This window comes from Actinomadura harenae, from assembly GCF_003696215.1.
Lineage (GTDB): Bacteria > Actinomycetota > Actinomycetes > Streptosporangiales > Streptosporangiaceae > Spirillospora > Spirillospora harenae.
In genome coordinates this window covers 1-57,671 of the sequence record NZ_RFFG01000004.1, presented here as the reverse complement: position 1 = coordinate 57,671, position 57,671 = coordinate 1, and the positions used below count along the sequence as shown (strand labels likewise).

Genomic DNA, 57,671 nt, shown 5'->3' with positions numbered 1-57,671 from the left:
GTCGGCCGTCGTCCGCGACTTCGCGCTCCTGGACGGCCCCGGCCACTTCACCGTGGTCGTGCGTACCCCGGGCGACCGCCGCTTCGTCCAGTGGACCACCGATGAGGACTGGACGCTGCACATCGAGGCGGGCCGTCCCTCCGACGCGGACGCCGCCTGGCCGGACGCCATGACCGCGCTCGGCTGGGACCTCGCGAACACGCCGGACGACGAGCCCTGCGTGGCGCACGCGTTCCCGGCGCTCGACGTGGACGGTGCCGCGACCGCGGCGCGCATGCTGGTCGGCGCGCTGCGGTCCTTCGGCGTCGCGTTCGAGGACCTCTGGCACCAGGTCATCTCACCGAACGTCGACCTGCTCGGCATCGGCATCCCGACCCGCCACGGCGACCGCTTCTGACGCGCGGCGTTCCATTCTCAGACCTTCCTCGTCACACTGACATGCATACATAGTTCGCATGTCCACCCATACAGATACATAAGCGCATGTGGTGTGCGGCGCGTGCGGTACCCCAGTTGTCATTAATGGGGTGATTTGTGTTTTCCTTCTCGGCGGACGTCCCGCTCCCCCCGTCGAAAGGACACGCCCGTGACCCGCGCACGCGCCGCACTCGCCCTGGTCGCCGTCGCCACCGCCGCGACGGCCTGCACCTCGTCCACGGGGAGCGCGCCGCCCTCGAAGGCGGGCGAGGTCGCCTCGTCCACGAAGGTGGACCAGGTGCCCTGCGCCGAGCACCTCAAGCCCAACGCGACCTACCACGCGAACGGCGCGAGCTACTTCACCGACGCGAAGGGCCGTCCCGAGCGCGCGGAGGCGAACAACCTCACGTCGAGCGTCGCCGACCGGGGCAGCTGCCAGGGCAAGGCGGGGCACATGTCCGGCACGACCGGGTACGACGGCGGCCACCTCATCGCGGCGACGCTGAAGGGCGTCGACGAGCGCTACGACCTCGTGCCGCAGTGGGCCAGCCTGAACCGGGGCCTGTACGAGCGCATGGAGGCGGGGACCAAGCGCTGCCTGAGCAAGCCGGGCGGACGCATCCTGCACTACCGGATCAAGGTCTCCTACGCCAACGGCACGACCCTGACCCCGAACCGCTACGACACCGACATCCAGGTGAGCACCAGCGGCCACGGCGCGCAGACCCTCAAGCTCACCATGCCCAACCGCGCGCTCACCACGACCGAGAACACGGCGCTGCGCGGTCAGCTCGACAAGGGCCTGACCGCCGCGGGCTGCAAGTAGCCGTCCCGGGGCGGGCGTCGGCGGGCGTCGGCGGCCGTCCAGTCGAAGAGCCGTGGCCGCCGCCGTCAGGACGGCTTCGAGACCGTGCCGGTGCCGGTGGCGGACCTGCGAAGCCCGAAGGGGATCGCGATGCCGTGCAGCAGAACGCTGCCGCCGACGACGACCGTCATGACGTAGAGGACGATGTCGGCGCCGGCCGCGTGGGTGGCGTTGTAGGCGAGCAGCCCGAACACGATCGACGTGGTGCCGCGCGGCCCGAGCAGGCCGAGCAGGGTGCGGTCGCGCCAGCGGACCGGCGAGCCGAGCATCGCGACGTACACCGCGACCATGCGGACGACGGTCAGCGCGAGCAGCCCGTAGAGGACGCTCCGCCCGTCGAACCCGAGTTGGAAGACGAGCACCGCGGCGGCGCCGAAGACGAACCACATGATCATCGAGGTGATCACGCTGAGGTCCTCGACGCTGGAGAGCTCGCGGTGCGCGAGGTCGCGGTCCTCGCCGCGTCGGCCCATCCGTCCGACCTTGTAGGAGATCCCGGCGAGGAACGCGGCGACGAAGCCGTTGCCGCCGACGCCGATCGAGAGCGAGTAGGTGATGAGCGGGACGAGCGCCATGGCGATGCGGACGGCGGGCGTGCCCGTCCAGCGCATGGCCACCGCCCGGCGGTGGGCGAGGCCGGTGAGCGCGCCCATGCCGACACCGACGACCACCGCCCACAACGCGGCGTGGACGGCGCCGAACAGCGGCCCGGACGGCTCCTTGTCCGCCGACCCCAGGGTGAGCAGCGCGAACGCGAGCACCGGCGAGAAGAGCCCGTCGTTGTAGCCGCTCTCTACGGCCAGCGCGTGCCGCAGGCCGCGGTCCAGTCTCCGGTCCCTGAGCAGATCGGTCGCGGGGGCGAAGTCGAGCGGCATCACCACGCACGCGATCGCGAGGACCGCGCCCCAGGACGGAAGGCCGAGCAGCGGCAACCCGACGGCGAACGCGATCGCGATCGACAGCGGGAGCGCGAGGACCAGCAGGCGCAGCACCGTCCCGCGCTCCCCCGCGAGGAACCCGCCGCGCACCTCGACGGCGTCGACGAACAGCAGGACCGCGAGGATCAGCTCCACCGCGCGCTCGGCGAGATGGGTGTTCAGCTGGTGCGTGATCTCGTCGCCGAACACCAGGCCCGCAACGATCCCGCAGGCGACCATGAACACGGGGGCGGAGACGTGCACGTCGCCCAGCCGCTTCGCCCCGATGGTCCACAGGAGGATCGCGACCAGGCCGAAGACGATCAGCGGAGCCACGGCCCGAGCCTACTCACTCACCGTGACGATCCCGCGACACGACATCCCCGGCATGGACGCGGCAGACGTCAGGGTCACCACGGCGTCGCCGGGTGGGTTCGTCCTGTTCGGTGCGGTCAGTCCTTCAGGGGGAGGCGGGCGGTGACCTGGAAGCCGCCTTCGGGGCGAGGGCCGGCGCTGAAGTCGCCGCCCAGGAGCGTGACGCGTTCGCGCATGCCGGTGATGCCGTAGCCCGCGCCGCCGGCGGCGGTCCCGCGGCCGGCGTCGGTGACCGCGATCGCCAGTTCGCCGTCCCGGTAGTCGACGGCGACGAGGCAGTGGTCGGTGCCCGCGTGCCGGACGACGTTGGTGATCGACTCCTGGACGATCCGGAAGGCCGCCAGCTCGATCTCCGCGGGCAGCGGACGACGGCGTCCGGCGCGGGAGAGGCCGACGCGGACGCCGGAGCGCCCGGCGGCGTCGGCCAGGCGGTCGAGGTCGGCGAGCCGGGGTCCCGGGGCGAGCGGGGCCGGGCCGGCGCGGCGGAGGGAGCCGAGCATCCCGCGCAGGCCGGCCAGCGTGTCGCGGCTGGTGGCCTCGATGACCGACAGCGCGTCACGGGCCTCGGACGGCTGGGACTCCATGACGCGGCCGCCCACGCCCGCCTGGATGGCGATGATGCCGATGCTGTGCGCGACCACGTCATGGAGCTCGCGCGCGATCCGGAGCCGCTCGTCCGTCACGGCCCGGGCGGTCGCCTGGTCCTTGAGCGCCTCGGCGTGCGCGCGGCGTTCGCGGACGGTGTCGCCCACCATCCACGCGGCCCCGCCGATGAGCAGGACGACCATCACCGTCCGCACCAGGGCCGGGGACCCGTTGAGGTAGAACGCCGCGACGAACAGCTGCACGGAGAGGGTCATCGCGAGCGCGGCGAGGGAGGTGCGCCGCGCGCGGGTGGCCGAGACGAAGACGATCGCCACGGCGTTCGCCAGCAGCAGCAGGTAGGCGAAGCGCCACGTGACCGGCGCGAGGGTTCCTCCCGCCCAGGCGGTGAGCATGAACGCCAGGCCCGCCAGCGGCCGGTGTGTCAGCAGACCGGACGGGAGCAGGAGCAGGAGCGCGAGCACCAGGAGGCTCGGGCCCAGGGAGCCCGCGTCGTTCAGCAGCGCGAAGGCCAGGAGCGGCGGGAAGGCCATGGCCGCGAGCCAGGCCGGGGCCTCGCCGAGGATCGCGCCATGACCGGGCGCCGGACGCGACATGGCTGACATGTCTTGATCGTATTGAAGACCCCGGCCGCCGGCATTGGCCCGAAGACGTACGCCCGCAGGACGATGCGGCGGGGGCCCGGCGGGCGTAGGACTGGGTCGGCGGTCAGGCGGACGCGCCGCCCCCGAGGCCAACGAGCAGGACACGCAGGAGGTCGGCGAGCCGGTCCTGGTCGCCCGCGCAGAGGACGTACGGAAGGCCGGAGCGCAGAAGCGTGGCGAGGACGTCGAACTCCCAGGGTTCGACGCCGTGCCGGGCGCATGGATCTAGTGCCGCGTCAGGCAACGTTCGCCCTGTGGTGACATGCGGTCTGGGGTGATTCCTTGGGCGGTGTGTCACGGTCAGAATGCTCGGGTGGCTGAACGTGTGCGGGTGCGTGAGATCGATGACGATGAGGGAAGGCGTCTGCTGCGGATCATCCGTCGGGGTACTGGGTCGGTGGTGACCTGGCGGCGGGCCCAGATGGTGTTGCTGTCGGCTCAGGGGATGCCGGTGGCGAGGATCGCCGAGGTGTCGTTCACCAGTGATGACCGGGTCCGGGATGTGATCCGCAACTTCAACGCCGACGGCTTCGACTCCCTCTACCCCAAATACAAGGGCGGTCGGCCGAGGACGTTCACGCTGCCCGAACGCCGCGAGATCAAGAAGATCGCCAAGTCCAAGCCTGTTGAGCATGACCTGCCCTTTTCGACCTGGAGCCTGTCCAAGCTGGCGGAGTTCCTGGTCGCCGAGGGGGTGGTCGACGACATCAGCCACGAGGGCCTGCGCATCCTGCTCCGCGAGGAAGGCGTCTCGTTTCAACGCCTGAAGACCTGGAAGACCTCGCGTGACCCCGACTACGCGGCCAAGAAGGCGCGGGTCGAGCACCTCTACGCGATCGCCGACGGCGAGGTCGTGCCCGAGGCGGGCGAGCCCGAAGTGGTGTTCTGCATGGACGAGTTCGGGCCGCTGAACCTGATGCCCCACCCGGGCCGGCAGTGGGCCGGACGAGGGGGCAGGCACAAGGACCTCGACCGCCGGCCACGGCACAGGCGGCGGGCGACCTACAACCGCTACGGCGGAGTGCGGCACCTGTTCGCCGCCCTGGACCTCAAACGCGACAGGCTCTACGGACACATCAAACCGGTCAAGAAACGCACCCAGTTCCTGGAGTTCTGCCGCTACCTGCGCAGCCTCTACCCGCCCCAGGTGGGGATCGCGATCGTCTGCGACAACTTCTCCCCGCACCTGACCACCAACAAGTGCCAGCGAGTCGGCACCTGGGCCGCAGCCAACAACGTCGAGATCGCCTACACCCCCACCAACTCCTCCTGGCTGAACCGGATCGAGGCACAGTTCACCGCCCTGCGCTACTTCACCCTCGACGGCACCGACCACACCACCCACAAACAACAGGCCAGCATGATCCGCCGCTACATCATCTGGCGAAACCGCCACGCTGACGACCAACGCCTACGCGCCGTCGTCAACAGGGCGAACGTTGCCTGACACGGCACTAGATTTTCGACGTCGAGAATTTTGATGGAGGTACGTCATGCGTGTTCTGGTCATCGGAGCGGGCGGCTACGCGGGGTCGGCGCTGACCGAGCGGCTGGTGGAGGCGGGGCACGAGGTCGTGGCGCTGGTGCGGCCCGGCCGGACCGGCTCCCCGGGGGCCGCCGAGGTGCGCCAGGGCGACCTCGCCGACGCGGCGTCGCTCACCGCCGCCGTCAGCCCCGACGTCGACGCGGTCGTCAACGCCGCGACGCCGAGCGGCGACGCCGCGCTCGACGCGGCCGCCGTCGACGCGCTCACCGCCCCGCTGCGCGGCAGCGGCCGGCCCTTCGTCTACACCAGCGGCGTCTGGGTGCTCGGCGCCACCGGCACCGGCACGCTGGACGAGGACGCCCCGACCGACCCCATCCCGATCGTGGGCTACCGGCCGGAGATCGAGCGGCGGGTGCTGGCGACGGCGGCGGACGGCGTCCGCGCGACCGTCGTCCGCCCGGGCATCGTGCACGGACGCGGCGGGGGCATCCCGGCGATGCTGGTGGGCTGGGCGGCCGAGGACGGCGGGCCCCGCGTCGTCGGCGACCCGTCCGTGCGCTGGCCGATGGTCGACGTCGACGACCTCGGTGACCTGTACGCCGCGGTCCTCGCGGACGCGCCCGCCGGAACGGTCTGGCACGCCGTCGCCGAGCCCGCCGTCCCCGTCCGGGACCTCGCCGCTGCGGCCGCGCGGGCCACGGGCGCGGACGGCGCGGAGCGCGTCTGGGCGGTGGAGGACGCGGCGATGGAGCTGGGCGAGCCGTTCGCCGAGGCGCTCGCGCTCGACCAGTCCGTCGGCGCGGAGATCACGCGTGAGCGGCTGGGCTGGAGCCCGAGCCGCCCGGGCGCCGTCGCCGACCTGGGCGAGGGCTCGTACGCCTGAAAGCGGAAGGTCGGCGGTTCGACCCCGCCCCTGCCCACATCTTGCCTCTGACCAGCGAGAACACTGGTAACGGGTTGATCACCCCAAGTGTACATCGCTGGAACAGAGGAAAACTTCCCACGATGGGTACGCATCGCAGGCGGCCCAAGAACCTCCAAGCGGGTTCCTTCCAGGCCGCGATCAACTCCTTCGCCCTGCACCTCAACGCTGAGGGCAAATCCCCTAAGACGGTGCGAACCTACGTCGAAGCGACGCAATGGTTCGCTGCTGCACACCTCCGCGACAAGACCACCCACACCGACTGGGACGACGTCATCCCCGACGACGTCCGAGCCTGGATGGTCTGGCTGCTCGACACCTACTCCGACAGCTACGCGAACAACCAGTACCGGGCCCTCCAGCAGTGCTTCCGCTGGTGGTCCGAGGACGAGGAACTCCCGAACCCGATGGCCAAGCTCCGGCCGCCGTCCGTCGGCGAGAAAATCGTCCCCGTCTTCACAGAGGACGAACTCAACAAGCTCCTGCGCAGCTGCGAAGGCCGGACGTTCGTCCAGCGCCGCGACTTCGCCATCCTGACGCTCTTCCGCTCGACCGGCCTCCGCCTCTCGGAACTGGCCGGAATCACCTACGACCCCGACGACCAGGACCGCAGCGACCTCGACCTGATGCGCCGCGAACTCCTGGTCACCGGCAAAGGCAACAAACAGCGCATCGTCCGCTTCGGCCACGGAGCGGCCCGCGCGACCGACCGCTACATCCGCGTCCGCGCCAAGCACACCTACGCGTCCAACCGCTCGCTCTGGCTCGGCACCAACAACCGCCCGCCCATGACGGCGAACGGCATCTACCAGATGGTCGCCCGACGCGGCGAGGAGTGCGGCGTCGCCGTCAACCCGCACAAGTTCCGCCACCACTTCTCCCACACCTGGCTCGACCGGGGCGGCGCCGAAGGCGACCTGATGGAACTCAACGGCTGGACGTCCCCACAGATGCTCCGCCGCTACGGCAAGAGCGCCGCAAGCAAACGCGCCCGCCGAACCTACGACCGCATCATGGAGGACTGAGCACGGCAGCGACGGCCCCGGGCACTTGTCCGGGGCCGTCGCTGTCACCTCGCACGAGAGGGTTGGCTTAATAACCGTTCGGACGGCGACTTGGGAACGGTCATCATCGACACATGTTTCGCAAGCTCCTCAAGCGGCAGAAGACCGATTCCCACGCACCTCTGACGGAGGCCGAGGTCGCCGACGCTGAACATGACCTCGGTATCAGCTTCCCGCTGGAGTATCGCGACTACCTGCTGAACGTCAGTGCGGGCGGTGAGGTGGAACTCCTGCGCCGTACCGCCGACGGCTGGGGCTGGAAGCATCAGGACGTTTGGGGAGAACAGCTCCGGGCGCCGTTCCCGCATCCGGACACTTGGGCCGAGTACGAGGACGCTCTGTGGGAGCGGCATCCCGAGCGAGCAGATCTTGCTGAGGACGAGTCGCCTGCGGCCGCCATGGACCCCTGGGTCCGAGAGTTTCGGGATCTCGAGTGGTGGCAGGTCGCGGGCACGTTCATCGCGCGGAGCCACGGCTGCACCTTCAACACCCGCATGGTCGCCTCCGGCCCGCTGGCCGGCACCATGTGGTGGGAGGACCTGGGCTGCTGCGGCGTGATCGTCCCCTCTCCCTGGATCACACCGTCGCCGCACCGTGGCCCATGACCTTCAACGAATGGCTCCACCACGGCGCAGACTCGTATGCACTGAAACCTCCGTACGACCCGAGCTTCACACCGGGGCCGAAGCGATAAGGCCGTGAGGGGCGTGGGCATCCAGCGCCCAGGCCCCTCACGTTCACCGTCGTCGTCTCACTTGTGCGCTGCGTTTCACAAGTCGGAGCATGTACGCAAGCTTCGCGTGCTCGGCTCGTTGCTGCCCGACAACAAGGATTAGCTGACTGGATCTCGGCCGTCTGGCGTGGAAAACAGGGTCGAAGCTTTCCAGCTTGAGCGAGCGTGAACCACCGGGCTGCGTCACCCCTGGTGCCGAACGCGCCGGAGTGTTCATTCGCGCGAATGAACACTCCGGCGCGTTCGGCACCAGCCTCTCACATCCATGAGCACCGACCTCTTTTCGGCGAGATCGAGTGTCGGCCAATCGAGGAAGTCAACTCTGACAGCCAGACATCCGAGAAGGCCGAGATGATGATCCGAGCAGGTAAGTAAGTCCACTTCCTCACCTCGGACACCATGGCCTGTTTCTGGACTAACCAAAACAGAATTTTCCTGCGGGCCGTTTTACACATCCGACGACTTCTTGTCCAGTTTGCCGACAGGATGCTGTATATCTTTCTACAAGCTCCTCTGATACAGAGGGGCTGTCAGCGTGGAAGTTCGCGGGACTCCCTTGATGCAACGACCTGGGGGAACGATGAGTGATCAAACCGACCTGGTAGCAATGGCCAGCGCAGCTGCCGCCGCGCTGGTGGCAGAGATGACCAAGGACGCCTGGGCGACGATGCGAGCGGCCGCTGCACGCCTGTTCGGGCACGGCGGCAAGGACGAGCAAGAGCGACACGTGCGGCGCATGGATGCCGATCACGCGCAGGTCGCTGAACTGAGCGAATCAGACCTCGTCGACCGCTGGAAACGACGGTTCCTCACACTGGTCGAGGATTACCCCGACGCGATACCCGAACTGGCTGCACTGGCGGCATCCAATAGCAAGGAACCATTTTCTCTCAACCAAAATGCAGTGGGAAATCAGGGGCCCGTCATTCAGATCGGCCGCGACAACTCCGGCGGCATAAAGATAGGCGAGAACTGAGAATGACAGAGGGAACGCAGGACTCAAGCACCTCTCAGTTCGCCCAGGGGAACAGTGGACCGCTTGTACAAGTCGGCGGTCACAGCAACGCGCCTATCAATATTCTCCACCGAGCAAAGGTGCCTATCTGGCCGGTACCTCAGCAAGATCTAGAACCAGCGGTTGAGCCACTGTGGGCCCACACCCCCACCCCGGAACATGTACGAAGAAGTCTGAGCAGCCAAGGGCTGGCTGTTGTCACTGGGGAACACGGTAGTGGGCGCAGGACCACGGCTCTGCGAGCCATCCTTCGTTATTTCGCGCCATCCGACAAGATGGATCATAATTCTGGGCAAATATTCGACCTATATCCAGACTGGGATGAGGACGAGACCCCTTCGCAGGAAATTCTGCCCGACCCGCTGCCCCGACGAGGGTTTGTGCTGGATGCCGTCCAGCGCACTCTGAGCCCGGCTACCTCACAGGCCCTCACCTCATGGGCAGAGGATCTCCACCGAGTCGGTTCGTGCCTGGTGCTAATCGGTGGCACCGCAGACTGGCCGGGTGACATTCGGCTATGCGAACCAGCCACTCGCCCTGATCCTACCCAGGTGGCCCGTAACCACCTTCTCCATCGACTGAGCGCTTCGGAGCAGGCTCGCTGGCTACAAGTCGATTCCCAAATCGGCACACCTCGGGTAGGGCTACGACGGCAGGCGACTCCCGATCAGAGTGCCGGCATCTTCTCCACCCTGATCCCTCACAACGTCAGCCCGACAGACGCTGTCCGCATCGCCGAGCGGCTCCGCGCTGTCTCCCCTGACAGGGTTACGGCCGCGATTGGGCGTCTCCACGGCATCAACGAGGAACCAGACCTGGGCCGCAAAGACCTGCAGGAAATTCGCGACCAAGTCCTGGAATGGACCGACTATCTCGAAAGGATCCTCGCCGACACTGGAACACGTGGCCAGGACCGTGTGATGCTCTTGGCCGCCGCGTTTCTTGAAGGCGCGCCGCTGGAAGTGTGTATCAAGGCTGCCACCGCCTTCGATCCCCACGCCAGCCAAGCCAGACAACGATTCCGTGAGGGCCGCAGTCCGCGTCGTCGACTGCGCGACGTTGGCGTAGACGTCACTGAAGCCGATACGGCGACCTTCAGCAGCCGGCCCGGTCTTGCCATGGCCGCCATTCGCACCGACTGGCATCATTGGGCCGACGAACGGACTCAGACCCGTGAATGGCTAGAGCTCATCACCTCCGCAAAAGCTGTGGCAGAGAACTGGACCAAGCAAGTCGGGGAGCGGTTGCTAGATCTGTCACGAACCGCAACCGATCCGCCATTCTTTTCGGTTCTAGAGTCATGGGTATCTGCCCCGGACATTGATGACGACCGGTCCTCCATTATTGCAGAGCTACTAACCCAAGCAGCTCTCACCGAAGAACTCACGCGAGATGTCCACAGCAGACTATTGACGTGGACGAAAAGGAGTCCCAGCCAAAGAATCGTTGTCGCACGCGTCTGCGCTGGCAAGTATGGGCTTCGCTGGCCACAAACTGCACTAGTTCGCATCCGCCACCTTCTAGCAAAGGACGATGAAGCCTCCCAGATCGCCTCGGCAGTCCTGGCGAACCATGCCCAGAATCGAAGAAATCTGGAGCGTATCGTCAAAACTATCGATAGCTGGCTGGAGAAATACCCGAACCATCCCGCAGGACCGCGCGCGTTCTTGGCACTCACTGACCCCTCGATCGGAGATGGCGTATCCGAAGCACACTCCATCAGTGTATTGGGCACTCTAATCACCCTTGCACAGAGTTCGCCAGAAATTCGCGATTTCCTAATCAGTGGATGGGCGATCACTCTACAGCAGCCAGAGGTTCGAGAAGCCGCCTATCGTACCCTAGTTAATTGGTCCGAGGCCGTTCATGATTCGCACCTAGACCGCGATTTCACCTTCGGACTTCTCACCGACGTCCGTAATGCTCATACCCCACTCGATGCGATGTCCCGCTTCTTGTACGGCAGCCCCGATCACGATGCACCGGCCGTCATCAACGCACGTTTCGCCTTGGCCAATCTGAACTCCAACTCTCACCTTCCCTGTACCCGCCCGAACTGTCTGATTTCCAATCCCAACGGCCCCTCTGAGGCGGGCACGGTGGAACAAACAGATCCAAGTAGCCAGGAACCAGGCTCAACCGAAACTTAATCCCCTGGTCAAGACCCAGCTCCACATACACCTGAGCATTGGCCCTGTCGTGACTCCCGTCCTAACCCCCAAGTGAGACGTGCCTTCCGCTGTTAGGCTGACAGGAGTGCGGTGGTAGCTTTACTGGGAAGACAATCCGCTTATCGGGTTGTCACTCGTCAGGGATCAGGGTTTTCGCAGGGTCAGTACAGCGTTGGGGCTGGGTGACCTGAAAAGCGAAAGGTCGGCGGTTCGCCCCCTCCCCTTCCCCTGCCCACATCTTCTGAACAGCCAAAAGCCCGGGCACGATCATGTGTTTGGCATTTTTACGTCAACCCGGACGGCAACGTCCAGCTACAGCCGAGTGCGCTCCAGAGTCGCTATGCGTTCTCGCTCGGCCTGCCACTGGGGGCTGCCCGAGCGCAGCTCAGGGAGCTTGCCCAGCTGCGAGACGCAGACGCTCTCAGTTCTCGCCGAGAGTCAAGTCAGGTACCCGGCTCAGGTAACAGAGGCGATGGGCGACTCCCCGGTCTGGAGGAGAGCCGCGTGTGGCGGGCTTCAATCACTGATCGTGGTAAGACGTTGCGCCGGTGTCCGCGAGATGATGGCGACGCTCGCATCACGATGTAGTCCGAGGAGGGACTCCGAACCATGCCACTCGACTGGAACCGTGTCGGCGCTGGAAACGTGTCGCCGCTGTTGCGGCCGCGCGAGATCTACGCTGCGCTTCCCCATCGTCCCTGGCCCTATCTTCGGCATGAGCAGGGTGAGGTGCTGGAGCGTTGGTTTGATCGCCGCAGCGACCGCGACGTCGTGATCAAACAGAACACTGGCGGTGGGAAGACCGTCGTCGGCCTCCTGATCGCTCAGAGCACGTTGAACGAGGGAGTGGGCAAGGCCATCTATCTCGCGCCGGACACCTACCTGGCACGGCAGGTGCGGACGGAGGCGGACCGGCTGGGGCTGGTCACCACCGACGATGCCAGGGACCTGGCGTTCCGCCAGGGGAGGGCCATCTTGGTGACGACTTTCCAGAAGCTAATCAACGGCATGTCGGTGTTTGGCGTGGTGGGAGACGACAGGGAGAAGATCAACCTGGGCATCGTCGTCGTGGACGACGCCCACGCGGCGTTGGCCACCGCCGAAGGTCAGTTTCGGCTGACTATCCCCGCAGAGCATGAGGCATATAACGAACTCCTCGAAGAGTTCGCTGAGGACCTGAAGGCCCAGTCCCCCAAGGCTTGGGCAGACGTCTGTGCCGACGACTACACCGCCACCATCCGAATCCCGTTCTGGTCCTGGGCGGACAGGCGAGACAAGGTCATGGCGATCTTGCACCCGCACGCCAAGGAGGACGAGTTCAAATTCGTGTGGCCGCTGATCGGGGACATACTGCCGCTGTGCGCGGCGACTGTCACCAGCCGCGGTGTGGAACTGCGTCCGCCGTGCCTGCCGATCGCGATGATTCCCGCCTTCCATGAGGCTGCCCGCCGGGTCTACCTCACCGCCACCCTCGCCGACGACAGCGTGCTGGTCACCGATCTGGACGCTGATCCCGCGATGCTGCGGCGGCCAGTCACGCCGGGGAGCGCTTCTGACCTGGGCGATCGGATGATCTTGGCACCGGTCGGCCTTAATCCTGAGCTGGACGACGAGGCCGTACGGGTCATGGCCCGGCAGTTCGCCGACGGAGACCGTGATGGCGACAGCGTCGTCGAAGACGAACCGGTCAACGTGGTCGTGCTGGTGCCCAGCAAGAAAGCCGCCTTGGCGTGGCACCCCTACGCCGACTATGTCCACCTCGTCGGTGACCTGGAAGCCGGGGTAGCGGACCTGAAGGCTGGCCATGTCGGCCTGGTGGTACTGGTCAACAAGTACGACGGTGTCGACCTGCCTGGCGATGCCTGCCGCCTGCTGATCCTGGATGGTGTGCCTCGCCCGATGGACGCTGCAGAGCGCCGTGAGGCCAGTGTCTTGTGGGGCAGCGAAACCTTGCTGACCCGGCAGATTCAGCGGATCGAGCAAGGCATGGGACGGGGGGTACGCGACAGCGAGGATCACTGCGTTGTCCTCCTCCTGGGCAGCGAACTGGCTGTGGCGATCCATGAGCCCCGGCAACGCGGGCTGCTCTCCCCCTCGACGCGAGCCCAGGTCGAGCTCAGTCATCAGATCGCCCAGCAGATTGAAGGGGAGGGATTGGCCGCGGTCCGGTCCGCCATCAGCGCCTGCCTGGATCGCGAACCGCAGTGGATGACATTGAGTCACCGGGCACTCGCCGATATCCGCTACGCCGAGAGCAGCGTTGTCCGCCCCGAAGCCATCGCGGCCCGGGAAGCGTTCGACCTGGCCGTCACCGGGCAACTACTCGAGGCCGCTGATCAGATGCAGCGCACCATCACAGAACTCCAGGACAAGGCAGTAAGGGGCCTGCTTACCGAACAACGTGCCGCCTACCTGCACCAGGTTGACGCAGCTGCAGCCCAACGCATGCTGACCAGGGCACTGGCCGACAACCCATTCGTCCTGCGACCAGCCGCTGGAGTGACGCCGACGCAGCTCAAGGCAGCAGCAGCGCAAGCGGCAGCAGCAGCGAAGTTCCTGACGGAAAATTATATGGATGGCATGGCCCTGGTCCTGGGCGTCCGGGCACTGCTGGACGAGATCGTCTGGGGAGATGAGGACCGGACCGACGACGCGGAGGCAGCGTGGGAGCGTCTGGGGCGTCATCTCGGTCTGGCGAGCACTCGCCCAGAGAAGCGGTACGGAACTGGCCCGGACAATCTGTGGGCGTTGAGCTCCAGTCGCCACGCCGTGATCGAACTGAAGACCGGCTGCTCGACCGACACGATCTCCAAGAGCGACCTCGACCAGCTCGGCGGCAGCGTGCGCTGGGACGAAAGTACTCACTCCGGCGCAGACCAGGTGCCGGTGATGGTCCACCCCAGCAACACCATCCACGACAAGGGCATCGCCGTACCGGGAATGCGAGTCGTCACCACGCAGACCTGGGAACAGCTCCAGCAGGCTGTTCGCGGATTCGCGGTCGCGCTTGCCGATGGTCAGGGGCGCTGGAAGGACGAAATGGCCGTCGCGGAGCAACTCGCGTACGCCAAGCTGACCGCTGGCAACTTCTTCCAGACCTATGCGGTAGCTCCACGTTCTACAACAGGCTGACCCGCCGGCCAATCGGCACCGCTTTATAACAACGGGGCTGGATGTTCTTGGATCGGTGTGGACGTGCGGGAGAGTGTGGATTATTCCTCGGGACGCTCATGGGGAGGGCGATATGAGATTCCTTGCTGGTGCAAATAGTCACTTGCATCGCCACACAATGATCTGAACTGTGACAAGACCGGGACACCCTGGTGAGCGTCGCGTTCCTCCAGGAACGGCTGAGCAGCCGCGAGCGTGCGAACGAGCGGCAGTGCCCAAAGATCCAGGACATCTCTCCTACTCACATAGCGTCTCTGGTAGTAGATGCCCAGGACGTTGAATGCAGCTAGCGCGTGATGAATGACCAAGTGGTCACCCTCGCTGAGGTCTGCGATGTCTCTCCGCTGTGCTGCAACTTCGTAGAGCAGGCGACGCCCCTTCTGCATCTCGGCGTCAACGAGGCGCTCATGCAGCTTCAGAAACAAGTCTCGGTTGTCCCGCCACCTACCGTGGAGGAAGACAGCAAGGCTGAAGGCCAAAGCGATGAACGAGATAGCGAGGCTCATGCCCACGTCCCCAATCCCCAGAGCATCTCGGCAGTCTCCAAAAGTTCGACGCTAGCTCGACGGGTATCGCTCCACCACCAGAGCCTCCAAACAGCGAATCCGTCCGGGCCCCGGCCCCATCGTTCTCAGCCCGCGCCCCCAGGGCTAACCATCAGATGGCGGCAACGTTGACGGCAACGACGGTGAGCAGCCCGCCCCTATGCGCACACGTTGGGCACCGGTTGACCTTGGCCTACGGGGTCGGCAGCGGGGTTGCTACTCCTGATCCTCGGAAGGTCCTCTTCGCGTTTCGGTGAGTGAGCCCCCGCCGTAGCTCGGGGGCTCACTCACCTCGCCGTCCGGGGCGGGCGAGCTCCGGGCGGCCGTCTTTGGGCGCTCGTTCTTGGGCGCCCGTGTCAGCGGAGGTAGTGGCGGCTCCGGTCGAGGAGGCCGCGCTGCTTGAGCTCGGCGCGCAGCGGGATGTCGTCGTCCCACACGCCCGACTCCAGCGTGAACCCGAAGTGGCTGGCGGCCTCGTCGCCGTCGCCGAGGAGCTGGCGGCGCAGCGGGCTCAGCGACCGCCACCACGCGCTGTGCCGGTCGATCGCGATGTCGTCCCGCCAGCGGATCCAGCGGTAGGTGTAGCAGAGGAAGACCATCTTCCGCGTGATGGTCGACTGGTTGGCCGAGCGCGAGTGCCACAGGCGGCGGTCGAAGATGAAGGCGTCGCCGGGGTTCGCGGTGATCTCGACGGTGCCGGGCGGACGCGGGTACACGCCGTCCGGGCCGGGCTCGGTCCGCTCCAGGGTGTTGCTGCGCTGGCTCCCCGGCAGGACGAGGGTGCCCCCGCGACCCTCGTCCGCCAGGTCGCTCAGCACGTACGCCACCTTGATCGAGAACATCGGGCGGGGTTCCATCTCCAGGTCGGCGTTCTGCCGGTAGCCGTCCTGGTGCCAGGTCCACTTCGGGGAGGGCCGCTCGAGCGCGGGCGGGTTGACGTCGATGTGGCTGTGGTGGACGTAGATGTTCCAGCCCAGGTGCCCCCACAGGTGCGGGAACGTCGTGGGCAGGTCGAGCAGCTCGGTGAACGCGTCGTCGCGGAAGGTCGCGCCGAGCACGTGCATCGCGCCGTTCTCGCCGAGGCGCCCGGCGCGGCCCTCGGACTCGTACACGCGGTCGACGGCGGCCTCGATCCGGGCCCGCGCCGGCTCGTCCAGCGCGTTGCGGACCAGGAGGTATCCCTGTTCGGCGAAGGTTCGGTGGCTGGCGTCGTCGATCGGCGTGAACCGGTCGGCCGCCACCTGGTTCAGCGTGTCGGGCATGGGCGTCTCCGCGGACGGATCGGTGGCGGCCCCGGGTGGTGCCGCCGGACGAGGCGCCACTCAAGCCGAGCGCCGTGAAGAACCCGTGAAGAACCCATGCGGAAACGATCTTCTTCGGTCCGGGAACGATCTTCCTTCAGCGGGAGGAGGATGTCTGCTTCGCCCGCTCTGTATCGTCCTGATCATGTGGACCGCCGCCCGGATCCTGCTCGCTGAGGACGATCCCAAACAGGCCCGCCTGATCCGGGTCTACCTGGAGCGGGAGGGGCATCGCGTCACCGCGGTCGGCGACGGCCGCCAGGCGCTCGAACAGGCCCGCGCGCTCCGCCCCGACCTGCTCATCCTGGACGTGATGATGCCCGGCGTGGACGGCCTGGACGTCTGCCGGATCCTGCGCGCCGAGTCGTCGGTCCCGATCCTGCTGCTGACGGCCCGCTCGACCGAGGAGGACCAGCTCCTCGGCCTCGACCTGGGCGCCGACGACTACCTGACCAAGCCGTTCAGCCCGCGGGTGCTGACCGCGCGGGTCCGGGCGCTGCTGCGCCGCGCGGGGGCCGGGAAGGGGCCGGTGGCGTCCGGCGAGGTGCTGCGCGCCGGCGACCTGGAGATCGACCCGGACCGGTTCGAGGTGCGGGTCGCCGGGCGCAAGGTGGAACTGACCGCCAAGGAGTTCGGCATCCTGCAGATCCTCGCCGCCGAACCCCACCGGGTCTTCACCCGCGCGCACATCCTGGAGCTGGCCTTCGGGTTCGACCACCACGTCCTGGAACGGACCGTCGACGCGCACGTCATGAACCTGCGCCGCAAGATCGAGCCCGACCCGGCCGACCCGGTCTACGTCCAGACCGTGTACGGCCGCGGCTACCGCCTCGGCCCCGTCGCCGACCACCCCGCCGCGAACGCCACCGGCCCGGGCGCCGGCGCGACGGGCGCGGCGGGCTGAGGCGTGACCCGGCGGTTCCGCACGCGCGTCTTCGTCGTCGTCGCCCTGGTCGCCGCCACCGCGGTCGGCGCGACCGCGTGGCTGACCGTCCGGGCCACCCGCGCGGAGTTCGCCGAGTCGGCGGCGGTCGAGAAGCGGGTGGTGGACGACATCTACGACACGCTGAACGTCTACGGGGTCAAGCACGGCACCTGGGAGGGGGTGGTGCAGCCGGTCGTCCGGCTCGGGCGGGGCACGGGCCAGCGGATCCGGCTCACCACCCTCGCCGGGGAGGTGATCGTCGACACCGACACCGAGGCCGCCCGGACGGCGCGCCCGGCCACCCGGCGGGCGTCGGGCGTGCTGGATCCCCGGCAGATCATCCTGCGCTCCGAGGGCGCGGCGTCGGCGGACGACCCGTCCGATGCGCCGGGCAACATCCCCGTTCCCCCGCCGGGGGTGAAGATGATGCCGGCGAAGATCGCCTTCTACCGCCAGGCGATGCGCCTCCGGGCGTGCGTCACCCGCGCGGGCAACGTCGACCTGAACGCCGTCGACACCATCCGCTGGCCGCGGGACGCGCTGAAGGCCGGTGCGTTCGTGGGCCTTCCGTACGAGGCGATCCAGCGGTGCTCGCAGAAGAGCCCCAGCAGCATCGGCGAGCTCAAGGCCGACAGGGACGCGGTCGCCGTCTGTCTCCACCAGAGCGGCGGCCCCTCGAACGCGGCCGGCTCGAACGCGGCCGGGTCGGGCGCGCCCGCCTCGGGCGCGCTGGTCCCGGGTGCGACGGGCCCGGGGAACCAGCAGCCTCCGGCCAATGCGGCCGACGACTGCGCCGACCAGGTGCTGCAGCAGCGGCTGGAGGGGGTGGCCCCCGAGCCCCTGCTGCTGTGGCTCGGGTACGGGCGCGAGACCACCGCGCTGCGGGCGTTCCAGCCGGCCCGCGTGATCACCGCGGCCGTGCTGGTCGCCGTCCTCGTGATCGCCTGCACGGTGCTGCTGAGCCGCCGCGTCCTCGCGCCCATCGGGGCCCTCGCCGTGGCGGCGCGGCGTCTCGGCGCCGGGGACCTGTCGGAGCGGGTCGCCGTGCGCGGACGGGACGAGATCGCCGAGCTCGCCCGCAGCTTCAACCGGATGGCGGACTCGCTCCAGCGCAGCGAGGCGGCACAGCACCGCATGGTCAGCGACATCGCGCACGAGCTGCGCACGCCGCTGGCCAACATCCGGGGGTATCTGGAGGCGCTGCACGACGGGGTGCTGGAGCCCGATCCCGACCTCGTCCTGTCGCTTTTGGAGGAGGCGGTGCTGCAGCAGCGGCTCATCGACGACCTCCAGGACCTGGCGCTGGCCGAGTCGGGCGCGCTGCGGATGCTGTGCACGCCCCTGGACGTCCGGGAACTGCTGGAGACCAGCCGGGTGGCGCACCGGGCCGTCGCCGAGTCGCACCGCGTGGAGCTCACCGTCGAGGCGGAGGCCGTGCCGGCGGTCGACGCCGACCCCGACCGCCTGCGCCAGGTCGTCGGGAACCTCGTGACGAACGCCCTGGCCGCGACACCGCCGGGCGGGAGGATCACGCTGCGTGCCTCGTCGGCGGGGGGCGTGGTGGAGATCCAGGTCGCCGACACCGGGCGGGGCATCGCGCCCGACGAGCTGCGGCACGTGTTCGACCGCTTCTGGCGGGCGGACTCGGCGCGGGGCCGGGCCACCGGCGGACGCGGCCTCGGCCTGTCGATCGCGCAGGGGATCGTCCAGGCCCATGGCGGGAGCCTCGTCGCCGAGAGCACCCCGGGGCGCGGCTCGACCTTCACCATCGTCCTGCCGAGGGCGGACGGGCCCGGCGGGCCGGAGTGAGGGAGCATGCCGGCCGGGCAAGGGCGGGCGGGGGCGCCGGGTGGCGGGTGGCGGGTGGCGGGTGGCCGGTGCCGGGTGCCGTCGGTGGTCCTCGGGCACCCGGCCGGCGTCCTCAGCGGACGCCCGCGTCACGCTGGTGAATCAGGTCAGCGCTTGCCGTGGTACCGGTCCCAGAGGGCCTTCATGCCCGCGGTGTAGACCACGACGTTCCCGTCGTTCTGGACGGCGAGCCAGTTCGGCTTGCGCCAGGTGTGGGTGGACCAAAGGGCCTTGCCCTTGAGGTACACCACCAGGTTGCCGTCGGCCTGCATCACGGTGTACGCGCCCTTGTGACCGGACGTGCGGGTGTGCCAGGCGAGCTTGCCGCTGCGGTACAGGGCCAGGTCACCGCTCGGCTCCTGGCGGAGCTGGTAGACGCCGTTCTGGGAGACGACCTTCTGGTAGGGGTAGAGGGTCATCCCGCTCGGCAGGGTGCTGATCCACTGGTAGGTGGACCACAGCGGGGTCTTGCCCTGGTAGACGACGGCGTTGCCGTCGTTCTGCAGGGACAGGAACGCGTTGGTGTGACCCCAGCTGTGGTTGTTCCACAGCGTCTTGGTGCCCTTGGTGATGGCCAGGGCGCCGTCCTTGCGCATGGTGACGACGGAGCCCTTGACCCAGGTGTGCGAGCTCCAGATCGAGCTCGACCCCTTGTAGACGACGAGGTTGCCGTCGGCCTGCATCAGGAGCTTGTAGCGCGCGTTGGGCGAGCGCAGGTACTGACCGGCCTTGAGGGTCTGGCCGGACTTGAGCACCGAGCTCACGGCGGTGGCTTCCACACGCGGCTGCGCGGTCTCGGCGAACGCGGGGACCGCGGAGGTGACGGCGGCCGCCGCCAGCGTGGCCGCGGCGAGCGCGGTCAGCTTGATCTTCATACGTTGAACCTTGGAACCCTTCTGTCGCTGACATCGCGAAACAACGCGGATGTGACGTCGACGGACACGTCCCGGTTCACGACCTTCGCGAGACGAATCCCACTTCGCACGGTTCGTCAACACTCTCCGCACGCTCGGCACACACCCGCCGTCGGCATCGCTCCGTCCGCGAGGTCGCGGTCTCTCCCGGCCTCGCGGACGGAGCGCCCCCGAGAGAGCGACCCCGCAGGTCAGAGGACGTCACCCCGAGGCCACTCTCTGCGGACACCATCCGGCCGTCCCGCCCCTCCCCTGTCGCGGGCGCGAGACGGCCACACGCGGTTCAGGGTGGGCCCGCCGCACGCTCCGTCCCCCCTCGCAGGGCCCTGACCTGGGGTACTTGCTTCCCAGGACGCCGGGCACGGTCCCCGCGGTTTGGGCCATGACGCTCTTGATGTCGTAGAACAATCGTTTCGGCTGCGGCACGTCTGAGGGGACATGGGACTCATGCGGCAGGCTATGCAGTGGGCGGCGAGGGTGCGGGTGCTGAGTGCGCCCGGTGTCACCCTGCTGGCACTGGCGTACGGCTGGGCGCTCTGGAAGATGCCCGACCTGATGCACCTCGCCGACCCCAAGGACAGGCACAACGCGCGGATGCTCGTGGTGTCGGTGGCGGGCGGCCTCTTCGTGGCGCTCACGCTGCTGTACACCGCGCGCGGCTACCAGCTGGCGCACCGGGGCCAGGTCACCGACCGGTTCAGCAACGCCCTGGAGGCGCTCTCCACCGACCACTCCGACCAGCGCCTCGGCGCGGTGTACGCGCTCCAGCACGTGGCGCGCGACTCCCGTCCGCACCGCACCGAGGTCTTCGACGTGCTGGAGGCGTTCCTGCGGCGCAACACGTTCGGCGGCACGTCCCCGGACGTCCAGGCCGCGCTGCAGGCGATCCTGCGTCCGCCCACCTGGGCGCGGCCGCTGAACCTGCCCAAGGCGGAGCTGTCGGGCGCGGTCCTCCACCACGCGAACCTGGCCGACGCGAACCTTCCCGGCGCGAGCCTGGCCAAGGCCAGCCTGACCTGGGCGAACATGGCCCGGGCGGGGCTGACGGGCGCGTCCCTCCCCGGCGCCGACCTGACCGGGGCGGACCTGCACCGCGCGAACCTCACGGGCGCGAACATGACGAGCGCGAGCCTGATCCGGGCGGACCTCACCTGGGCCGACCTGACCGACGTGGACCTGACCTGGGCCGACCTGATCGGCGCGGTCCTGCGCCGGGCGACGCTGACCCGCGCGACGCTGGCGCAGGCCGACCTGAACCGCGCCGAACTGCCCGGCGCGACCCTCACCGGCGCGACCCTCACCGAGGCGAGCCTGATCCGGACGGACCTGACCTGGGCGGCCCTGGGCGGCGCGAACCTCTCGCGCGCGAACCTGACCCACGCCGACCTGACGGACGCCGACCTCACCCGGGCGAACCTGACCAACGCGGACCTCACGGGCGCCGATCTCACCGGCGCGAACCTGACCCGCGCGAACCTGACCGACGCCGACCTCACCGGGGCCGACCTGACGGACGCGGACCTGACCGGCGCGCAGGGCGTCACGTCCAAGCAGCTCCGCGAGGCCGGGAAGACCGCCGGCCTGATCGGTTTCACCGCCTGACCGGCTTCTCCGCCCGATCCCCGGCCGGGTGCCGTATACCCCCCGGAGGGTGTACTGTCTCCGATATACCCCCGGTGGGTATCATTCCCGGCTGATCGGAGAAGACCATGCGCAATCTGCGGCCCCTCACCCCCGACGAGGCGCCGGGCAAGTCCCAGGAACTGCTCGGCGACATCGTCGGCCGGCACGGCTCGGCCGGCGAGATGGTGAGCACGATGGCCCACTCCCCGGCCCTGCTCCAGGGCTACCTGGACCTCTCCCGGGCGATGAAGCGGATCAAGATCCCGCGTCCGCTCAGCGAGAAGATCTCCCTGACGCTCCAGGAGTGGATCGGCTGCGGGACCTGCATGGAGTCCCACATCGAGGCCGGACGGGCCGCGGGACTGACCGACACCGACATCACCCTGGCCCGCCAGGGCACGTCGACCGACGTCCGCGAGGCGGCGCTGCTGGCGTTCGCCCTCCGCGTGCTGACCGAACCGTCGTCCCTCACCCCGGACGACGTGACGGCCCTGCGCGAGCACGGCTGGAGCGACCGGGTGATCGCCGAGATCGTCGGCCTGGTCAGCCTCAACATGCTCACCGGCTCGTTCAACCTCGTCGCCGGAATCCAGCCGGACACCAAGCCATAGGCGGCGGCCCGCGCGTAGGGTGTGGCGCGATCGTTCCGGCGTCCTGGAGGTAGCGCATGCGTTCGACGTTCCGCACGCCCGGCGGCGTCACACTCGGGATCGAGCACTTCGGCGACCCGGCGGCCCCCCTCGTCGTGCTCGCGGGAGGCACGACCATGCTCTCCTGGCCCGACGGGCTGTGCGAGGCGCTCGCCCGCGGGGGACGCCACGTCGTCCGCTACGACCTGCGCGACTCCGGCGCGTCGACGACCGCCGACCCCGAGGCGCCGGAGTACACGCTGCGCGACCTCGCCGCCGACGCCGCCGCGCTCGCGCGGGGACTGGACGGCCGTCCGGCGCACCTGGCGGGCATCGGCGTCGGCGGGATGGTCGCCCAGGTCGCCGCGCTCGACCATCCGGACGCGTTCGCGGCGCTCACCCTCGCCGGAACGCGTCCCGTCGCGCCCGGCCCGGTCGACGACGACCTCCCCGACCATGACGCGGCGACGATGCGGCGGCTGTTCTCGGCCCCGAAGCCCGACTGGTCCGACCGCTCCGCCGTGGGCGAGTTCGCCGCCGCAGGAGCGGAGGTCCTCGGCGACGACCCCGCCGCGGCGCGCGCGAAGGCCGAACGCGTCTTCGACCGGACGCCCGGCACCGAACCCGCGATCCAGCTGGCCAACCAGCTCGGCACGGTGTTCGCCCGGCTCGACTGCGCGCCGCGCTGGCGCGAGCGCCTGCCCGAGCTCACCCTGCCCGCGCTCGTGGTGCACGGCCGCCGCAACCCGTTCTTCCCCGTCGGCAACGGCGAGGCGCTCGCCCGCGAGATCCCCGCCGCGCGGCTCCTCGTCCTCGAGGACGCCTCGACCGCGATCCCCGAGTCCGCCGCCGAGCAGGTCGCCGCGGCGATGCTCGCCCTGTAAGGGGATGCTCGCGCTGTGACCGGACGTCAGGCGGGCGGGGACGGCCAGTTGCGCAGGGCGACGTCCAGCGCGTCCAGGGTCCTGGCCCAGGACGTCTCGGTCTCGCCCGAGTGCTCGAAGCCGCCGGACGCCTCCAGGCTGACGAACCCGTGGAACGTGCTGCCCAGAAGCCGGACGGCGTGGGTCTGCTCCTCGTCCGGGACGCCGTATCCGCGCAGGATCGCCCGTGCCATCGCGCTGTGCCGGGGGCCCGCGCTGGCGAGCGCCGTCTCTCGGTCGAGGCGCATGCGCGTGGCGGTGTAACGCCCCGGATGCTCCCGCGCGTAGTCGCGGTAGGCGTTGGCGAACGCGACCAGGGCGTCCTTTCCTGCGCGTCCGGTCACGGCGTCCGCGACCCGGTCGGCCAGCTCCGCCAGAGAGAGCAGCGCCACACGAACGCGCAGGTCATGGGCGTTGGAAATGTGCGAGTACAGGCTCGCCACCGTGACGCCGAACCGGCGCGCGACCGCTGAGACGGTCACGTCCTCGAAGCCGACCTCGTCCGCCAGCTCCGCCGCCGCCCGCGCCAGGCGCTCGGTGGTCACTCCGGCCCGTGCCATGGACCCCCTCCCAGAAACCTAAAGGCTTTAATAATTTGCATGGTATCCCTAGTTTGCGTACCGTCGCGACCATGAACCCGCTCACCGAACGCGACATCCGCGCGTCCTTCGTCAACTGCTCCAAGGGCGAGGCCAAGCGCCTCCACCTGCCCCGGGACTTCGACGAGCTCCCCTGGGACGACCTGGACTTCCTCGGCTGGCGCGACCCGGCCGCCCCCGAACGGGCCTACCTGGTCGCCGAGCACGAGGAACGCCTCGTCGGCCTCTCGCTCCGCGCCACCGCCGCCGCCGCCGCGGCCCGCGGCTTCACCACGCGCAGCATGTGCTCCCTGTGCCTGACCACCCGCACCGGCGGCGGCGTCGCCCTGATGGCCGCCCGCCGCACCGGCGAGGAGGGCCGCCAGGGCAACTCGGTCGGCCAGTACATGTGCACCGACCTGGCCTGCTCCCTGTTCGTCCGGGGCCGCAAGGAGACCGCCTCCCCCCACTCCCTGGACGAGACCCTCACCCTGGAGGAGAAGATCGCCCGCACCCGGGCCAACCTCCACACCCTCCTGGCCAAGGTCACCCGCTGAGGATCCGCGAGGCCGCCGGCGCTCCCGCCGTCCCCGTCAGGAGGCGGGGCGGGTCTCGGCCCACCAGGTGAAGGCGGCGGAGATCTCGGACGCGGTGACGTCGGATGGAAGGTTCCACGGACGGCGGGCGGCGTTGAGCTTGGCGGCCATCATGTCGACCATCTGCGGCGGCGGGTACGGGTAGGGGCCGTCGGCGATGAAGGTCTGGGAGTAGCGGACGGTGTCGACGATCGCGGACTTGACGCGCTCGTGGTCGCGGTAGGCGGCCAGGTCGTGCTCCCAGCCCCGGGTGTGCTCGGACGGCATGCGCTTCAGCCAGTGGCCGACGAGGGTCTCCTCCTCGTCCGGCCGGTAGCTCATCTTGTGGAGGTGGACGGCCAGGTCGTAGACCGGGTCGCCCCACAGGGCCAGCTCCCAGTCCAGGAACTCGGTCGCGTCCCGGTCGACGATCATGTTCTTGCGGTGCACGTCGGCGTGGACGCACACCGAGGGACGCGGCGTGAGACGGCTCCACGGCCCGTCCATCGCGGTGAGCGGGGCCTCGGGGATGCCGAACCGGTCGAACAGCGGCGCGTAGTCGTCCTTGTAGGTGTCGTGGACCCACTGGGTGAGGACGGTCAGGCGGCGGGCGAAGGCCGCGCTGTCGCCGTCGGCGGGCCAGTCGTCCGGGATCGCCGGGAGCTTCTCGCGCGGGACGGCCGTGAGCTGGACGAACAGCTCCACGACGTCGTCCGGCACATGGGACGGGACGGGCACGCCGCGCGGCGCGACGTCGTTGAGGACGTCGCCGTGCAGGAACCCGTGGATCTGGAACGCCGGGTCGGGCGAGACGTGCAGGACGCGCGGCGCGTGCCGGACGAAGGGGGCGATCGCGGTCAGGACGTCCTCCTCGCGCCACAGGCGGAGGTCCATGACGTCCGCGCCGTGGATCGGGATGCGGACGATGACCGGGCCGGACTCCGCCTCCAGGCGGATGTTGTGGTTGTAGTAGCCGGCGGCCGCGGATCCGGGCCGGGACCGGGCCTGGTGGTAGAGGTCGAGCCAGGTCATGGGGTGTGCTCTCCCAGGAGGTCGGCGATCAGGCGTCGGGTGCGGCCCTGGAGTCCGTCCAGCGAGTCCAGGGCGTCGATCCGGGTGGTCGCGGCGCGCGCGGCCTCGGCGATGCCGTCGTCGTCCAGGCCGATCACGTCCAGGACCTGGCCGGCCATCATGATCAGCGTGGGGTAGACCTCGGCCGCCACCAGCTCGGACACGGCCCAGCGCGCCGACGCGAGGGCGTGATGGGGGTATCCGGTCCGGACGTGCAGGAGCGCGCGGAACAGTTCGGCGCGGGCCCGGCCGGAGCGGTAGCGGGCGCGGTCCAGGAAGTCGGCCGCGGTCTCGAAGGCGGCCGCGGCGCGGTCGTGGCGGCCCAGCCGGGTGAGCGCGATCGCCAGCGCGGTGTAGGTCTTGCCGATCTCGTGCAGCGCGCCGAGGTCGGTCTGCGCGGCGATGGCGGCGGCCCCGTGCTCGACGGCGGCGTCCGGGTCCGTCCAGGCGAACAGCTCGATGCGGTTGGTCTTCACCAGGGCCGCCTCGACGAGGGTCCCCGCGCGCCGGTAGATCTCCTCGGCCTCGTCCAGTGCCCGCTCGGACGCGGTCAGGTCGAGCGCGAACCGGTATCCCAGGTGGCGGAGCCGCCACACGTCCCCGCGCAGCAGGTGGTCGTCGGGGGCGGTCGCCTCCAGGATCCGGTCGGTCATCGCGAACGCGTCGCGGAACCGTCCCTGCCACATGTCCAGGTCCGCCACGCAGAATCCGGCGCGCAGCCCGACCCCGGGCGCGTCGGTGTCCCACAGCTCGTGGAAGACCGCCAGGGCCTCGGAGGTGTCGCCGGCGATGCGGCGGCCGTGCGCCGCCGCCAGGGCCAGGCGCGCCCCGACCCCGTCGCCCGTCGGCCAGTCCAGCCGGGGCGTGAGGCGGACGGCGGACGTGGCGTCCCCGAGCACGATCGCGGCCTCGGCCTGGAGGCACCGCGCGACGAGTTCGAGGCGCGGGGACGGATGCGTCTCCAGGTACCGGCGGAGGTCGGCGACGATCCCGTCCACGGCCTGCTTGCCCCCGCAGGCCAGCGCCTGGTCGGCGTAGGAGAGGACCCCGTCGCCGTCCACCACCCGCGCGTGCAGCCCGCTGTAGACCGCCTCCCGGACGGCCCGCGCCCGGGTCGCGATCCCGTCCTGGCTGGTCTGCCGGCGTCCGACGCGGTCGTCCCACACCCGTTTCAGGACGAGGTGGACGTCGGCCATCGTCTCCCGCGACAGCCGCCGGTGCAGCGCCTCCCGCATCAGCTGGTGCAGCCGCAGCCCGCCCGTCCCGGCCGGGTAGACGAACGAGTACGCCGTCAGCGACTCCCACGCCATCCGGTGCCTAGGCAGGTCGAAGGCGTCCGCGACGGCCTGGAAGATCTCGTAGTCGAAGACCCGCGCGACGCTCAGCAGCTCCAGCGTGCGGATCTCCTCGGCGGCCACGTGCGCGAGGAACCGCTGGAGGATCTCCTCCGACGACACCGCGGCGCTCTGCCGGGCGGTGGTCCGCGTGTCCACGGCCAGGTGCAGGTAGAACGGCAGCCCCTGCGAGGCGACCGCGATGGCCTCCCGGACGGCCAGGTCGTCGATCCCGCCGTCGGCCAGCAGCTCCAGCCGGGCCTGCATCGGCAGCCCGTCCACCCGGACCTCGCGCACCACCGGACGCCAGGACGCGTCGTGCGCGTGCCACTCGACCGGTTCCCGGCTCGCGACGACCGTGAGGCCCCGGTCGAGCTGCGCCACCAGGTCCCGCAGCCACACGTCGGACGCCGCGCCGCGCCGCAAGGCCTCGTAGGCGTCCACGAGGACGACATACCCACGCTCGGCGCTGGCCGCGCGTAGATCTTCGGCGAACAGGAAGGTCACGGCGTCCGCGAGCTCGGCGTTGCCGAGTTCGTCGAGCGCGCTCAGCGTCTCGTCGTGCTTGATGCGGTGGCGCTGCCGCGCGCTGGTCGACACCTTCTCCAGCAGCCGGACCAGCCCGACGCCGGTCCCGAACACCGGGACGCCGGCCGCCCCGTCCAGGATCTGTGTCAGCGCCTCGCTCTCGGCGATGAACGGCAGCTGGCTCCGCGTCAGACGCAGGTGCGGGTGCAGGCGCTGCCACCAGACGGCGTAGGCGATGTCGAACCGGTCGAACCTCACCCCTTGGCGTCCGAGCCCGACCCGGAGCACCGCCAGGGCGTCCTCCTGCTGCCGCATCGCGGGGACCTGGAGGTCCAGGGTGGCGGTGCGCCGTGTCTTCTTGACCCGTTCGACCAGCTCGCGCAGCAGCCGTGACTTGCCGATGCCGCCGACACCGACCACGTTGAACACCCGGGGCCCGGCCCCCGCCGATTCAAGTTCGCCCGCGAACGCCTCCAGCACGGGTTCGCGGTCCACGAACCGGCGGTGCATCGCCGCCACCCGCCGAAAACGCGGTTCCAAGGACACGGAGGACGCTCCTCCCCGCGGACCGGCCTTCCGCCCGCGCCAATCGGCTTCGCCACGGCCCCACTGTGGCCTTGCTCATCCGACGGAAAGCCAAGACCACCCGGTTCCCCCTGTCAACGTTCACCGCCGCCGCCTGGAAAGCAAGCACCCCTGGCGCGCGGGGCGGCAGGGGTGCTCGGGACGGTGGGTCAGCGGGACTTGAGGGCCTCGGGGTTCGCGCAGTGCTGGAGGGGGGCGCCGGCGAGGTGGCGGGCCACGTCCTTGGCGAGGATGCGGGCGGCGTTCATGGCGGTCTGCTTGCTGGCGCCGGCCAGGTGCGGAGTGACGGTGAGGTTCGGGGTGGTGAGGAGCCGGGAACCGGCCGGGATGGGCTCCTCTGGGAAGACGTCGCAGGCGGCGCCGTACAGGTGTCCCTTGTCGAGCGCGTCGCAGAGGGCGTCGTAGTCGAGCAGGGCGCCGCGGGCGCAGTTGACGACGACGGCGCCTTCGGGGAGGGCGGCGAGTTCGGCGGCGCCGATCATCCCGGTCGTCTCCGGGGTGACGCGGGCGTGCAGGGAGAGGATCTGCGCGCGGGAGAGGAGCTCGTCGAGGGAGACGAGTTCGGCCACATCGCCGAGGTCGGCCGCGTACGGGTCGTGGACGAGGACGGTGGCGCCGAGCGCGTTCAGCATGCGCGCGACGCGGCTGCCGACGGCGCCGTAGCCGACCAGGCCGACGGTGCTGCCCTCGATCTCCGGGCCGACCTCCTCGTAGCGGTAGTAGTCGCCGCGCCACAGGCCCGCGTGCAGGTCGGCGTGGGTCTGCGGGATGCGCCGGACGGCCGCCATGATCATGCCGAGGGTGTGCTCGGCGGTGGCGGCGGCGTTGCGTCCGGGGGCGAACGCGACCGCGACGCCGTGCTCGGTGGCGGCCTCCAGGTTGGCGTTGACGGGGCCGCCGCGGCTGACGCCGAAGAACTCCAGGTCGGGGCAGGCCTCCAGGACGCGCCGGGTGAGCGGCGCCATCTGGGTGACGCAGATCCGGACGCCCTGGAGCGCCTCGATCAGCTCGTCCTCGGTGCCGGACGCCTCGTCCACCTCGGCGACGCGGCCGAACGGGACGACGGGCCAGGGCAGGGTGAGCTCGGAGAACTCCAGGTCGGCGGTGGTCTCGGCGCGGACGGCGTCGACCAGGAGCCGGTTGAGGACGAAGTGGTCGCCGGCGGCGAGGACGCGGGTGCTCATCGGTGGCTCCTAGCGGACGGTCGCGGTACGGTCACCGTCGCACGGGACGCCGAGGGCGCCGCGCAGCGGGGTGTTGAACTCGAGCAGGGCGGCGCGTCCGCCGGTCAGGGTGATCTCGGTGAGCGCGCAGTTGCGGACCGAGGGGAACACCCGGCGGTAGTCGCTCAGCGGCATGCCGAGGTAGTGGCACAGCACCAGGCGGATCGCGGTGGTGTGCGCGACGACCATGACGCGTCCGTCCGGGTGCCGGTCGACGATGTCGTCCAGGCAGGAGGTGAACCGCTCGGCGGCGGCCTGCGGGTCCTCGCCTCCGGGGAGGTGGCCACTGACCGGGTCGTCGTGGAACGCGCGGAGGGCGTCGGGGAAGCGTTCGCGCATCTCGGCGCGGGTGAGTCCCTCGGCGCGCCCGAAGTCGAGCTCGCGCAGGCGCGGGTCGACCTGGAGGGGGAGGCCGGTGGCCTCGGCGCTGAACGACGCGGTGAGCCGGGCGCGGGTGAGGTCGGACGACCAGAGGGCCGACAGTCCGGCCCGCTGCGCCCAGCCGGCCAGGAGTCCGGCCTGCTCGAGCCCCCGCGGGGTCAGCGCGACGTCGGAGACCCCGGCGTACCGGTTCTCGGCGTGCCATTCGGTCTCGCCGTGGCGGACCAGGACCAGGCGGGTCATGCGGGCGTCCTTTCCCGTGCGTGCTCGGCGACCGGCCGTGGCAGCCAGCCGCGTCGTTCCAGTTCGGCGACCAGGCGCAGGTAGCCGTCGTCGAACCGGGTGTGGTGGGTGGGTCGGGGGTCCAGCGTCGCGCGGACCGAGACCATCCCGGCGGCGACCTCCGGCAGCGCCCGTCCGGCCGAGGCGGCGAGGACGGCGGCGCCGAGCGCGGGCTCGGCGTGCTCGGGGAGCGTCACGGGACGGCCGAGGATGTCGGCGCGCAGCTGGGACCAGTAGGCGCTGCGGGCGGCGCCGCCGGTGAGGGTGAGGTCACCGTCGACGGGGGCGCCGAGCAGGGCGAGGTAGTCGAAGCAGAGCCGCTCGACGTACCCGACGCCCTGGAGGATCGAGGCGAACCGCTCGGCGTCGCCCGCAGGTTCGCCGAGGACGAAGCCTTGGGCGTCCGCCGCGACGAACGGGAACCGCTCGCCCGCCGACACCAGCGGGTAGGTCACCGCGTCGGACGGCTCGTACGCGGCGGCCGCGCGGTCGAGTTCGGCCAGGTCACGGCCCGGGAAGTCGCGGGTGATGCGGCCCGCGCCCGTGCTGGACGCGCCGCCGGGCAGCCAGCGTCCGTCGGGGGCGCGGTGGGAGTAGACGACGCCGAGCGGGTCCTGGAGCAGGTCGTCGGTGACGCCCTTGAGGACCAGGGTCGTGCCGAGGACGGAGTTCCAGGAGCCGACCGTGAGGCGGCCGGTGCCGAGCTGGGACGCGCATCCGTCGGTGCACCCGGCGATGACCGGGATCCCGGCGGGCAGTCCGGTGTGCTCGGCGGCGGACGCCGACACCGTGCCGAGCGGGGTGCCGGAACGTTCCAAGGGGGGCAGGAGGCCGTCGGGGACGCCGAGATCAGACAGGACGTCCCGGGGCCAGTCCTCGGCGATGAGGTCGGCGCCGGTCTTCAGCGCGGTGCTGAGGTCGGTGGCGACGGGATGTCCGGTGAGGCGCGCGTTGACGAAGTCGGTCTGGTGCGCGAGCCGGACGCCGCCGGCGATGAGGTCGCGGCGGTGTTCGAGCAGCCACAGCAGCCGGGGCAGCGCCCAGGCGGGCTGCATGCGCTGGTAGCCGAGGCGGGCCCAGACGTGCCCGCCGGCGCGGTTGATGCGTTCGACCTGGTCGGCGGCGCGCGTGTCGTCGTACATCAGGCCGGGCGTCAGCGGACGGCCCGCGGTGTCGGCGAGCAGGATCGTGCCGGACGTGCCGTCCACGGCGACGGCCTGGACGGACGCGGCGGGGACATCGCGCAACGCCTGGCGGCAGGCCGCCCCCACGGCCGTCCACCACTCTTCCGGGTCCTGCTCGTGCCGGGGTCCGTCGCGGTGGTCGGTCAGCGGGTGGCCGCCGGAGCTGCGCACCTCGCCGCCCGCCGTCACGGCGACGGCCCGGACGCTCTGGGTGCCCAGGTCGACGCCGATCCATACCACCTCGTCCCGGGTGTTCGTCCGGGTCACAGGGTCCCCCCGTCGGTTCGGTCGCGGTGACGCGCGTCCGCCAGGATCGGCCAGGTGGCCGCCGCGGCGTTCCGCACGTCCAGGAAGGTCTCGTACATCCGCGCGTAGTACCCGGCGCGGACGGGGTCGGGCCGGTAGGCGTCGCCGACGCGGACGTGGGCGCGCGCGGCCTCGCCGATCGTCGTGGTCCGTCCGGTGGCGACGGCGCCGACCAGGAACGCGCCGCGCGCGCCCGCCTCGGCGTCGGTGGTCCGGACGACCGGGACGCCGGTGACGTCGGCCATCATCTGGAGCCACACCGGGCTCGCCGAGCCGCCGCCGCTGACGCGCAGCTCGGTGGCGGGCGTCCCGGCGGCGGCGAGGCAGTCGCGGACGACCATGGTCAGCCCCTCCAGGACGGCCCGGGCCATATGGGGACGCTCGTGGTCGACGGTCAGCCCGTGGAACGCGCCGCGCGCCTTCGGGTCGAGGAACGGCACCCGCTCCCCCGCCTGCGACAGGTACGGCAGGAAGACCAGGCCGTCCGCCCCGGGCGGGGCCTGCGCGGCCAGGTCGGCGAGGCCGCCGGGGTCGCCGTCCATGCCGAGCAGGCGGCAGGCCCAGTCGACGACCTGCCCGCCGGACAGCGTGGGGAAGGACCGCAGGTAGCGGCCTCCCGCCAGGCCCAGCGGCAGGGTCAGCCCCGTCGGCTCGCCGTCCAGGGCGGGCGCGTCGACGATGGTCTCGGTGCACACGGTCGTGCCGAGGATGACGCACGCCTGGCCGCTCTCGGTGGCTCCCGCGCCGAACGCCGTCGAGGCGACGTCGTAGGGCGCGAGGACCACGGGCGTCCCGGCGGGAAGGCCCAGCTCACCGGCGGCGGCGTCCGTGAGGTCGGCGAGACGCCGGTCGTCGGAGCGGATCTCCGGCAGCAGCGGACGCGCCCACTCCATGTCGTAGAGACGCAGGAGTTCGTCGGAGTATTCGCGGGTGCGGATGTCGAGGAACGGGACGGACGCGTCCGACTCGTCCACGGCGATCTCGCCCGTGAGCCGGGAGAAGATCCAGCCGCCGCAGGTGAGCGTGGCGGCGGAGCGGGCCAGCCGCTCCGGGTCGTGCGCGCGGAGCCAGGTGAGGACGCCGGTGGGCACCCCGGCGAACGACACCGAGCCGTTCGTCCGGAACGCGGTGGCCATGACGCCCGCGTCGTTCCACCGGGCGACGGTGTCCGCGGCGCGGCCGTCGCTCCAGAGGATCGCCGGGCCGGTCGGACGGCCCGACGCGTCCACCAGCCAGCAGCCGTCGCCCTGCGCGGTGACCGCGACGTAGGACACCGGTGCGCCGCCGAGCCGCTCGCGCACCTCGCGCACGCCGCTCGCGACCGCGTCCCACACCTCGTCCATGTCCTGCTCGACATGGCCGGGCGCGGGCCGCCGCACCTCGGTGGGACGCCGGACCACGACCCGCTCGGCGCCGTCGCCGTCGTACCCGACGACCTTGATCATCGTGGTTCCGGCGTCCACGCACACGACTGCCATCAGAGGTCTCCCGCTCCGCTAGGCCCGGCCGGCCGAGGCACGCGACCGGCGGGCGACCGAGTCCAGCGCCACCGCCAGCATGAGGACGACGCCGGTGACCATGAACCGGTACGACGAGTCCAGGTTCAGCAGCGTCAGCCCGTTGGAGATGGACTGGATGACGAGGATGCCCAGCAGCGAGGCCCACGCGCCGCCCCGTCCGCCGAACAGGCTCGTCCCGCCGATGACGGCGGCGGCGATCGCGTTCAGGTTGACGTCGCCGGAGCCGGTGCTCTGGTTGGCCGCCGCCAGCCGCGCGGCGGCCAGGATGCCGCCGATCGCCGCGAGCGTCGTGCAGATGACGAACGCCGACGTGTAGATCGTGCGGACGTTGATGCCCGCGCGGCGCGCCGCCTCGACGTTCCCGCCGACCGCGTACACGGCCTTGCCGTACTTGGTCCGGGTCAGAACGTAGTGCGCGACGAGCACCAGGACCAGGAAGAACACGAACATCCAGCCGACGCCGCGGTCCCGGTTGAGGTACCAGACGGCGAGCACGAGCCCGGCGAGGACGGCGACGCTGCGCAGCACCAGCACACGCTCGGACGTCGCGGACAGCCCGGCCTTGCGGCGGGCGGACGCGTGGGCGTGGCCGGTGCCGTACAGCGCGGCGGCGGCGAGCACGACCAGCGTGTACGCGAGCCACGGCGGGACGAAGTCCAGCTGGGCGAAGGTGACCAGCCTGGAGTCGAACGGCAGGTTGATCGCGCCCTTGGGGCCGAGGACGTGCAGCTGGAGGCCGAGGAAGCCGAGCAGGCCCGCGAGCGTGATGACGAAGCTCGGCACGCCGAACCGGTTGAAGACCTGCGCGTACACCCAGCCGATCAGGCAGGCCAGCGCGACGGCCGCGAGCACCGCCAGCCACGGGTTGAACCCCTGGTCGACGAACAGGACGGCCGTGACCGCCGCGGCGACGCCGCTGAGCGAGCCGACCGACAGGTCGATCTGCCCGACCAGCAGCATGAAGACCACGCCGAGCGAGATGACCCCGACCGGGACCATCTCCATCGTCAGGTTCGACAGGTTGTCGCTGGACAGGAACACCGGGTTGAGGATCTGCATGACCGTCCAGATGACGATCAGGCCGGCGACCACGGGCGCCACGCCCAGGTCGCCGCCGCGCATCCGGCCGGTGACGGCGGCGATCACGCCGCGCAGGCCGGACGGCTCGTCCGCGGCGTCCGCGGTCCCGGCCGCCGCCGCGGGCGGCCGCACGTCGACGTCACTCATCGGCGTCGCCTTCCTTGTCGGCGGATTCCTTGTCGGTGGTGGTCGCGGCGGTCGCGGCGGTGCCGGCCGAACGGCGGGCCCGGCGCGTCACCTCGTTGTCGGTCGCGCCGGTGATGGCCGCGACGAGTTCCTCGGCGGACGTGGTGGCCGCGTCGAACACGCCGTTGTTGCGGCCGAGCCGCAGCACCGCGACGGTGTCGGCGACCGCCTTCACGTCGGCCATGTTGTGGCTGATCATGATGACGCCGTGGCCGCGCTCGCGGAGCCGCTCGATGAGGTTGAGCACCTCGGCGGTCTGCGCGACGCCGAGCGCCGCGGTCGGCTCGTCCAGGATGATGATCTTCGGGTCGCCGAGCAGCGAGCGGGCGATCGCCACGGTCTGCCGCTGCCCACCGGACAGGCCCGCGATCGGGACCCGCACCGACGGGATCTTCGCCGAGAGCTGCTGGAGCAGCTCGCGCGAGCGGACCTCCATCGCGACGTCGTCCAGGCGGAGCCCGCGCAGCTCACGGCCGAGGAACAGGTTCTCGATGACGTTGAGGTTCTCGCAGAGCGCGAGGTCCTGGAACACGGTGGCGATGCCGAGCTGCTGCGCCGCCGCCGGGCTGGTGACGCTCACCTCGCGGGACTCGAAGGTGATGGTCCCCGAGTCCGGCGGGTGCACTCCGGACAGCGTCTTGACCAGGGTGGACTTGCCGGCGCCGTTGTCGCCCACCAGGGCGACGACCTCGCCCGCGGAGACGTCGAGGTCGACGTCGGTGAGTGCGGCGACCGCGCCGAACGACTTGCTGATGCCGCGCAGCGACAGCAGGGGGGCGGGCGTGCCGCCGGCCTTCCCGGCGTCCGCCGCGGCCGACCGGGCCGGCGTGGGTGGCGATGAGGACATGACGAACCTTCGTGAGGCTTTCGTGGGCGTCTTTCCGGGGGGACGTCCGGACGGACGTCTGCGGGGACGTCCGGCAAGGCGGCGGGCCCGAGGGGTGGGGCGGCGCCCTCCTCGTGATGCGGACGGGGAGGGCGCCGCCGGGCTGGCCACCCGGACGTCCCCCCTACGGGACGTCCATTCCGGAGGTCTCTACTGGGTACCGGCTACTGGATGCCGAGCTTGGTGCACGCCTGGGCGTACACGCCGGTGCAGACCTGCTTCGGCTCGAGCGCGCCGCCCGCCTTCACCACGTCCTTGACGTTCTGCTGCGTCACCACGGTCGGGACGAACAGCTGGGACGGGGTGTCGAACAGCGTGGTGTTGCCCTGCGGCTTCTTGCCCTGGACGAAGTCGTACGCGGCGACGGCCGCGGCCTCGGCCACGATCTTGATGGGCTTGGAGATGGTGTTGTACTGGTCGCCGGAGACCACGCGCTGGACGGCGGCGAGCTCGGCGTCGTTGCCGGTGACCGGCGGGACGTCCACACCGGAGGCCTTGAACGCGGCGATCGACGCGCCGCCGGTGCCGTCGTTGGCGGCGGCGACGCCGGCGATCTGGGTGTGGAACTTGCTGATCTGGCCGGTCACCCACTCCTGGGCCTTGGCCGGCTCCCAGCCCGGGGTGTCGTACTCGGCGAGCAGCTTGAACCCGCTCGGGTCGACGGCGCTGTGCACGCCCTTCTTGATCAGGGCGGCCGCGGCGTCCGTCGGCGAGCCGTTGACCTGGAGCAGGCCGCCCTGGGCCTTGGACCCCTTCAGCTTGTCGACCAGGGACTGCCCGATCATCTGGCCGAGCTTCTCGTTGTCGAAGGAGACGTAGAAGTCGGCCTTGGCGGCCGGGATGGGCCGGTCGTAGGCGATGACCGTGGCCTTGCGCGCCTGCGCCAGCCGGACGATCGAGGCGGCGGCGGCCGAGTCGACCGGGTCGATGACGATCACCTTGGCGCCCTGGGCGAGCGCGGAGGTCGCCTGCTGCTGCTGCTTGGCGGCGTCGGCGTTGGCGTTCTGGTAGAGCACCTCGCAGCCGCCGCAGAGCTCCCGCATCTTGGCCTTGAACAGCGGCGCGTCGTACTGCTCGTAACGGGTCGAGGCGATGTCGGGCATCAGGAACGCGACCTTGGCGTGGTCACCGCCGCCGCCGGATCCCGACGTCTTGGACGAGCAGGCGGCGGCCGGGGCCAGGACGGCCAGCGCCGCGGCCGCGGCGGCGGCCGTACGGAAGGACAGCTTCCTCACTGAGTTCTCCTCGAAGTCCCGCCCGTGGGATCCAGGGCGGCTGTGCCGGGGGTGGCGCGGCGCCGGACTGAGCGCCGCTGCGGATGTGAAGACAACACCCGTTCACGCACGAATGTCAACATGACCACGTGAACTTCACATCGAATCCTGTGACTTAGACCGGTCCGAGCGTGAAGATCGTAACGTCGCACATCGCCGCCAGCCCCTTGCAGCAAGGGATTCCCTGGACTCAGTGCCGTTCTCGCCAACTCCACGGTCGCAGGCGCCGGGGGTACGTAGTACGTTACTTTCCACACGAACGTCACATCGACGTCCCGCCGGCATCACGCCGACCGCCCCCCAGAAGGGAACCCGGTGACCGACGACGCACCGCCGAGCACGACCGGATCCGTCGCCGACGGCGGAAGCACCCGCCGCCGGCGGGAGGCCATCCGCAGGCAGGTGACCGACGAGGGCTTCGTCCGCATCAAGGACCTGGCCGCCGCGCACACCGTCAGCACGATGACCATCCACCGCGACCTGGACGAGCTGCAGAGCACCGGGTGGCTGCGCAAGGTGCGCGGCGGGGCGACCGCCGAGCCGTCCGCCAGCTACCACGGGGACGTCCGGCACCGCCGCCAGGCCATGGCCGCCGAGAAGCGCGCCCTCGCCGAGGCCGCCGCGGAGCTGGTCGGCGCGGGCGCCACCGTGATGATCGACGAGAGCACCACCGCGCTGGAGCTGGCCGGGCTGCTGCCCGCGCGCGGCCCGGTCACGGTGATCACGAACTTCCTGGCCGCGGTGAACGCGCTGACCGGCGAGTCCGGCATAGACCTCATCGCGCTCGGCGGCGCGTACTACCCGGCCTACGACGCGTTCCTCGGCCTCCGCACGTCCGAGGCGATCCGCTCCCTGCGCGCCGACCTGCTGTTCATGTCGACGACGGCCATCACCAACGGCCAGTGCTACCACCAGTCGCAGGAGACGGTCGCCGTCAAGCGCGCCCTCATGGAATCGGCCGACCGCCGCGTCCTGCTGGCCGACCACACGAAGTTCGTGAAGAACGGCCTCTTCCAACTCGCCCCACTGACCGACTTCGACCTGGTCATCGTGGACGCAGGCACCCCCACCCCGGAGATCGAGGCCCTCCGTGCCCGAGGCGTCCACCTCCACATCGCAGGCCGCGACGGCACCCCCACCTGGCCCCTACCGGCAGGAAGCTGACCCGCACTCTCGCCGCGGCGATGCAGAGCCCGCCCCGAGCGGGCGTTCCTCCTCGCGCCGGATCCGTGGTCCAGGACGCGGGGAGGGGCCGCCCGATCATCTCCGGGACAACCCAGGGATCTCCCTGATGTTCGATCCCGGGGCGTCCTGCGACGCTTCCGGGCATGAGACCCAAAGGCATCGGCCTCGCCGCCGCCACCATTGCTCTCACCGTCATCACCACCACCACGACCGCGAACGCCGCGACCCGTGACGACCCCCTGCAGACGGCGCTCGACAACGTCGTCAAGACCGGCCAGGCCGGCGCGATCGCCGAGGTCAGGCGGGACGGGACGACCTGGCGCGGCTCCAGCGGCCGCGCCCGGCTGGACCGCCCGGCCCCGCCCCCGCTGAACGGCCGGTTCCGCGCGGGCAGCGTGACCAAGCCGTTCACCGCGACCGTCGTGCTCCAGCTCGTCGCCGAGGGCCGGATCGGCCTGGACGACTCGGTCGAGCACTGGCTGCCCGGCCTGATCAAGGGCGGCGCCGACGACATCACCGTCCGGGAACTGCTGAACCACACCAGCGGCCTTCCCGACCCCGTCGATGCACTCGTCGACGACGACGGCCTGCCCCGCGACCGCTGGCGAACCTGGACGCTGACGGAACTGGCGCAGCTGTCGAACGCGCTGCCACGTGACCCGAACCCGCCGGGCACGCACTACAACTACTCCAACAACGACTACATCCTGCTCGGCCTGATCATCGAGAAGGCCACCGGCCGGTCCTTCCGCTCCGAGATCACCCGCCGCATCATCACCCCGCTCGGACTGCACGGCACCTTCCTGCCGGGCGCGAGCCCGTGGCTGCCCGCCCCACACGCCGACGGATACGTGACCGTCCGCCGCGACGGCCGCGACGTCACGTATGACATGACCGCCCTCAACCCCACCATGGCGGCTTCCGCCGGGGAGATCGTCTCGACCACGGCCGACCTGAACCGCTTCTTCGCCGCGCTTCTCGGCGGTCGCCTGGTGCGTCCGGACCTGCTCCGCCAGATGACGTCCGGCGACAAGGGCTTCGGCATCGAATCGACCACACTGAGCTGCGGCGTTGAGATCCACGGCCACGGAGGCGGCATCCCCGGCTACCTCACGATCGCCTTCACCTCAACCGACACCCACCGCCAAGTCGCCCTCTCCATCAACCGCAACACCACGACCGACCCGTCCCCCGCCGCGATGGCCTTCCTCAACACAGCCTTCTGCCCCGATGTTCACGGCCACTCAGGATGACGACGTAGCCGAGCTGTGGGCATCGAGAATGAGGACCTCGCACGGCACCCGGCTGGCCCGGACGGCGATCCGTTCGACGACCAGCGGTGCTGACCGAGCCGTTCGGAGGACTCGATAGCGCGTCGGGCGCGGGGGTAAGGGCCCAAACGCGCGACGGAGCGGGCGGCGCTGATCCGGTCCGCTGCCGCAGCAAGGGCGGGCGCTGTTGAGGAGACGGTGCGGTCGGGCGCGGACGCGACGACGCATTAGGCGAAAGTGACAGGACGCGTGACTCGCGAGCTGGGCCGATCGCTGAGCGAACCTTCAGCACGGAGCGTGAGCGAACGAAGTCCAGGCGGAGGCTCGGTCAGCGACCGGAAGGCGCAAGGCGCTGACCGGCCGCCGTACCGACGCAGATGCCGCGCTTGATCTAGGCGGGGAAGAACCTCACTCAGCCCTAGGCGGGCTCCACATCCCAGCTGTAGTCAAGCTGCCAGTAGTGAGTCGGCATGATCTGCTGAGCCGCCTCAACGGCCGTGCCCTCAGCAGTACGGCCAATGTGAAGGATCACGTAAACGCGCTGGTCAGAAGACATGCGCAGGAAGTCGGCTTCATCATCGTTCGGCGGACGAACGGTGACGCTCTCGTCCATGTGAACCTGCGCGTGACCGAGCTCCGCCAACCGCCGGATCATGCCGCCCGGCCCCTGCTGCTCCTGTTCGAGGACCGTGTCGGCCGCGATGCTGAGCGGGATGTACGAGGAAGCGATCATGACCGGGGTGTCATCGGCGAACATGCGGCGGGCACGCTGCACGGCCTGCTCGCCCTCGTCCAACTTGAGGATCTCCGCGATCTCGGCGGGCGGCACGACCCGGCTGACCGTGACCTCAGACCGGGGCGACATGCCCAACTGCCGAACCTCGTAGTCGAACGGCCCTGTGGAGGTCTGCAACGCCTCCGGACGGTACCGGGTCATCGCGCTTCGGCGGATGCGGCGAGTCAACGCAGTCACGGTGGTTCCCCTTCCTCGGTGGGTCGCAATGCACCCCTCGCCCCTGAGCACGCGAAGCGCATTGTTGATCGTCGCTCGGGTGGTCTCAAAGCGCTCAGCGAGCACCGGTTCCGGCGGGAGCGTGTCGCCATGCCGGTACACGCCGCGCTCGATCTCATCCCGCAAGATCGCGGCGATGTCCAGATAAGACAACCTCGGCATCGTCGGGACCCTCCTCTGTCACTGGTTCCGAGCATAGGGGCAAACAGGAACGTTAGACGTTCGTTCTCTCCCCAAGAATCTTGAAGAAGTGCTTGACGCTCTGTCGAGCGAGGTGGAACCTAGCGTCACCACAAACATTAGACGTTAGACCTTTGGGAGTCTACCGATGCCACGCCAAGAGGCGACAAGCCGGGCACACCTCGAGTCCGTCGCCGCCTGCCTCCAACGCGGAGGAGGCGTCGTGGTCAGGGTCGTGCGGGTCAGCATCGCGAAGAACTCGCGCGTTCCGGCGATCCGCGCCCTGAATCCGGGCTCCAACACGGTCGAAACGATCACATGCAGCGCAGGCTCGGACGGTCCTGAAGTCCTGCGCTGGCCACACCGGGAGCGCGTAGCCGGGACGACAGCGGAGGAAGTGGCGAACAGCGTCCGGCACTTGCTCGGGATGGATCCCCACACGCCACAGCGCTAGGGAGCACAGGCGATGCACGAGAAGAGAGATGGGAGCGAGGCGTTCCCCCTGGAACGCCTCTGGTGCATGACAAAGCTGATGGTCGCTCTCCGACTGCTTGGACGTGGGTCCACAGTGACCCTGCCGGGCAGCGACGGACAGCCGGTTCTGTACCTGCCGGCCGACCTGGGCGCGCGCCGGGTGGCGATCCTGGCGGTCCAGAGCATGTCCGGAGGATGGTCGTTCTGCTGGGACGGCGACCGCATGGTTCCAGCAGACGACGTCATGCAGGCGGCTCACCGGATCACGGAGGCCCTGCGGTGATGACCTGGGAGCTGGTGGTCTCGCGGCGGATGGTTCCGCAGTGCGGCGGCGTACTGGATGTTCGTTCCGTGCGTACGCAGGTGCGGGAGTGGGTGGTGGCGCGGGCTCTGCCGGTGGATCTGGACGTGGTGGATCTGGCGGTATCGGAGCTGGTGACGAACGCGGTGAGGTACACCGCGTCCGGCCTGGTGGGCGGCGGTGTGGACGTGTCGGTTCACACGGTGCACGCCTGGGAGTCCGGGGCGGCGAGTGCGCTGCGGGTGGACATCACCGATGACGGCGGCACCGACCGATACCCGGTGCTGCCCTGCAAGGAGGACGCGTTCGAGGACGCGGACCTGTGCTCGGAGTCCGGCCGTGGGCTGGGGATGGTGGTCATGATGACCGACCGGGCCGGGGCGGTACGGGTGTGGGAGGGCGAGCTGTGCCGCTGGCGTGTCTGGTTCGAAGTACCGGTCAGCGCGGACGTCCCCGACTCGCATGAGTCCTCGGGATGGTCACGATGATCAGGCGATTGCGGGCTTGGCGGTCGCGGGTCAAGTGTCGGGGGCGGAGTCATGTGACGCTGGGGTGCCCAGTGGAATGCCTGGGCCTCCCCTCGCGCATCACAGCGATGGTGCGCGAGGCGGCTCCGCTGGAGGACACTGTCAGCGCGGTGGTGGTCCTGGTCGACCGGAGCCTGGTCGGATCGCTGGGCCTGTCGTCGCGGGATGCGAAGCGCCTGGTGGCGGCGGTGGACGGGCTTGCGCTGGACGTGGAGGCCCTCCACCTGCGGGGGCACACGATCACAGATACGTGTCCGGTGGCGTGCCTGCGCCTGTCGGAAGGCGCTCGCCGGGTCGTGACCAAGGCGGGTGAACGGCACGCCGCATCCCTGGAGTACGAGACGCGGCGTCCGGCCCTACGTCAGGTCGGCACCGTAGGTGAGGTCCGGCACCTGCTGCAGGCCAGGTTCGTCGCAAGAGGGTCGGCCGAGATGGCGGAGCTGGTCACCGCCGTGGGCGCGGTGCAGGACGCGCGTCAGAGAACGGCGTCCGCCGACAAGAGCCAGGAACGGAGGCTGAGTCCTTCAACGTCGACAGAATCGGGCGGACAAACATGAGCGCTGAGGACTCGGGCACAGTCTCGACCGCCCACCTCAAGCAGGTCGTCGATGCCGGGAGCACGTCACCCCGTCCGCCGCTGTCGGCGACGTACTGAGGCCACCCTCGCGGGCGCGGGGAGCACGACGGGACGAAACCCGACCAGCCCTCCACCGAGGGACCATCCCCGCAGGCGCGGGGAGCACACCGTGACGCAGGATGCACGGAGCACCTGGGTGGGACCATCCCCGCGGGCGCGGGGAGCACGCGGCGTCCGCTCGCCCGAGTGAGGCTTGTATCGGACCATCCCCGCGGGCGCGGGATGCACGTCTGGTTCGCCGAAGCAAACTTGTAGCCATGGGGACCATCCCCGCGGGCGCGGGGAGCACCCGGCGACATGGCGGCGCATTCTCGCCGTGCCGGGACCATCCCCGCGGGCGCGGGGAGCACGAGGTCGATCTGTTCGAGTACAGCCCGGTGCTGGGACCATCCCCGCGGGCGCGGGGAGCACGCCGAGGTCGAGCTGCTGCAGCAGTTCAAATCCGGACCATCCCCGCGGGCGCGGGGAGCACTCTTCGCGACCTGGGGGGTTGTGCGGTCGCTCGGGTATTTTCGAGCACTTCTTGCTGGAGGCGCAATTCGGCCCGCGTTTGAGCGTGGTTTCGGTGGGCCGTTTGGAAGGTCGGCATGGCATTGCACGTGTTCTGAGGTGCGGAAACGCCCGGCGGCAGCACTGGAAGAATCACCGACATACACCGACGCTCCTGAGGCGTGGGGCGGGCGAGGGGCCGAGGCATCGTGGCTGTTATTCGTCGCCGAGGAAGACGGTGTCGGTGGCGTCGGGCTCTGCGGGGGGCCTGGAGTTGTGGAGGCTCACCAGGCCGTGGCCTGCTCCGTCCAGTTGGAAGAGGGCGTCGGTACTGGGCAGGGTGAGCGGGATGCGGGCCAGTGGGGCGCCGGTGTGGGTGTCGTTGATGGTCAGGCGGTCGGCGATTTGGCCGTTGTGGTCGCTGCTCAGGGAGTAGACGCGGCCGTCTGCCACCACTACTGGCATCGAGGTGTTGAGGATGTACTCCTCGTCCTTGCCCGGATACCAGTAGGCCCACAGCTTGCGGCCGGAAAGCACGTCGTTCGCGCAGATGCCGGTGACGCCCTTGGGGGCCCGGTTCGTCCAGCAGGTGCCGACCTGTATCCCGCCGCTGAAGGCCAGGTCGATGTTCCTGGTGGGGTTCTCTTCGGCGCGGTCTGCGAGGGTGGCGCCGGTTCTCGCGTTGTAGACCGCCTCGTGTTGGCGCGTCCAGACGGCGACGCGGTCGTGGTCGAGGCCCTCGTCCCTCACGGGCAGGGAGCGGGCCCTGTCGCGTCCCGGCCACCACTTCGCGAAGGTCTTGCTCCACAGGTGCTGTCCGGTTGTGGCGTCGTAGGACTCCACGGTCTCGTCGCCCTGGCAGACGTGGGTGACGAGCACCGTGCTCGCTGTGGTGGCGAGTCCGGCGTGCTCGCAGTTGTCGGGTATCTGCCAGCGTGTGCGGCCGGTCCCTGGGTCCAGCGCGACCACTTTCCCGTCGATCTGGATCAGCGCCGACGTAAGGATGCCTGGGGCCCAGAAGCCTTCGGAGACCGATGCCTTCTGGCTGATCTCCCTGTCCCATGCGACCTTGCCCGTGCGGATGTCCAGCATCGCGATCCGGGCTGGCGCCTCGGTCATGTCGTGCTTGCCGTCGTAGCGGGCCCATACCGTCATCAGGCGTCCGGTGCCCCGGTCGATCGCTGCGGCCACGATGTGCCGACGGTGGCCCGCGAACGTCCAGTACGTGTGGCCCGAGCGCAGGTCGGACGTGGTGACTTCCTCAGCGTCGTACTCGGCCTTGATGGCCACGCCTTCGAAGACCACCGGGGAGTAGGGCAACGACGCGATGGTGTTCGTTGGGTGCTTTGGGGCCTCGGACGCCACGGCCGCGGGGAACCTGCCGTGTGGGCCGTCCATCGTCCAGGTCGGACGAGGCCATGCGTTCCAGGCTGTCAGGACGACGCCGGACGCGACCAGTAATGCCGCGGCGGTCGCCGCCGCCCAGCGTGGGATGGACTGCCGGGCCGTCCGGACGGGTTCCTTCTTCGCTGGTTCGGTGCGGGGGCTGATCTTGGCGAGTCGGCGGCGAAGGCGGCCCGGTGGGTGCGCTGGAGGGGGTTCGGCGGACGGCAGGAGGTCGGGGCGGGACAGGGGGTCGGGCATGCCACTTCTTCCGTGCGGCGGACAGACGACATGCGGGGTGATCCACTTATAGCAGGATCACTTCCACAAATGCCGTCAAGCTCGTCAATGTCTCTGTTCGAGTCGGCATGCCTCGAACACGGAGACGTCCTAGGGTGGGCGGATGTCATCCGATATTGGGCGTTCTTCAGCTGTTGCCGCTGATTACTCGTGGGCTGAGGGCGGCGGTGACGGGTTGTTCTCGGCGTACTGCCTCACGTTGGTGCGTGGGATCGCGCCGGGTGAGTTCATGCGGCGGCTTGGGGCTCGGGTTCTGCGTGACGCGGCACCGTTGGACGAGTGGTTCGTGGAGACGTCCTTCGATTACTGGGACACGCCTCATCACGGGGACGTCCAGTTCATCGGCGCGACGACCGTGCCCGGGGACGGCGGGGACTGGACGCTCGCCTTTGAGGTGAACGGGTATCTGGGCGTCGTTCCGGAACTGATGGTGCCGGTATCGATGGGGACGCGCCTGGTCACTCATCGTTACAACAACGGGAACGGGCACGGCGACTTCATGTGGATCGAGGACGGTGATCTGCGGCTGGATTTCGAGCCGTTGTTCGCCTTCCAGCGGAGCGGCAGCGCGCCTGACGGGTTGCTCGATGAGATGCGGGAGATCGGTTTCGATCTGGATCCGGAGACGGACGAGATCGGGCCGTCCACGTCGGGGGCGTTCGCGTTGGCGGAGCGGCTGACGGGGGTGCGGGTCACGGAGGCGCTCGTCGAGGGGGCCTCGTTCCTGTGCGGGGAGGCGGCGGTCGTCCGGGGGCGCGAATGATCGCAAAAAATGGGTCGGGGGCGGTCGGGGGGCCGGGTTAGGGTTCGGATCATGGCAGGCGAGGAGACCGTAAGGGTCGACCTGTGGATCTGGTCGGTCCGGCTGTTGAAGACCCGGTCGCAGGCGACCACGGCGTGCCGTGCGGGGCATGTGCGGGTGAACGACGAGCGCGCGAAGCCCGCCACGGCCGTCAAGGCCGGGGACGAGGTGCGGGTGCGGGTCGAGGGCCGGGAGCGCGTGGTCGTCGTGAAGAAGGTGATCCGCAAGCGGGTCGGGGCGCCGGTGGCTCAGGAATGCCTGATCGACAACAGTCCGCCTCCGCCGCCGCGTGGGCTGACGATGCCGATCGGGCTGCGTGACCGCGGTGCTGGACGTCCGACGAAGCGTGACCGGCGGGACATGGAGCGGCTGCGCGCCAAGCTGGACGGTCCGGTGTTCGGTGATCCGGACAAGATCAGGCGCGGCCTGGAGGACGAGTGAGCGTCACCCGCTGCGTGGTGTGACGTCCATGCGGATGTCGTTCTGCGCCCACAGGACGAAGCGTTCGATGGGCGTGATCGTCTGTCCCGGCGTGAGCCGGAAGCGGAGGCGTTTCAGCAGGACGGCCAGGACGAGCCGCGCTTCGACCATCGCCAGGGCGGCGCCCTCGCAACTGCGGGGGCCGAATCCGAACGGGATGTGGGCGAGGCGCGGGCGTCCGGCCGAAGCCTCCGGGGTGAATCGGTCGGGGTCGAACCGCTCGGGTTCGGGCCAGCACTCGGGGTTCATGTGGACGGCCCAGAAAGGGTAGAAGATCGTCGTTCCGGGCGGGACGGTGTACTCGCCGAGCGTCACCTCCTCGGTGGTCTCGCGGGCGCCGTAGGGGCCCGGCGGGTACAGGCGCATGGCCTCCTTGAGGACGCGGTCGAGGTAGGTCATCCGCCTGAGGTCGGCGTAGTCGGGGACGGCGCGTCCGGCAAGAACAGCATCGACCTCGGCGGTGGCGCGGTCGGCCGCGGACGGGTGGCGGGACAGCAGGTAGAGGGTCCAGGAGATCGCGACGCCGGTGGTGTGGTGGGCGGCGAGCATGATCATCAGGACCGAGTCGCGGATCCGGGCCGGGGACATGCCCGCCTCGGCGAGGGCGGCGACCAGGTCGCCGCGTTCGGGCGCGGCGAGGACGTCGTCCACGGTGCCGCGCAGGTAGGCCAGTGCGGCGCGCGGTTGCGCCTGGTGTTCGGTCAGGACGTCCTCGAAGGCGGAGACGACGTGTGCCGACCGTTCGGGTGAGAGGCCGCCGCCGAGCGCGTACGCGCAGATCATGCGCAGGGACAGCTCGCTCAGGTCCTTCTGGAGTTCGACCGAGCCCTGCCGTTCCCACCGGTCGGCGAGGTCGACGGTCAGTTCCGTGAAGCGGGCGAAGTGCGCCTCGTGTGAGGGGCGTCCCGCCAGGACGGTCAGGAGCACCCGGCGCCAGGGGGTGTGCTCGTCCGCGGGGAGCGTCTGGAGGTTGCCCGCCTCCTGAAGGGGTTCCAGGAAGGCGAACAGCTCGTCCGGGCGCTTGTCGATCCCGGCCGTCGCCTCCAGCAGGACGGGGTCGGCCACCGACACCGCGACGTCCCCACCGGGGAGCGCGAGCCGGACGACCGGTCCGTGTTCGGCGTGCAGTTTCCGCTGGTAGTTGTGCAGGCCACCGGCGGCCGCGATGGCCTCCGCGCCGTCCTTGGGGGGTGGGCCGGGGATGCGGTCCAGGGTGCGGTCGCCGCGCATGGCGCTCTCCTCGGTCGGGAACGGACATGTGCGGCATACCCGGGACGGCGCGGAGAAGCCGTCAGGGCTTGAGGACGATGCGGATCGGGTCGCCCTCCTTGGTCTCCAGAGCGCGGACGGCCTTGGCGGCGTCCGCGAGCGGCATGACGGCGCTGACCGAGCGGGAGAAGTCGAGCCGGTGCGTGCGCAGGAGCTTGACGAGCTCGACGACGTGCTCGGGCGTGGAGCCGTAGTGGCCGAGCAGCCGCTTCTGGAAGTAGCTGAACAGGGTGCCGTCGGTGATCGTGATGGGCTTGTCGGTGAGGCCGACGAGGGTGAGGCGCCCGCCGGGGGCGAGGGACGCGACGGCCTGCTCGCGGACGGCGGGGACCCCGGCGAAGTCGAACGCCGCCGCGACGCCCTGGCCCTCGGTGACGGCGAGGATCCGGTCGCGGAATCCGGGGTCGGCGGGGTCGAGCGCGAGGTCCGCGCCGAACTCCAGGGCGCGGTCGCGGGCGGCGGGCAGCGGGTCGACCGCGATGATCGGGGCGGCGCCGGCCATGCGCAGCAGCTGGACGCCGTGGGCGCCGAGCCCGCCGACGCCCCAGACGCCGACCGCCTCGGCCGGGCGCACGTGGGCGGTCGCGGTGATCGCGCCCCAGGGGGTGGAGACGGCGTCCGGGACGAAGCAGGCCTGCTCGAACGGCAGGTCGTCCGGGATGGGGACGAGGGTGTCGACGCGGGCGAGGGCGTACTCGGCCCATCCGCCGTCGTAGTCGACGCCGCGCGTGTAGGTCATGCCGCCGCGGTCCTCGCCCGCCTGGAGCAGGACGCGGTCGCCGACCTTCGCACCGGTGACGCCCGGGCCGAGCGTGTGGACGGTGCCCGCGGTCTCGTGGCCGAGGGTGACGGCCTCCTCGGTGAGCAGGAAGGGGGTGAGGGTGCCGTCGATGAGGTGGACGTCGGACAGGCAGACGCCGGCGGCCTCGACCTTGATGAGCACCTGGTCGGGGCCCGGCTCGGGGACCGGGACCTCGTCGATCCGGAACTCGCGGCTGCCCGCGGTGAAGTGAAGCCGTCCGGCCAGCATGGTCATCGCCTCCCGATCCGCCGGGCGTTCCGAGTGGAACGCGGCGGTTAGAGCTGTTTCTCCGTTTGTTCCCCTCAACTCTCGACACTGTGTCGATGTTCCTGACGTGTCGTAGATCTCGACACCGTGTCGACGGCATCGACGCTGTTAGGATCGAAGGCATGGCGACGTCCCGGGCCTCACGGAGCCGCCGCTCGTCCCGCCCGTCGGGCGACGAGCGCGAGGCGGCCATCCTCACCACGGCCGAACGGCTGCTGGCGGAGCGTCCGCTGGCCGAGATCTCGATCGAGGACCTCGCCGCCGGAGCGGGCATCTCCCGCCCGACCTTCTACTTCTACTTCTCGTCCAAGAAGGACGTGCTGCTCTCGCTGCTCGACCGGGTGGCCGAGGAGGCGGACCGGGCGATCGTCCCGCGCCCGCCCTCCCCCATCGCCGACCCGGCGGCCTTCTGGCGGGACGTCCTGACCGCCTTCCTCACGACCTTCGGCGCGCACCGCGCGGTCACGGCCGCCGCCGACGCCGCCCGCGCGGGCGATCCCGAGGTCGGCGCGCTCTGGACCCGGATCATGACCGACTGGGTCGAGCGCGACGCCGCGATCATCGAGGCCGAGCGCGCCGCGGGCGCCGCCCCGGACGGCCCGCCCGCCCGCGAGCTGGCCACCGCCCTGAGCCTCATGGTCGAGCGCTCCATGAACGCCCTGTTCACCGGCCAGCGGCCCGCCGTCGACGAGGACCACCTGGTCGAGACCCTGCTCCACGTCGTCCTGAACGCGATCTACGCCCGCACCGCCTGACACCCCCGGCGGGTCGCCGACAAGGGAGTGTCACTCTCCGTAAGTGCTCTGGCACTCAAGAGCGGGCGGGCTTTTGTGGGGTTCCCACAAGGCGAGGGGCCTGGCACGTGTGGGCGTACGCCTTGGTGAAGAGGGTGGAGATCGGACAGGCTGGAGGACGGACTAGGCGGCACCCGGCACGGTGCCGCCCATCGTGTTCCCGGGTGTTTGGAGGCTCTGCCGGTGTTCAGGCGAATCGCGATCGTCAATCGCGGAGAGGCCGCGATGCGGCTCATCCACGCGGCCCGGGACCTCGCGGCGGAGACGGGGGCGCGGATCGAGACCATCGCGCTGTACACCGACGCGGACCGGAACGCCACGTTCGTCCGGGAGGCGGACGTCGCCCACTCGCTCGGCGCGGCGGCCGACCGGCCCTACCTGGACCTGGCGGTGCTGGAGCGGGCGCTGGTGGAGACCGGCGCGGACGCGGCCTGGGTCGGCTGGGGCTTCGTCGCCGAGGACCCGGCGTTCGCCGAGCTCTGCGACCGGATCGGCGTGACGTTCGTCGGGCCGTCCGCGGACGCGATGCGGCGGCTGGGCGACAAGATCGGCGCGAAGCTGATCGCCGAGGAGGTCGGCGTCCCGGTCGCCCCCTGGAGCCGCGGCGCGGTCGAGACCCTCGAGGACGCGCTGCGCGCCGGGGAGGAGATCGGCTACCCGCTGATGCTCAAGGCGACCGCGGGCGGCGGCGGGCGCGGCATCCGCAAGGTGTCGTCGCACGACGAGCTGACCGAGGCCTACGAGCGGACGAGCCAGGAGGCGCTGCGCGCGTTCGGCTCCGGCGTGGTGTTCCTGGAGCGCCTGGTCACCGGGGCACGGCACGTGGAGGTCCAGGTCATCGCGGACGGCCAGGGCACCGCCTGGGCGCTCGGCGTGCGGGACTGCTCCGTGCAGCGCCGCAACCAGAAGATCATCGAGGAGTCGGCGTCGCCGGTCCTGTCCCCCGAGCAGGTCGCGGACCTGAAGGGGTCGGCGGAGCGGCTCGCCCTCGCGGTCGGGTACCGGGGCGCGTGCACGGTGGAGTTCCTCTACCACCCGGGCGACCGGCTCTTCGCGTTCCTGGAGGTCAACACCCGCCTCCAGGTCGAGCACCCGATCACCGAGATCACCACGGGCACCGACCTGGTCCGGCTCCAGCTGCACGTCGCGGACGGCGGCCGGCTGGAGGGCGAGCGCCCGGCCGAGCTCGGCCACGCCGTCGAGGCGCGGCTGAACGCCGAGGACCCCGACCGCGACTTCGCGCCCGCGCCCGGGCGCATCGCGCGGCTGGTGCTGCCCGCGGGCCCGGGCGTCCGGGTGGACACCGGGGTCGGCGAGGGCGACCGGATCCCGGCCGACTTCGACTCCATGATCGCCAAGATCATCGCGTTCGGCCGGGACCGCGACCAGGCTCTCGGCCGCCTGCGCCGGGCCATGGCCGAGACCACCGTCGTGATCGAGGGCGGCGCGACCAACAAGAGCTTCGTCCTGGACCTGCTCGACCGGCCCGAGGTCATCGACGCGTCCGCCGACACCGGCTGGATCGACCGGGTCCGCGCGGACGGCGGCCTGGTCGCGCACCGGCACTCGGCCGTGGCGCTCGCCGCCGCCGCGATCGAGGCGTACGAGGAGCAGGAGCGGGCCGAGCGGCAGCGGCTCCTGGCGACGGCGTCCGGCGGGCGGCCGCAGGCGCGGCACGAGTCGGGGCGTCCGCTGGAGCTGAAGCTGCGCGGCGTCGGCTACAAGGTGCGGGTCGCGCGCGTCGGCGCGCAGCGGTTCCGGGTCGGGCTGGAGGCGGGCGACCAGGTCCGCACCGCCGACGTGGAGCTCGACCGGTTCGACCGGCACGCCGGGCAGATCGTGGTGAACGGCGTCCGGTACCGGCTCCTCACCGGGACGCACGGGCCCGTCCACCTCGTCGAGGTCGACGGCGTCGCGCACCGGATCAGCCGGGACGAGGGCGGCGTCGTCCGCTCCCCCGCGCCCGCGCTGGTGGTGGCCACGCCGCTGGAGGTCGGCGCGGAGGTCGAGGCGGGCGCCCCGGTGCTCGTCCTTGAGTCCATGAAGATGGAGACGGTGCTGCGCGCGCCGTTCAAGGCCCGGCTGAAGGAATGCCTGGTGACGGTCGGCGGCCAGGTCGAGACGGGCGCGCCGCTGCTGCGGTTCGAGCCGCTCGCCGACGACGACGCCGAGGACGACGCCGGTGAGACGGCCGCCGACCTGGACCTTCCCGCCGTCGCCGACTCGCTGCCGCCGCACGAGCGGGCCGTCCGGAGCCGGGGCGAGCTGCACGGCCTGCTGCTCGGCTTCGACGCCGACCCCTACGACGAGCGCCGGACGCTGGACGACTACCTCGCCGCGCGGCGGGCCGCCGTCCAGCAGGGCGACCGTCCGCTGGCCGCCGAGCTCGACCTGCTCGCGGCGTTCGCCGACCTGGCCGAGCTGGGCCGCAACCGCGCGGTGACCTCCGGCTTCGGCGGATCGGTCGGCCGGGACGGGCACGTGCACAGCCCGCGCGAGTACTTCCACACCTACCTGCAGAGCCTGGACGTCGAGCGGGCCGGGCTGCCCGACGACTTCCAGGCCCGGCTCCGCACCGCGTTCGCGCACTACGGCGTGACCGAACTGGACCGGTCGCCCGAGCTCGAGGCGGCGGTGTTCCGGATCTTCCTGGCGCAGCAGCGGGCGTCCGCGCACGCGTCGGCCGTCATCGCGCTGCTGCGCGCCTGGCTGGAGGACCAGCCGCCGGAGGGCGCGCTGGCCGAACCGGCCGCGCTGGCGCTGGAGCGGCTGATCTCCGCGACGCAGGTGCGGTTCCCGATGGTGTCGGACCTGGCGCGCGGCGTGGTGTTCGCGTGGTTCGGGCAGCCGCTGCTGCGCCGCAACCGCGCCCGCGTGTACGCCGGGATCCGCCGCCACCTGCGGCACCTGGACGCGATGCCGGAGTCGCCGGACCGCGCCGAGCGCGTCGCCGAGATGGTGCGCAGCACCGAGCCGCTGGTGCGGCTGCTCGGCCAGCGGCTGATCCGGGGCGGACGCACCGGCGCGGGCGCCACCGGCCTGGACAACTCGGTCATGCTGGAAGTCCTGACCCGCCGCTACTACGGCAACAAGGAACTGCTGGACGTCCGGACCGCGACGGCCGCGGGCTGCTCGTTCGTCGTCGCCCGGCGGTCCGGGTCGTCGGTGGTGTCGGCCGCGGTCGGCTTCGAGCGGCTCGGCGGCGCGCTGGACGGCCTCGCCGAGCTCGCCGGCGCGGCGGGCGGCGGTGACGGCGGCGACGCGATCGACGCCGACATCTACCTGTCCTGGGAGAAGCAGCCCGAGGACTTCGACGCCATGGCGGCCGCGCTCCAGCAGGTGCTGGCCGTCCACCCGCTGCCGGAGCGCGTGCGGCGGCTGACGGCGACGGTCGCGGGCAGCGGCGGCGCGGTCATGCACCACCACTTCACGTTCCGGCCGTCCCCGGACGGCATGGCCGAGGAGCGGCTGATCCGCGGCCTGCACCCCTACATCGCGCAGCGCATGCAGCTGGAGCGGCTGAGCGCGTTCGACCTCACCCGGCTGCCGTCCTCCGACGAGGAGGTGTACCTGTTCCGGTGCGTCGCGCGGGAGAACCCGTCCGACGAGCGGTTCGTCGCGTTCGCGCAGGTCCGGGACCTGACGGCGCTGCGCGACCAGGACGGCGCGCACGTCGCGCTGCCGATGGCCGAGTACACGATCGCGACCTGCCTGGACTCGATCCGGCGGGCGCAGGCGCAGGCGCCGTCGAAGAAGCCGTTCGCGACGAACCGGATCGTCTTCTACGTGTGGCCGCCGAGCGACCTGACCCGCGCCGAGCTGGAGCAGATCCTCGAGCGGGTGCTGCCGACGGCGGAGGCCGCGGGCCTGGAGGAGATGCTGTTCATCGGACGGCAGCGGGACGCCGAGTCCGGCGAACTGCGCAAGGTCGCCGTCCGGATCCGGTTCGACGCCGCGGGCGGGGTCGAGCTGGAGTACGGCGAGCCGCCGACCGAGCCCGTCGAGCCGCTGGACGACTACCGGCAGAAGGTCCTGCGGGCGCGCGGCCGCAACACCGTGTACCCGTACGAGCTGACCGGGCTGCTCGGCGAGTTCGCCGAACACGACCTGGACGAGGCGCACCGCCTGGTCCCCGTCGACCGGCCGAAGGGACGCAACGGCGCCGCGATCGTCGCGGGCGTCGTGTCGACGCCGACCGAGCGGCATCCGGAGGGCGTCGTCCGGGTCGTCCTGCTGGGCGACCCGACCAAGGCGCTCGGCGCGCTGTCGGAGCCGGAGTGCCGCCGCGTCATCGCCGCGCTGGACCTGGCCGCCGAGATGCGGGTGCCGCTGGAGTGGTACGCGCTGTCGGCCGGGGCGCGGATCTCCATGGCGTCCGGCACCGAGAACATGGACTGGGTGGCGGCCGCGCTCAAGCGGATCGTCGAGTTCACCCAGGACGGCGGCGAGATCAACGTCGTGGTCGCGGGCATCAACGTCGGCGCGCAGCCGTACTGGAACGCCGAGGCGACCATGCTCATGCACACCAAGGGCGTGCTGGTCATGACGCCGGACTCGGCGATGGTGCTCACCGGCAAGCAGTCGCTGGACTTCTCCGGCGGCGTGTCGGCCGAGGACAACTTCGGCATCGGCGGCTACGACCGGGTGATGGGCCCGAACGGGCAGGCGCAGTACTGGGCGCCGGACCTGCCGTCCGCGCGGGACGTCCTGATGGCGCACTACGACCACACCTACGTCGTCCCGGGCGAGTCCGGGCCGCGCGCGACGGGCACGTCCGACCCGGTGGACCGCGACGTCCGGGACTTCCCGCACGTGGTCGAGGGCAGCGACTTCACCCGGGTCGGCGACATCTTCTCCGCCGAGCACAACCCGGACCGCAAGAAGCCGTTCGACATCCGCACGGTGATGCGCGCCCTGTCCGACCAGGACCACCCGGTGCTGGAGCGGTGGGCCGGGATGGCCGACGCCGAGACCTCGGTGGTGCAGGACGTCCACATCGGCGGGCGCCCGGTCTGCCTGGTCGGGATCGAGTCGCGGGCCGTCCCGCGGCGCGGGTTCCCGCCCACCGACGGACCGGACTCCTACACGGCGGGCACCCTGTTCCCGCAGTCGTCGAGGAAGACGGCGCGGGCGATCAACGCGGCGTCCGGGAACCGCCCGCTGGTGGTCCTGGCGAACCTGTCGGGCTTCGACGGCTCGCCGGAGTCGATGCGCAAGCTCCAGCTGGAGTACGGCGCGGAGATCGGCCGGGCGATCGTGAACTTCGACGGCCCGATCGTGTTCTGCGTGATCTCCCGCTACCACGGCGGCGCGTTCGTGGTGTTCTCCAAGGCGCTGAACCCGAACATGACGGTGCTGGCGTTGGAGGGGTCGTTCGCGTCCGTGCTGGGCGGCGCTCCGGCGGCGGCGGTCGTGTTCTCCGGCGAGGTCAACGTCCGGACGGCCAACGACCCGCGGGTCACGGCGCTCCAGGCGGAGATGTCGGCGGCGATGGGCGCCGAGGCCGTGGAGATCATGGCGCGGCTGGCCGAGGTCCGCGCGTCCGTCCGGGCCGAGAAGCTGGGCGAGGTCGCCGCCGAGTTCGACCGCGTGCACAGCATCCAGCGCGCCGTCGAGGTCGGGTCGGTGGACGCCATCGTGAGCGCCGCCGAGCTCCGTCCCCGGATCATCGAGGCGGTCGAGCGGGGCGTCCGCTCCTGACGGACGCCCCGGCCCGCCCCTGACCCGCCCGGCCTGACCTGTACGACCGTCAGGCCAGGCAGGTCAGGGGCTTTCCGCCGTTGTACTCGACCATCTCGATCAGGGCGGTGCGGGTGTCGATCGGCGCGCCGGGCCCGGCCCCGGCGTGCTCGGCGAAGGCCCGGTGCAGGTTCCCGACGACGCGTTCGGAGTCGGTCCAGTCGGCGAACTCGCCGAGTCCGGCCTCGCGCGCGGCCTGGAGCGGGGTGAGCCCGGCGCCGGCGGCGTCCCGGGCGAGGGTCTGGATCCAGCGCAGGTAGCGCGCGGTGCGGTCGAACAGCTCCGGTCCGCCGACCGGCCCGTGACCGGGCAGGACGGTGGTGGGGCGGAGCGCGCGCAGCCGGTCGAGCGCGGCGAGCGTCCCCGACACCGAGCCCCACAGGACGAACGGGGTGCCGCCGTTGAACACGATGTCCCCGGCGAGCAGCGTCCGACGCTCGGGGATCCACACCACGACGTCGTTGTCGGTGTGCGCCGGGCCCGCGTAGTGCAGTTCGACGCGGAGGTCCCCGAGGTGGAGGGTCATCCGGTCGGAGAACGTCACGTTCGGCGGGCTCACCTGGACGTCGCCCCACTCGACGTCCGGCCACAGGCTCTTGACCAGCGTCCCCTGTTCGAGGACGGCGGCGGGGCACCGGTCGTGCCCGATCACCCGCGCCCGGTCGGCGAACAGGTGGTTGCCGTGGGTGTGGTCGCCGTGGTGGTGGGTGTTGACGACCGTCCGGATCGGGAGGTGCGTCACCGACGCGACGGCCTCGCGCAGCCGCCGCGTGCGGCGCTCGGTGGCCGTGGTGTCGACGAGGGTGACCGCGTCCGGGCCGACGAGCACGCCCGCGTTGTTGAGGCACCAGGTGCCGTCCGGCTGGACGTAGGCGTGGATCCCGTCGGCGATCTCCTGCAGGTACGGCTCGGGCACGGCGGACATGCGCGTCTCCTCAAGGGGCTGGCGGGGCGGTCGGCTCGGTGGTTGATACCCGCGCCCCGGCGCCCGAACGACGCGGGCCGGTCACGATCCGCGGTTCCGGCGGCCCGGTTCGTCCGCGGCGGGAGGACGTGGCAGGCTGCACCTCGTGGAAGCGGGTGGGGGATGACGCCTCCCCGGTGGGGGACGGGGCGTCCGGGCGGTGCGAGGTCCGGCCGGTGGTCGTGGGTGGACGTCGTCGTCGCCGTCGGGGTGGCCGTGCTGCTGTACGCGGTGGTGCGGGCCGGGTCGGGGACGCCGGTGTCGTTCACGCCGTCCCGGGGCGGGCGCCTCGGCGCGGATCCCGCGCACCTGCCGTATTACGCGGTGCGCAGCCTGCTGCGGATGTTCGCCGCGCTCGGGGTGTCGCTGGTGTTCGCGCTGGTCTACGCGTACGCGGCGGCGCACTCGCGGCGGCTGGAACGGGTGCTGATCCCGGCGCTGGACGTCCTCCAGTCGATCCCGGTCCTGGCGTTCCTCACGGTCGCGGTGAGCGGCTTCGTGGCGCTGTTCCCCGGCTCGGCGTTCGGGCTGGAGTGCGCGTCGATCTTCGCGATCTTCACCTCGCAGGCATGGAACATGGCGTTCGCGTTCTACCACTCGATGGCGCAGACGCCGCGCGAGCTGGACGAACTGTCCCGCGACCTGGGGTTCACCCGGTGGATGCGGTTCTGGCGGATCGAGCTGCCCGGCGGCGCGATCCCGCTGGTGTGGAACGCGATGATGAGCTTCGGCGGCGGCTGGTTCTTCCTGGTGGCGTCCGAGATGATGACGGTCCGGGACCGCGGGCGGGCGCTGCCGGGCGTCGGCGCGTACGCGGGCCGGGCGATCGCGGCGGGCAGCCTGCGGGACGTCGGGTGGGCGATCGGGGCGATGGCCGTGATGGTCGTCGGGGTGAACTTCCTGTTCTGGCGTCCGCTGGTCGCGTGGGCCGAGCGGTTCAAGGTGGAGCAGGCCGGGGCCGCCGAGATCCAGCGGTCGCTCGTCCTGGACTTCCTGCGGCGGGCGCACTGGCCGCGCGTGCTCGCCCGGGTCCTCGCACCCGCCGGGGAGGCCGCCGGACGCGCCGGGCGGGTCTTCGGACGCGACGGCCGCCCGTTCCGCGACGGCGGGCGGAGGCGGCGCCTCGGGGACGCGGTGTTCGGCGCGGCCGTCGTCCTCGCGATCGGCTGGGGCGCGGTCGACCTCGTCCGCTACCTGAACGAGCGGACCGGTCTCGGCGTGTTCGGCGAGCCGCTGCTGCTCGGCCTCGCGACGCTCGCCCGGGTCGTCGTCCTGATCGCCGTCGCGACGGTGGTGTGGGTGCCGGTCGGGGTGCGGATCGGCCTGTCGCCCCGGCTGACGCGCGTCGCGCAGCCGATCGTGCAGCTGCTGGCGAGCTTCCCGGCGAACTTCCTGTTCCCGCTGGCCACCTGGTTCTTCGTCCGGACCGGGCTGCCGCTGAACCTCGGCGGGATCCTGCTGATGGCGCTCGGCGCGCAGTGGTACATCCTGTTCAACGCGATCGCCGGGGCGATGGCCATCCCGACCGACCTGCGCGAGGCGATGGACGACCTGGGCCTGCGCGGGTGGCGGCGGTGGCGGCGGCTGATCGTCCCGGGCGTCTTCCCCGCGTACGTGACCGGCGTGGTGACCGCGTCCGGCGGCGCGTGGAACGCCTCGATCGTGTCGGAGATCGTCGCGTTCGGCGGGACGACGCTGACCGCGACGGGGCTCGGCGCGTACGTGGCGCGCGCGGCGGAGTCCGGCGACCATCCGCGGCTGTTCGCGGGCGTCACCGTGATGGCCCTGTACGTGGTGGGGATGAACCGGCTGCTGTGGCGGCGCCTGTACCGGCTCGCCGAACGCCGGTACTCGTTGTGAGGGGAGATGGGCTGTGTGAGGTGGGCATGAGCGACGCGCTGCTGACCGTGCGCGGGCTGACCAAGTCGTTCGCGGGCGCGGACGGCGAGCTGCCGGTGCTGTCGGGGATCGACCTGACCGTCCGGGACGGGGAGATCGTCGCGCTGCTGGGCAAGAGCGGGTCGGGCAAGTCGACGCTGCTGCGCTGCCTGGCCGGGCTGATCCCGCCGACCGAGGGCAGCGTGGCGTACCGGGGCGAGGTGCTGACCGGTGAGAACCCGGGCACGGCCATGGTGTTCCAGACGTTCGCGCTGCTGCCGTGGCTGACCGTCCAGCAGAACGTGGAGGTCGGGCTGGAGGCGCGCGGGATGCGGGCGGCGCCCCGGCGCGCGGCGGCGTCGCAGGCGATCGACCTGATCGGCCTGGACGGGTTCGAGTCGGCCTACCCCAAGGAGCTGTCGGGCGGGATGCGGCAGCGCGTCGGGTTCGCCCGCGCGCTGGTCGTGGAGCCGGACGTGCTGCTGATGGACGAGCCGTTCTCCGCGCTGGACGTGCTGACCGCCGAGAACCTGCGCGGCGAGCTGCTGGAGCTGTGGGAGTCGGGCGACTTCCCGACCCGCGCGATCGTGCTGGTCACGCACAACATCGAGGAGGCCGTGCTGATGGCCGACCGGATCGTGGTGCTCGGCGCGCGGTCCGGGGCGCTGCGCGCCGAGTACGCCGTCCCGCTGGACCGGCCGCGGGACCGGGACGCGCCCGGGTTCGCCGCGCTGATCGACCGCATCTACCGGACGATGACGGGGCGCGGCGACGACGTCCGGGGGCCGCTGCCGCCGCTCGGCCGCGAGCCCGCCGCACCCACCGCCGCGCCC

Annotated in this window: 47 protein-coding genes and 1 CRISPR repeat array (1 of these 48 running past the window's edge); of the genes, 26 read left to right on the top strand and 21 right to left on the bottom strand. The window is 70.7% G+C overall.

Going from position 1 to position 57,671, the window contains the following annotated elements; all coding sequences use genetic code 11:
• Nucleotides 1–397 carry the end of a TY-Chap domain-containing protein gene (locus EBO15_RS03325; protein WP_122192796.1) on the top strand. It extends 590 nt beyond the left edge of the window, so only the last 397 of its 987 coding nucleotides appear in the window; its start codon lies beyond the left edge, outside the window; its stop codon occupies nt 395–397.
• A gap of 189 nt (nt 398–586) precedes the next feature.
• Entirely contained in the window at nt 587–1,243 is a 657-nt protein-coding gene (locus EBO15_RS03320; protein WP_158628119.1) for a DNA/RNA non-specific endonuclease, read from the top strand.
• A 65-nt stretch (nt 1,244–1,308) separates the two neighbouring features.
• On the opposite strand, the gene EBO15_RS03315 is transcribed toward EBO15_RS03320, so the two are convergent.
• The 3 genes from EBO15_RS03315 to EBO15_RS45100 form a co-directional block, all read right to left on the bottom strand.
• Nucleotides 1,309–2,535, bottom strand: coding sequence for a cation:proton antiporter domain-containing protein (locus tag EBO15_RS03315; protein WP_199744303.1), 1,227 nt, complete (start codon nt 2,533–2,535; stop codon nt 1,309–1,311).
• 116 nt (nt 2,536–2,651) lie between these two features.
• Entirely contained in the window at nt 2,652–3,782 is a 1,131-nt protein-coding gene (locus EBO15_RS03310) for a sensor histidine kinase (RefSeq protein WP_122192794.1), read from the bottom strand.
• Nucleotides 3,783–3,885: 103 nt separating this feature from the next.
• Nucleotides 3,886–4,065, bottom strand: coding sequence for a hypothetical protein (locus tag EBO15_RS45100; RefSeq protein WP_199744302.1), 180 nt, complete (start codon nt 4,063–4,065; stop codon nt 3,886–3,888).
• A 156-nt stretch (nt 4,066–4,221) separates the two neighbouring features.
• On the opposite strand from EBO15_RS45100, the gene EBO15_RS03300 reads away from it, so the two are divergent.
• From EBO15_RS03300 to EBO15_RS03270, 7 genes are all read left to right on the top strand, one after another.
• Nucleotides 4,222–5,268 (top strand): IS630 family transposase, encoded by a 1,047-nt coding sequence (locus tag EBO15_RS03300; protein ID WP_199744301.1) that lies wholly within the window; start codon nt 4,222–4,224, stop codon nt 5,266–5,268.
• Nucleotides 5,269–5,314: 46 nt separating this feature from the next.
• Complete coding sequence (locus tag EBO15_RS03295) at nt 5,315–6,190, top strand: NAD-dependent epimerase/dehydratase family protein (protein WP_122192792.1); 876 nt, start codon at nt 5,315–5,317, stop codon at nt 6,188–6,190.
• 122 nt (nt 6,191–6,312) lie between these two features.
• Entirely contained in the window at nt 6,313–7,254 is a 942-nt protein-coding gene (locus tag EBO15_RS03290; RefSeq protein ID WP_122192791.1) for a tyrosine-type recombinase/integrase, read from the top strand.
• Between the two features lie 113 nt (nt 7,255–7,367).
• Nucleotides 7,368–7,898 (top strand): SMI1/KNR4 family protein, encoded by a 531-nt coding sequence (locus EBO15_RS03285; protein WP_122192790.1) that lies wholly within the window; start codon nt 7,368–7,370, stop codon nt 7,896–7,898.
• Between the two features lie 708 nt (nt 7,899–8,606).
• Nucleotides 8,607–9,002: a hypothetical protein gene (locus tag EBO15_RS03280; RefSeq protein WP_147481366.1), complete on the top strand. Its 396-nt coding sequence runs from the start codon at nt 8,607–8,609 to the stop codon at nt 9,000–9,002.
• Between the two features lie 590 nt (nt 9,003–9,592).
• Nucleotides 9,593–11,191 carry a hypothetical protein gene (locus EBO15_RS43525; protein ID WP_147481365.1) on the top strand — a complete coding sequence of 533 codons (1,599 nt, stop codon included), beginning with the start codon at nt 9,593–9,595 and terminating at the stop codon, nt 11,189–11,191.
• Between the two features lie 630 nt (nt 11,192–11,821).
• Nucleotides 11,822–14,344 carry a DEAD/DEAH box helicase gene (locus EBO15_RS03270; RefSeq protein ID WP_122192787.1) on the top strand — a complete coding sequence of 841 codons (2,523 nt, stop codon included), beginning with the start codon at nt 11,822–11,824 and terminating at the stop codon, nt 14,342–14,344.
• An 80-nt stretch (nt 14,345–14,424) separates the two neighbouring features.
• On the opposite strand, the gene EBO15_RS03265 is transcribed toward EBO15_RS03270, so the two are convergent.
• Both EBO15_RS03265 and EBO15_RS03260 read right to left on the bottom strand, forming a co-directional pair.
• Entirely contained in the window at nt 14,425–14,889 is a 465-nt protein-coding gene (locus EBO15_RS03265) for a hypothetical protein (protein ID WP_122192786.1), read from the bottom strand.
• A gap of 395 nt (nt 14,890–15,284) precedes the next feature.
• Nucleotides 15,285–16,190 carry a phytanoyl-CoA dioxygenase family protein gene (locus tag EBO15_RS03260; protein ID WP_122192785.1) on the bottom strand — a complete coding sequence of 302 codons (906 nt, stop codon included), beginning with the start codon at nt 16,188–16,190 and terminating at the stop codon, nt 15,285–15,287.
• Nucleotides 16,191–16,374: 184 nt separating this feature from the next.
• On the opposite strand from EBO15_RS03260, the gene EBO15_RS03255 reads away from it, so the two are divergent.
• Together EBO15_RS03255 and EBO15_RS03250 are read left to right on the top strand one after the other, a co-directional pair.
• Nucleotides 16,375–17,133 carry a response regulator transcription factor gene (locus EBO15_RS03255; protein WP_122192784.1) on the top strand — a complete coding sequence of 253 codons (759 nt, stop codon included), beginning with the start codon at nt 16,375–16,377 and terminating at the stop codon, nt 17,131–17,133.
• A 3-nt stretch (nt 17,134–17,136) separates the two neighbouring features.
• Nucleotides 17,137–18,963, top strand: a complete 1,827-nt coding sequence (locus EBO15_RS03250) for a sensor histidine kinase (RefSeq protein ID WP_199744300.1) — start codon at nt 17,137–17,139, stop codon at nt 18,961–18,963.
• Between the two features lie 146 nt (nt 18,964–19,109).
• Here the strand turns inward: EBO15_RS03250 and EBO15_RS03245 are convergent, their stop codons facing one another.
• Complete coding sequence (locus EBO15_RS03245) at nt 19,110–19,877, bottom strand: hypothetical protein (protein WP_122192783.1); 768 nt, start codon at nt 19,875–19,877, stop codon at nt 19,110–19,112.
• Between the two features lie 486 nt (nt 19,878–20,363).
• Here EBO15_RS03245 and EBO15_RS03240 point away from each other — a divergent pair, with 486 nt between their 5' ends.
• From EBO15_RS03240 to EBO15_RS03230, 3 genes are all read left to right on the top strand, one after another.
• The gene (locus EBO15_RS03240) at nt 20,364–21,518 is read left to right on the top strand and encodes a pentapeptide repeat-containing protein (RefSeq protein WP_158628118.1); all 1,155 of its coding nucleotides are present in this window, start codon (nt 20,364–20,366) and stop codon (nt 21,516–21,518) included.
• A gap of 107 nt (nt 21,519–21,625) precedes the next feature.
• Nucleotides 21,626–22,150, top strand: coding sequence for a carboxymuconolactone decarboxylase family protein (locus tag EBO15_RS03235; protein WP_122192781.1), 525 nt, complete (start codon nt 21,626–21,628; stop codon nt 22,148–22,150).
• 56 nt (nt 22,151–22,206) lie between these two features.
• Nucleotides 22,207–23,052 (top strand): alpha/beta fold hydrolase, encoded by an 846-nt coding sequence (locus EBO15_RS03230; protein WP_122192780.1) that lies wholly within the window; start codon nt 22,207–22,209, stop codon nt 23,050–23,052.
• Between the two features lie 26 nt (nt 23,053–23,078).
• Here EBO15_RS03230 and EBO15_RS03225 read toward each other — a convergent pair whose 3' ends face one another.
• Nucleotides 23,079–23,651 (bottom strand): TetR-like C-terminal domain-containing protein, encoded by a 573-nt coding sequence (locus tag EBO15_RS03225; RefSeq protein ID WP_122192779.1) that lies wholly within the window; start codon nt 23,649–23,651, stop codon nt 23,079–23,081.
• Nucleotides 23,652–23,722: 71 nt separating this feature from the next.
• Between EBO15_RS03225 and EBO15_RS03220 the strand changes: the two genes are divergently transcribed.
• Entirely contained in the window at nt 23,723–24,226 is a 504-nt protein-coding gene (locus tag EBO15_RS03220; RefSeq protein ID WP_122192907.1) for an FBP domain-containing protein, read from the top strand.
• Between the two features lie 36 nt (nt 24,227–24,262).
• Here the strand turns inward: EBO15_RS03220 and EBO15_RS03215 are convergent, their stop codons facing one another.
• From EBO15_RS03215 to EBO15_RS03175, 9 genes are all read right to left on the bottom strand, one after another.
• Nucleotides 24,263–25,276, bottom strand: a complete 1,014-nt coding sequence (locus EBO15_RS03215) for a phosphotransferase family protein (RefSeq protein WP_122192778.1) — start codon at nt 25,274–25,276, stop codon at nt 24,263–24,265.
• Complete coding sequence (locus EBO15_RS03210; protein WP_122192777.1) at nt 25,273–27,723, bottom strand: aminoglycoside phosphotransferase family protein; 2,451 nt, start codon at nt 27,721–27,723, stop codon at nt 25,273–25,275. Before EBO15_RS03210 ends, EBO15_RS03215 begins: the two co-directional genes overlap by 4 nt.
• 188 nt (nt 27,724–27,911) lie before the next feature.
• On the bottom strand, nt 27,912–28,946 hold the full coding sequence (locus tag EBO15_RS03205) for a 2-hydroxyacid dehydrogenase (protein ID WP_122192776.1): 1,035 nt from the start codon (nt 28,944–28,946) through the stop codon (nt 27,912–27,914).
• A gap of 9 nt (nt 28,947–28,955) precedes the next feature.
• Nucleotides 28,956–29,609, bottom strand: a complete 654-nt coding sequence (locus tag EBO15_RS03200) for a histidine phosphatase family protein (RefSeq protein ID WP_122192775.1) — start codon at nt 29,607–29,609, stop codon at nt 28,956–28,958.
• A complete protein-coding gene (locus EBO15_RS03195; RefSeq protein WP_122192774.1) occupies nt 29,606–31,099 on the bottom strand; it encodes an FGGY-family carbohydrate kinase in 1,494 nt (497 codons plus the stop codon). Before EBO15_RS03195 ends, EBO15_RS03200 begins: the two co-directional genes overlap by 4 nt.
• Nucleotides 31,096–32,616, bottom strand: a complete 1,521-nt coding sequence (locus EBO15_RS03190) for an FGGY-family carbohydrate kinase (protein ID WP_122192773.1) — start codon at nt 32,614–32,616, stop codon at nt 31,096–31,098. The genes EBO15_RS03195 and EBO15_RS03190 overlap by 4 nt, the downstream gene beginning before the upstream one ends.
• 18 nt (nt 32,617–32,634) lie before the next feature.
• Nucleotides 32,635–33,885 (bottom strand): sugar ABC transporter permease, encoded by a 1,251-nt coding sequence (locus tag EBO15_RS03185; RefSeq protein ID WP_122192772.1) that lies wholly within the window; start codon nt 33,883–33,885, stop codon nt 32,635–32,637.
• A complete protein-coding gene (locus EBO15_RS03180) occupies nt 33,878–34,771 on the bottom strand; it encodes an ATP-binding cassette domain-containing protein (protein ID WP_122192771.1) in 894 nt (297 codons plus the stop codon). Before EBO15_RS03180 ends, EBO15_RS03185 begins: the two co-directional genes overlap by 8 nt.
• 203 nt (nt 34,772–34,974) lie before the next feature.
• Nucleotides 34,975–36,045 carry a substrate-binding domain-containing protein gene (locus EBO15_RS03175; RefSeq protein WP_199744299.1) on the bottom strand — a complete coding sequence of 357 codons (1,071 nt, stop codon included), beginning with the start codon at nt 36,043–36,045 and terminating at the stop codon, nt 34,975–34,977.
• 354 nt (nt 36,046–36,399) lie between these two features.
• Here EBO15_RS03175 and EBO15_RS03170 point away from each other — a divergent pair, with 354 nt between their 5' ends.
• Together EBO15_RS03170 and EBO15_RS03165 are read left to right on the top strand one after the other, a co-directional pair.
• Nucleotides 36,400–37,248, top strand: coding sequence for a DeoR/GlpR family DNA-binding transcription regulator (locus EBO15_RS03170; RefSeq protein WP_122192770.1), 849 nt, complete (start codon nt 36,400–36,402; stop codon nt 37,246–37,248).
• Between the two features lie 164 nt (nt 37,249–37,412).
• The gene (locus EBO15_RS03165; RefSeq protein WP_122192769.1) at nt 37,413–38,522 is read left to right on the top strand and encodes a serine hydrolase domain-containing protein; all 1,110 of its coding nucleotides are present in this window, start codon (nt 37,413–37,415) and stop codon (nt 38,520–38,522) included.
• A gap of 436 nt (nt 38,523–38,958) precedes the next feature.
• Here EBO15_RS03165 and EBO15_RS03160 read toward each other — a convergent pair whose 3' ends face one another.
• Nucleotides 38,959–39,705, bottom strand: a complete 747-nt coding sequence (locus tag EBO15_RS03160; RefSeq protein ID WP_158628117.1) for a GntR family transcriptional regulator — start codon at nt 39,703–39,705, stop codon at nt 38,959–38,961.
• A gap of 493 nt (nt 39,706–40,198) precedes the next feature.
• On the opposite strand from EBO15_RS03160, the gene EBO15_RS44020 reads away from it, so the two are divergent.
• The 3 genes from EBO15_RS44020 (at nt 40,199) to EBO15_RS03150 (ending at nt 41,591) form a co-directional block, all read left to right on the top strand.
• Nucleotides 40,199–40,489: a hypothetical protein gene (locus tag EBO15_RS44020; protein ID WP_158628116.1), complete on the top strand. Its 291-nt coding sequence runs from the start codon at nt 40,199–40,201 to the stop codon at nt 40,487–40,489.
• Nucleotides 40,490–40,557: 68 nt separating this feature from the next.
• Nucleotides 40,558–40,995 (top strand): ATP-binding protein, encoded by a 438-nt coding sequence (locus tag EBO15_RS03155; protein WP_158628115.1) that lies wholly within the window; start codon nt 40,558–40,560, stop codon nt 40,993–40,995.
• Between the two features lie 107 nt (nt 40,996–41,102).
• Nucleotides 41,103–41,591 carry a hypothetical protein gene (locus EBO15_RS03150; protein ID WP_122192766.1) on the top strand — a complete coding sequence of 163 codons (489 nt, stop codon included), beginning with the start codon at nt 41,103–41,105 and terminating at the stop codon, nt 41,589–41,591.
• 97 nt (nt 41,592–41,688) lie between these two features.
• Nucleotides 41,689–42,143: direct repeats of the CRISPR family, unit length 28 nt; unit sequence GGACCATCCCCGCGGGCGCGGGGAGCAC.
• A 233-nt stretch (nt 42,144–42,376) separates the two neighbouring features.
• Here EBO15_RS03150 and EBO15_RS03145 read toward each other — a convergent pair.
• Entirely contained in the window at nt 42,377–43,804 is a 1,428-nt protein-coding gene (locus EBO15_RS03145; protein ID WP_122192765.1) for an outer membrane protein assembly factor BamB family protein, read from the bottom strand.
• 142 nt (nt 43,805–43,946) lie between these two features.
• Between EBO15_RS03145 and EBO15_RS03140 the strand changes: the two genes are divergently transcribed.
• Nucleotides 43,947–44,606, top strand: a complete 660-nt coding sequence (locus EBO15_RS03140) for a DUF6461 domain-containing protein (RefSeq protein ID WP_233615899.1) — start codon at nt 43,947–43,949, stop codon at nt 44,604–44,606.
• Nucleotides 44,607–44,657: 51 nt separating this feature from the next.
• Nucleotides 44,658–45,086: an RNA-binding S4 domain-containing protein gene (locus tag EBO15_RS03135; protein ID WP_122192763.1), complete on the top strand. Its 429-nt coding sequence runs from the start codon at nt 44,658–44,660 to the stop codon at nt 45,084–45,086.
• A 3-nt stretch (nt 45,087–45,089) separates the two neighbouring features.
• On the opposite strand, the gene EBO15_RS03130 is transcribed toward EBO15_RS03135, so the two are convergent.
• Together EBO15_RS03130 and EBO15_RS03125 are read right to left on the bottom strand one after the other, a co-directional pair.
• Nucleotides 45,090–46,355: a cytochrome P450 gene (locus EBO15_RS03130; protein WP_122192762.1), complete on the bottom strand. Its 1,266-nt coding sequence runs from the start codon at nt 46,353–46,355 to the stop codon at nt 45,090–45,092.
• Nucleotides 46,356–46,416: 61 nt separating this feature from the next.
• The gene (locus EBO15_RS03125; protein WP_122192761.1) at nt 46,417–47,430 is read right to left on the bottom strand and encodes a zinc-binding dehydrogenase; all 1,014 of its coding nucleotides are present in this window, start codon (nt 47,428–47,430) and stop codon (nt 46,417–46,419) included.
• 155 nt (nt 47,431–47,585) lie between these two features.
• On the opposite strand from EBO15_RS03125, the gene EBO15_RS03120 reads away from it, so the two are divergent.
• Both EBO15_RS03120 and EBO15_RS03115 read left to right on the top strand, forming a co-directional pair.
• Nucleotides 47,586–48,218: a TetR/AcrR family transcriptional regulator gene (locus tag EBO15_RS03120; protein WP_122192760.1), complete on the top strand. Its 633-nt coding sequence runs from the start codon at nt 47,586–47,588 to the stop codon at nt 48,216–48,218.
• A 222-nt stretch (nt 48,219–48,440) separates the two neighbouring features.
• Nucleotides 48,441–53,957, top strand: a complete 5,517-nt coding sequence (locus EBO15_RS03115) for an ATP-binding protein (RefSeq protein WP_122192759.1) — start codon at nt 48,441–48,443, stop codon at nt 53,955–53,957.
• 49 nt (nt 53,958–54,006) lie between these two features.
• Here EBO15_RS03115 and EBO15_RS03110 read toward each other — a convergent pair whose 3' ends face one another.
• On the bottom strand, nt 54,007–54,921 hold the full coding sequence (locus EBO15_RS03110) for an MBL fold metallo-hydrolase (protein ID WP_122192758.1): 915 nt from the start codon (nt 54,919–54,921) through the stop codon (nt 54,007–54,009).
• 225 nt (nt 54,922–55,146) lie between these two features.
• Between EBO15_RS03110 and EBO15_RS03105 the strand changes: the two genes are divergently transcribed.
• Nucleotides 55,147–56,820: an ABC transporter permease gene (locus tag EBO15_RS03105; RefSeq protein ID WP_233615898.1), complete on the top strand. Its 1,674-nt coding sequence runs from the start codon at nt 55,147–55,149 to the stop codon at nt 56,818–56,820.
• Between the two features lie 26 nt (nt 56,821–56,846).
• On the top strand, nt 56,847–57,671 hold an 825-nt coding region (locus tag EBO15_RS03100; RefSeq protein WP_147481363.1), incomplete at its 3' end, for an ABC transporter ATP-binding protein.

Coding starts and splice junctions, on each gene's coding strand:
- EBO15_RS03310 (WP_122192794.1), bottom strand. CDS start 3,782: ATGTCAGCCATGTCGCGTCCGGCGCCCGGTCATGGCGCGATCCTCGGC.
- EBO15_RS03295 (WP_122192792.1), top strand. CDS start 5,315: ATGCGTGTTCTGGTCATCGGAGCGGGCGGCTACGCGGGGTCGGCGCTG.
- EBO15_RS03290 (WP_122192791.1), top strand. CDS start 6,313: ATGGGTACGCATCGCAGGCGGCCCAAGAACCTCCAAGCGGGTTCCTTC.
- EBO15_RS03285 (WP_122192790.1), top strand. CDS start 7,368: ATGTTTCGCAAGCTCCTCAAGCGGCAGAAGACCGATTCCCACGCACCT.
- EBO15_RS03280 (WP_147481366.1), top strand. CDS start 8,607: ATGAGTGATCAAACCGACCTGGTAGCAATGGCCAGCGCAGCTGCCGCC.
- EBO15_RS03270 (WP_122192787.1), top strand. CDS start 11,822: ATGCCACTCGACTGGAACCGTGTCGGCGCTGGAAACGTGTCGCCGCTG.
- EBO15_RS03265 (WP_122192786.1), bottom strand. CDS start 14,889: ATGAGCCTCGCTATCTCGTTCATCGCTTTGGCCTTCAGCCTTGCTGTC.
- EBO15_RS03260 (WP_122192785.1), bottom strand. CDS start 16,190: ATGCCCGACACGCTGAACCAGGTGGCGGCCGACCGGTTCACGCCGATC.
- EBO15_RS03255 (WP_122192784.1), top strand. CDS start 16,375: ATGTGGACCGCCGCCCGGATCCTGCTCGCTGAGGACGATCCCAAACAG.
- EBO15_RS03245 (WP_122192783.1), bottom strand. CDS start 19,877: ATGAAGATCAAGCTGACCGCGCTCGCCGCGGCCACGCTGGCGGCGGCC.
- EBO15_RS03240 (WP_158628118.1), top strand. CDS start 20,364: ATGCGGCAGGCTATGCAGTGGGCGGCGAGGGTGCGGGTGCTGAGTGCG.
- EBO15_RS03235 (WP_122192781.1), top strand. CDS start 21,626: ATGCGCAATCTGCGGCCCCTCACCCCCGACGAGGCGCCGGGCAAGTCC.
- EBO15_RS03230 (WP_122192780.1), top strand. CDS start 22,207: ATGCGTTCGACGTTCCGCACGCCCGGCGGCGTCACACTCGGGATCGAG.
- EBO15_RS03225 (WP_122192779.1), bottom strand. CDS start 23,651: ATGGCACGGGCCGGAGTGACCACCGAGCGCCTGGCGCGGGCGGCGGCG.
- EBO15_RS03220 (WP_122192907.1), top strand. CDS start 23,723: ATGAACCCGCTCACCGAACGCGACATCCGCGCGTCCTTCGTCAACTGC.
- EBO15_RS03215 (WP_122192778.1), bottom strand. CDS start 25,276: ATGACCTGGCTCGACCTCTACCACCAGGCCCGGTCCCGGCCCGGATCC.
- EBO15_RS03205 (WP_122192776.1), bottom strand. CDS start 28,946: ATGAGCACCCGCGTCCTCGCCGCCGGCGACCACTTCGTCCTCAACCGG.
- EBO15_RS03200 (WP_122192775.1), bottom strand. CDS start 29,609: ATGACCCGCCTGGTCCTGGTCCGCCACGGCGAGACCGAATGGCACGCC.
- EBO15_RS03190 (WP_122192773.1), bottom strand. CDS start 32,616: ATGGCAGTCGTGTGCGTGGACGCCGGAACCACGATGATCAAGGTCGTC.
- EBO15_RS03185 (WP_122192772.1), bottom strand. CDS start 33,885: ATGAGTGACGTCGACGTGCGGCCGCCCGCGGCGGCGGCCGGGACCGCG.
- EBO15_RS03180 (WP_122192771.1), bottom strand. CDS start 34,771: ATGTCCTCATCGCCACCCACGCCGGCCCGGTCGGCCGCGGCGGACGCC.
- EBO15_RS03165 (WP_122192769.1), top strand. CDS start 37,413: ATGAGACCCAAAGGCATCGGCCTCGCCGCCGCCACCATTGCTCTCACC.
- EBO15_RS44020 (WP_158628116.1), top strand. CDS start 40,199: ATGCACGAGAAGAGAGATGGGAGCGAGGCGTTCCCCCTGGAACGCCTC.
- EBO15_RS03150 (WP_122192766.1), top strand. CDS start 41,103: ATGGTGCGCGAGGCGGCTCCGCTGGAGGACACTGTCAGCGCGGTGGTG.
- EBO15_RS03145 (WP_122192765.1), bottom strand. CDS start 43,804: ATGCCCGACCCCCTGTCCCGCCCCGACCTCCTGCCGTCCGCCGAACCC.
- EBO15_RS03140 (WP_233615899.1), top strand. CDS start 43,947: ATGTCATCCGATATTGGGCGTTCTTCAGCTGTTGCCGCTGATTACTCG.
- EBO15_RS03135 (WP_122192763.1), top strand. CDS start 44,658: ATGGCAGGCGAGGAGACCGTAAGGGTCGACCTGTGGATCTGGTCGGTC.
- EBO15_RS03130 (WP_122192762.1), bottom strand. CDS start 46,355: ATGCGCGGCGACCGCACCCTGGACCGCATCCCCGGCCCACCCCCCAAG.
- EBO15_RS03125 (WP_122192761.1), bottom strand. CDS start 47,430: ATGACCATGCTGGCCGGACGGCTTCACTTCACCGCGGGCAGCCGCGAG.
- EBO15_RS03120 (WP_122192760.1), top strand. CDS start 47,586: ATGGCGACGTCCCGGGCCTCACGGAGCCGCCGCTCGTCCCGCCCGTCG.
- EBO15_RS03110 (WP_122192758.1), bottom strand. CDS start 54,921: ATGTCCGCCGTGCCCGAGCCGTACCTGCAGGAGATCGCCGACGGGATC.